This is a genomic window from Nitrosospira multiformis (assembly GCF_900111585.1).
Taxonomy (GTDB): domain Bacteria; phylum Pseudomonadota; class Gammaproteobacteria; order Burkholderiales; family Nitrosomonadaceae; genus Nitrosospira; species Nitrosospira multiformis_B.
The window spans coordinates 287,564-345,234 of the sequence record NZ_FOHI01000003.1 but is presented as its reverse complement, the minus strand read 5'-3'; the positions used below and the strand labels follow the sequence as shown (position 1 = coordinate 345,234).

The 57,671-nt window shown below is 52.6% G+C and carries 53 protein-coding genes and 2 tRNA genes (2 of these 55 running past the window's edge); 30 read left to right on the top strand and 25 right to left on the bottom strand.

Going from position 1 to position 57,671, the window contains the following annotated elements:
- The 8 genes from BMW46_RS06965 to hemP form a co-directional block, all read right to left on the bottom strand.
- On the bottom strand, nucleotides 1-1,411 hold the 5' portion of the coding sequence (locus tag BMW46_RS06965) for a TonB-dependent receptor (RefSeq protein WP_256376987.1). 698 nt of this gene lie to the left of the window's left edge; 1,411 of the gene's 2,109 nt are visible here — the first part of the coding sequence; its start codon is at nucleotides 1,409-1,411; its stop codon lies beyond the left edge, outside the window.
- A 294-nt stretch (nucleotides 1,412-1,705) separates the two neighbouring features.
- On the bottom strand, nucleotides 1,706-2,479 hold the full coding sequence (locus BMW46_RS06960) for a PepSY-associated TM helix domain-containing protein (RefSeq protein ID WP_074706432.1): 774 nt from the start codon (nucleotides 2,477-2,479) through the stop codon (nucleotides 1,706-1,708).
- Nucleotides 2,480-3,142 carry a hypothetical protein gene (locus BMW46_RS06955; RefSeq protein ID WP_074706429.1) on the bottom strand — a complete coding sequence of 221 codons (663 nt, stop codon included), beginning with the start codon at nucleotides 3,140-3,142 and terminating at the stop codon, nucleotides 2,480-2,482. It abuts the gene before it with no gap.
- Nucleotides 3,143-3,212: 70 nt separating this feature from the next.
- Nucleotides 3,213-4,211 (bottom strand): multicopper oxidase domain-containing protein, encoded by a 999-nt coding sequence (locus BMW46_RS06950; protein WP_256376986.1) that lies wholly within the window; start codon nucleotides 4,209-4,211, stop codon nucleotides 3,213-3,215.
- A gap of 118 nt (nucleotides 4,212-4,329) precedes the next feature.
- Nucleotides 4,330-5,223 (bottom strand): DUF2325 domain-containing protein, encoded by an 894-nt coding sequence (locus BMW46_RS06945; RefSeq protein ID WP_177171048.1) that lies wholly within the window; start codon nucleotides 5,221-5,223, stop codon nucleotides 4,330-4,332.
- Nucleotides 5,224-5,327: 104 nt separating this feature from the next.
- On the bottom strand, nucleotides 5,328-5,792 hold the full coding sequence (gene bfr / locus BMW46_RS06940) for a bacterioferritin (RefSeq protein WP_074706424.1): 465 nt from the start codon (nucleotides 5,790-5,792) through the stop codon (nucleotides 5,328-5,330).
- Nucleotides 5,793-5,832: 40 nt separating this feature from the next.
- The gene (locus tag BMW46_RS06935; RefSeq protein ID WP_074706422.1) at nucleotides 5,833-6,030 is read right to left on the bottom strand and encodes a (2Fe-2S)-binding protein; all 198 of its coding nucleotides are present in this window, start codon (nucleotides 6,028-6,030) and stop codon (nucleotides 5,833-5,835) included.
- Between the two features lie 49 nt (nucleotides 6,031-6,079).
- Entirely contained in the window at nucleotides 6,080-6,265 is a 186-nt protein-coding gene (hemP, locus tag BMW46_RS06930; protein WP_081350792.1) for a hemin uptake protein HemP, read from the bottom strand.
- A gap of 478 nt (nucleotides 6,266-6,743) precedes the next feature.
- On the opposite strand from hemP, the gene BMW46_RS06925 reads away from it, so the two are divergent.
- The 13 genes from BMW46_RS06925 (at nucleotide 6,744) to arfB (ending at nucleotide 20,907) form a co-directional block, all read left to right on the top strand.
- A complete protein-coding gene (locus BMW46_RS06925; protein WP_074706420.1) occupies nucleotides 6,744-7,565 on the top strand; it encodes an ABC transporter permease in 822 nt (273 codons plus the stop codon).
- Entirely contained in the window at nucleotides 7,555-9,063 is a 1,509-nt protein-coding gene (locus tag BMW46_RS06920) for an ABC transporter ATP-binding protein (RefSeq protein WP_081355709.1), read from the top strand. The genes BMW46_RS06925 and BMW46_RS06920 overlap by 11 nt, the downstream gene beginning before the upstream one ends.
- A gap of 148 nt (nucleotides 9,064-9,211) precedes the next feature.
- Complete coding sequence (locus BMW46_RS06915) at nucleotides 9,212-10,441, top strand: hypothetical protein (RefSeq protein ID WP_074706417.1); 1,230 nt, start codon at nucleotides 9,212-9,214, stop codon at nucleotides 10,439-10,441.
- Between the two features lie 76 nt (nucleotides 10,442-10,517).
- Nucleotides 10,518-11,354, top strand: coding sequence for a class I SAM-dependent methyltransferase (locus BMW46_RS06910; protein WP_074706414.1), 837 nt, complete (start codon nucleotides 10,518-10,520; stop codon nucleotides 11,352-11,354).
- 54 nt (nucleotides 11,355-11,408) lie between these two features.
- The gene (locus BMW46_RS06905; protein WP_074706412.1) at nucleotides 11,409-13,577 is read left to right on the top strand and encodes a glycoside hydrolase family 99-like domain-containing protein; all 2,169 of its coding nucleotides are present in this window, start codon (nucleotides 11,409-11,411) and stop codon (nucleotides 13,575-13,577) included.
- A gap of 69 nt (nucleotides 13,578-13,646) precedes the next feature.
- Nucleotides 13,647-13,829, top strand: a complete 183-nt coding sequence (locus BMW46_RS06900; RefSeq protein ID WP_074706409.1) for a hypothetical protein — start codon at nucleotides 13,647-13,649, stop codon at nucleotides 13,827-13,829.
- Between the two features lie 38 nt (nucleotides 13,830-13,867).
- On the top strand, nucleotides 13,868-15,220 hold the full coding sequence (locus BMW46_RS06895) for a glycosyltransferase (RefSeq protein WP_074706406.1): 1,353 nt from the start codon (nucleotides 13,868-13,870) through the stop codon (nucleotides 15,218-15,220).
- Between the two features lie 19 nt (nucleotides 15,221-15,239).
- Nucleotides 15,240-15,980: a hypothetical protein gene (locus tag BMW46_RS06890; RefSeq protein ID WP_081355708.1), complete on the top strand. Its 741-nt coding sequence runs from the start codon at nucleotides 15,240-15,242 to the stop codon at nucleotides 15,978-15,980.
- Nucleotides 15,973-16,971 carry a glycosyltransferase family 2 protein gene (locus BMW46_RS06885; protein WP_074706404.1) on the top strand — a complete coding sequence of 333 codons (999 nt, stop codon included), beginning with the start codon at nucleotides 15,973-15,975 and terminating at the stop codon, nucleotides 16,969-16,971. The genes BMW46_RS06890 and BMW46_RS06885 overlap by 8 nt, the downstream gene beginning before the upstream one ends.
- A gap of 214 nt (nucleotides 16,972-17,185) precedes the next feature.
- Nucleotides 17,186-18,499, top strand: coding sequence for a glycosyltransferase family 25 protein (locus tag BMW46_RS06880; RefSeq protein WP_074706401.1), 1,314 nt, complete (start codon nucleotides 17,186-17,188; stop codon nucleotides 18,497-18,499).
- Between the two features lie 96 nt (nucleotides 18,500-18,595).
- The gene (locus BMW46_RS06875) at nucleotides 18,596-19,504 is read left to right on the top strand and encodes a glycosyltransferase family 2 protein (RefSeq protein ID WP_074706398.1); all 909 of its coding nucleotides are present in this window, start codon (nucleotides 18,596-18,598) and stop codon (nucleotides 19,502-19,504) included.
- Between the two features lie 87 nt (nucleotides 19,505-19,591).
- Nucleotides 19,592-20,485: an NAD-dependent epimerase/dehydratase family protein gene (locus BMW46_RS06870; protein WP_074706395.1), complete on the top strand. Its 894-nt coding sequence runs from the start codon at nucleotides 19,592-19,594 to the stop codon at nucleotides 20,483-20,485.
- Nucleotides 20,485-20,907, top strand: a complete 423-nt coding sequence (arfB, locus tag BMW46_RS06865; RefSeq protein WP_074706393.1) for an alternative ribosome rescue aminoacyl-tRNA hydrolase ArfB — start codon at nucleotides 20,485-20,487, stop codon at nucleotides 20,905-20,907. Before BMW46_RS06870 ends, arfB begins: the two co-directional genes overlap by 1 nt.
- Nucleotides 20,908-20,981: 74 nt before the next feature.
- Here arfB and BMW46_RS06860 read toward each other — a convergent pair whose 3' ends face one another.
- The 3 genes from BMW46_RS06860 to BMW46_RS06850 form a co-directional block, all read right to left on the bottom strand.
- Complete coding sequence (locus tag BMW46_RS06860) at nucleotides 20,982-22,517, bottom strand: sensor histidine kinase (RefSeq protein ID WP_074706390.1); 1,536 nt, start codon at nucleotides 22,515-22,517, stop codon at nucleotides 20,982-20,984.
- A 25-nt stretch (nucleotides 22,518-22,542) separates the two neighbouring features.
- On the bottom strand, nucleotides 22,543-23,007 hold the full coding sequence (locus BMW46_RS06855; protein WP_074706387.1) for a response regulator: 465 nt from the start codon (nucleotides 23,005-23,007) through the stop codon (nucleotides 22,543-22,545).
- 208 nt (nucleotides 23,008-23,215) lie between these two features.
- On the bottom strand, nucleotides 23,216-23,902 hold the full coding sequence (locus BMW46_RS06850; protein WP_074706385.1) for an alpha/beta hydrolase: 687 nt from the start codon (nucleotides 23,900-23,902) through the stop codon (nucleotides 23,216-23,218).
- 98 nt (nucleotides 23,903-24,000) lie between these two features.
- Here BMW46_RS06850 and BMW46_RS06845 point away from each other — a divergent pair, with 98 nt between their 5' ends.
- Nucleotides 24,001-25,110, top strand: coding sequence for a transglutaminase-like domain-containing protein (locus BMW46_RS06845; protein ID WP_074706650.1), 1,110 nt, complete (start codon nucleotides 24,001-24,003; stop codon nucleotides 25,108-25,110).
- A 51-nt stretch (nucleotides 25,111-25,161) separates the two neighbouring features.
- Here BMW46_RS06845 and yjgA read toward each other — a convergent pair whose 3' ends face one another.
- Nucleotides 25,162-25,710: a ribosome biogenesis factor YjgA gene (gene yjgA, locus BMW46_RS06840; protein WP_074706647.1), complete on the bottom strand. Its 549-nt coding sequence runs from the start codon at nucleotides 25,708-25,710 to the stop codon at nucleotides 25,162-25,164.
- Between the two features lie 168 nt (nucleotides 25,711-25,878).
- Between yjgA and pmbA the strand changes: the two genes are divergently transcribed.
- From pmbA to BMW46_RS06825, 3 genes are all read left to right on the top strand, one after another.
- Nucleotides 25,879-27,222 carry a metalloprotease PmbA gene (gene pmbA / locus BMW46_RS06835; RefSeq protein ID WP_256376985.1) on the top strand — a complete coding sequence of 448 codons (1,344 nt, stop codon included), beginning with the start codon at nucleotides 25,879-25,881 and terminating at the stop codon, nucleotides 27,220-27,222.
- 176 nt (nucleotides 27,223-27,398) lie between these two features.
- A complete protein-coding gene (locus BMW46_RS06830) occupies nucleotides 27,399-28,445 on the top strand; it encodes a phosphoglycerate mutase (RefSeq protein ID WP_074706380.1) in 1,047 nt (348 codons plus the stop codon).
- Nucleotides 28,446-28,906: 461 nt separating this feature from the next.
- Complete coding sequence (locus BMW46_RS06825) at nucleotides 28,907-29,641, top strand: LuxR family transcriptional regulator (RefSeq protein WP_074706377.1); 735 nt, start codon at nucleotides 28,907-28,909, stop codon at nucleotides 29,639-29,641.
- An 85-nt stretch (nucleotides 29,642-29,726) separates the two neighbouring features.
- On the opposite strand, the gene xth is transcribed toward BMW46_RS06825, so the two are convergent.
- Entirely contained in the window at nucleotides 29,727-30,560 is an 834-nt protein-coding gene (gene xth, locus BMW46_RS06820; RefSeq protein WP_074706376.1) for an exodeoxyribonuclease III, read from the bottom strand.
- A gap of 263 nt (nucleotides 30,561-30,823) precedes the next feature.
- Here xth and folE point away from each other — a divergent pair, with 263 nt between their 5' ends.
- Together folE and BMW46_RS06810 are read left to right on the top strand one after the other, a co-directional pair.
- The gene (folE, locus tag BMW46_RS06815; RefSeq protein ID WP_074706374.1) at nucleotides 30,824-31,399 is read left to right on the top strand and encodes a GTP cyclohydrolase I FolE; all 576 of its coding nucleotides are present in this window, start codon (nucleotides 30,824-30,826) and stop codon (nucleotides 31,397-31,399) included.
- A 193-nt stretch (nucleotides 31,400-31,592) separates the two neighbouring features.
- The gene (locus BMW46_RS06810; protein ID WP_074706372.1) at nucleotides 31,593-32,486 is read left to right on the top strand and encodes a hypothetical protein; all 894 of its coding nucleotides are present in this window, start codon (nucleotides 31,593-31,595) and stop codon (nucleotides 32,484-32,486) included.
- 143 nt (nucleotides 32,487-32,629) lie between these two features.
- Here the strand turns inward: BMW46_RS06810 and recN are convergent, their stop codons facing one another.
- Nucleotides 32,630-34,321 (bottom strand): DNA repair protein RecN, encoded by a 1,692-nt coding sequence (gene recN / locus BMW46_RS06805; RefSeq protein WP_074706369.1) that lies wholly within the window; start codon nucleotides 34,319-34,321, stop codon nucleotides 32,630-32,632.
- A 16-nt stretch (nucleotides 34,322-34,337) separates the two neighbouring features.
- Nucleotides 34,338-35,222, bottom strand: a complete 885-nt coding sequence (locus BMW46_RS06800) for an NAD kinase (protein WP_074706366.1) — start codon at nucleotides 35,220-35,222, stop codon at nucleotides 34,338-34,340.
- 254 nt (nucleotides 35,223-35,476) lie between these two features.
- On the opposite strand from BMW46_RS06800, the gene hrcA reads away from it, so the two are divergent.
- On the top strand, nucleotides 35,477-36,496 hold the full coding sequence (hrcA, locus tag BMW46_RS06795) for a heat-inducible transcriptional repressor HrcA (RefSeq protein WP_074706364.1): 1,020 nt from the start codon (nucleotides 35,477-35,479) through the stop codon (nucleotides 36,494-36,496).
- A 23-nt stretch (nucleotides 36,497-36,519) separates the two neighbouring features.
- Nucleotides 36,520-37,632, top strand: coding sequence for a ferrochelatase (gene hemH / locus BMW46_RS06790; protein ID WP_074706361.1), 1,113 nt, complete (start codon nucleotides 36,520-36,522; stop codon nucleotides 37,630-37,632).
- A gap of 93 nt (nucleotides 37,633-37,725) precedes the next feature.
- Here hemH and BMW46_RS06785 read toward each other — a convergent pair whose 3' ends face one another.
- From BMW46_RS06785 to queA, 6 genes are all read right to left on the bottom strand, one after another.
- The gene (locus BMW46_RS06785; protein ID WP_074706359.1) at nucleotides 37,726-38,385 is read right to left on the bottom strand and encodes a DedA family protein; all 660 of its coding nucleotides are present in this window, start codon (nucleotides 38,383-38,385) and stop codon (nucleotides 37,726-37,728) included.
- A 68-nt stretch (nucleotides 38,386-38,453) separates the two neighbouring features.
- The gene (gene secF, locus BMW46_RS06780; RefSeq protein ID WP_074706356.1) at nucleotides 38,454-39,386 is read right to left on the bottom strand and encodes a protein translocase subunit SecF; all 933 of its coding nucleotides are present in this window, start codon (nucleotides 39,384-39,386) and stop codon (nucleotides 38,454-38,456) included.
- Nucleotides 39,387-39,427: 41 nt separating this feature from the next.
- Complete coding sequence (gene secD, locus BMW46_RS06775; protein WP_074706353.1) at nucleotides 39,428-41,272, bottom strand: protein translocase subunit SecD; 1,845 nt, start codon at nucleotides 41,270-41,272, stop codon at nucleotides 39,428-39,430.
- A gap of 69 nt (nucleotides 41,273-41,341) precedes the next feature.
- Nucleotides 41,342-41,680 (bottom strand): preprotein translocase subunit YajC, encoded by a 339-nt coding sequence (gene yajC / locus BMW46_RS06770; protein ID WP_074706351.1) that lies wholly within the window; start codon nucleotides 41,678-41,680, stop codon nucleotides 41,342-41,344.
- Nucleotides 41,681-41,719: 39 nt separating this feature from the next.
- The gene (gene tgt, locus BMW46_RS06765; RefSeq protein ID WP_074706348.1) at nucleotides 41,720-42,823 is read right to left on the bottom strand and encodes a tRNA guanosine(34) transglycosylase Tgt; all 1,104 of its coding nucleotides are present in this window, start codon (nucleotides 42,821-42,823) and stop codon (nucleotides 41,720-41,722) included.
- Between the two features lie 119 nt (nucleotides 42,824-42,942).
- Complete coding sequence (gene queA, locus BMW46_RS06760) at nucleotides 42,943-44,016, bottom strand: tRNA preQ1(34) S-adenosylmethionine ribosyltransferase-isomerase QueA (RefSeq protein ID WP_074706345.1); 1,074 nt, start codon at nucleotides 44,014-44,016, stop codon at nucleotides 42,943-42,945.
- Between the two features lie 98 nt (nucleotides 44,017-44,114).
- On the opposite strand from queA, the gene BMW46_RS06755 reads away from it, so the two are divergent.
- Together BMW46_RS06755 and BMW46_RS06750 are read left to right on the top strand one after the other, a co-directional pair.
- Nucleotides 44,115-44,201 (top strand) — tRNA-Leu (locus BMW46_RS06755).
- Between the two features lie 1,082 nt (nucleotides 44,202-45,283).
- Nucleotides 45,284-46,048, top strand: a complete 765-nt coding sequence (locus BMW46_RS06750) for a Kazal-type serine protease inhibitor domain protein (protein WP_074706343.1) — start codon at nucleotides 45,284-45,286, stop codon at nucleotides 46,046-46,048.
- 191 nt (nucleotides 46,049-46,239) lie between these two features.
- Here the strand turns inward: BMW46_RS06750 and chaB are convergent, their stop codons facing one another.
- On the bottom strand, nucleotides 46,240-46,470 hold the full coding sequence (gene chaB / locus BMW46_RS06745) for a putative cation transport regulator ChaB (protein ID WP_074706340.1): 231 nt from the start codon (nucleotides 46,468-46,470) through the stop codon (nucleotides 46,240-46,242).
- 200 nt (nucleotides 46,471-46,670) lie between these two features.
- Nucleotides 46,671-46,746, bottom strand: a tRNA-Met gene (locus tag BMW46_RS06740).
- 210 nt (nucleotides 46,747-46,956) lie between these two features.
- Between BMW46_RS06740 and BMW46_RS06735 the strand changes: the two genes are divergently transcribed.
- Entirely contained in the window at nucleotides 46,957-48,126 is a 1,170-nt protein-coding gene (locus tag BMW46_RS06735) for a UbiH/UbiF family hydroxylase (RefSeq protein ID WP_074706337.1), read from the top strand.
- Between the two features lie 94 nt (nucleotides 48,127-48,220).
- On the top strand, nucleotides 48,221-48,940 hold the full coding sequence (locus BMW46_RS06730) for a DsbC family protein (RefSeq protein ID WP_074706335.1): 720 nt from the start codon (nucleotides 48,221-48,223) through the stop codon (nucleotides 48,938-48,940).
- 51 nt (nucleotides 48,941-48,991) lie between these two features.
- On the opposite strand, the gene mltA is transcribed toward BMW46_RS06730, so the two are convergent.
- A complete protein-coding gene (mltA, locus tag BMW46_RS06725) occupies nucleotides 48,992-50,185 on the bottom strand; it encodes a murein transglycosylase A (protein ID WP_074706332.1) in 1,194 nt (397 codons plus the stop codon).
- 89 nt (nucleotides 50,186-50,274) lie between these two features.
- Here mltA and BMW46_RS15790 point away from each other — a divergent pair, with 89 nt between their 5' ends.
- Both BMW46_RS15790 and gdhA read left to right on the top strand, forming a co-directional pair.
- Nucleotides 50,275-50,400, top strand: a complete 126-nt coding sequence (locus tag BMW46_RS15790; protein ID WP_256376984.1) for a hypothetical protein — start codon at nucleotides 50,275-50,277, stop codon at nucleotides 50,398-50,400.
- Nucleotides 50,401-50,731: 331 nt separating this feature from the next.
- On the top strand, nucleotides 50,732-52,075 hold the full coding sequence (gene gdhA / locus BMW46_RS06720) for an NADP-specific glutamate dehydrogenase (RefSeq protein WP_074706330.1): 1,344 nt from the start codon (nucleotides 50,732-50,734) through the stop codon (nucleotides 52,073-52,075).
- 102 nt (nucleotides 52,076-52,177) lie between these two features.
- Here gdhA and BMW46_RS06715 read toward each other — a convergent pair whose 3' ends face one another.
- Entirely contained in the window at nucleotides 52,178-53,542 is a 1,365-nt protein-coding gene (locus tag BMW46_RS06715; RefSeq protein WP_074706327.1) for an NAD-dependent succinate-semialdehyde dehydrogenase, read from the bottom strand.
- 136 nt (nucleotides 53,543-53,678) lie between these two features.
- Here BMW46_RS06715 and BMW46_RS06710 point away from each other — a divergent pair, with 136 nt between their 5' ends.
- The 3 genes in view from BMW46_RS06710 to BMW46_RS06700 are tightly spaced (at most 26 nt apart) and all read left to right on the top strand, a layout consistent with a single transcriptional unit that may run on beyond the window.
- On the top strand, nucleotides 53,679-55,613 hold the full coding sequence (locus BMW46_RS06710) for a transglycosylase SLT domain-containing protein (protein WP_074706324.1): 1,935 nt from the start codon (nucleotides 53,679-53,681) through the stop codon (nucleotides 55,611-55,613).
- A gap of 10 nt (nucleotides 55,614-55,623) precedes the next feature.
- The gene (locus BMW46_RS06705; RefSeq protein ID WP_074706322.1) at nucleotides 55,624-56,562 is read left to right on the top strand and encodes a complex I NDUFA9 subunit family protein; all 939 of its coding nucleotides are present in this window, start codon (nucleotides 55,624-55,626) and stop codon (nucleotides 56,560-56,562) included.
- 26 nt (nucleotides 56,563-56,588) lie between these two features.
- Nucleotides 56,589-57,671 carry the 5' portion of a multifunctional CCA addition/repair protein gene (locus BMW46_RS06700; protein ID WP_074706319.1) on the top strand. The gene runs 159 nt beyond the window's last position, so the window shows 1,083 of its 1,242 coding nt (coding positions 1-1,083); its start codon is at nucleotides 56,589-56,591; its stop codon lies off the right edge, out of view.

The following is a 57,671-nucleotide window of genomic DNA, read 5'->3' as shown; positions in this document are numbered from 1 at the left end:
TCTGGGTGGGCTGATACACACCACCCGTAGAGTAGGTAGTCATGGACCTCGTTTGCACTATTTCGCGATACCGAGTGGGTGATATAGCCGCTGTCGGGTTTGCCCTTTGCAAGCCTTTATCGCTGTAATGCACCAGGTCGTTGCGGATCCCGAGGCGAATCTTGAACTGCTCGCTCAGGTCGATCTGGTCCTGGGCATAAAACGAGACCTGGTCGCTGTTGATACGTCGATCGAAAGTAGGTGCACCCCTGACTGCTTCGTTGAGTGACGTTTCCACCACCGGATTAAAAATGTTTATGTCACGCAAGACGTAGGTCGAGCGAGCCGCATTGATGTCAACATTCTTGTATTCGAAACCTCCCAGAAAAGTATGCTTGACAGGGCCTGTGCTCGTTTTCCATATGAACTCATTCTGCAGTGTGGTATACCCAGCATTATCGAACTGCTGGTACGCGGTACGCGCCGTGCTCAGCCCATTCCCATCACCCTGATTGCCGCCGGCATTGCGCACCAACGCGAGTGTTCTGGCATCGTAGACGAACGCGGTACGCATACTCAAAGTGTCCGATATGGTCCAATGATGCGTCAAGCCAAGCCGGTTGATGGTATGGTCTGTCTTGTTGAAGCGGCTGTAATAACGCGTGTCGCGGGATACATTGGCGATATTGGAATTGACGTCAAAGAGTATCCCATAATTATCGGGCTTGATTTTGAGCTCGCGATGATCGTAGTCGATATGTAGCGTTTTATCATCCGCCAGTCTCCAGGTGAAGCTGGGAGAAGCCTCGACGATATTGCGTTCCAGACCACGGAACCCATCCGTGTGCTCCATATCCGCGATGAGACGTCCCGCTACATTCGGCAGATAAGGGATAGCGCCTGTCACGTCCATATAGCCGTTGCGTGTACCGAAACTGCCCAGCATGGTGCCTGCGGACAGCCCGAAGTTATACCGCGGCTGCTTCGTCACCAGGTTGAGGCTGCCCCCGGGACCGGCGACTCCGAACAGCGCGGAGCCCGGGCCTTTCAGCACTTCGATACGCTCGATGTCGTACATCGTGCGGAAATAGTTGTTCTGAAGGTTCCCGTCCGGAATATAGTCACGGAAAAAACTGAGCGCCAGGCCACGCGACGTAAAGCTGTTGGCAAATCCGTAACCACCGCCCATGAGTGGCTGCACGCTGCTGACATTGCGCATGGCGTCATTCATCTCGATGACACCCTGCTCCTTAAGGACGGACGCTGGCACGACGTTGACTGTCGCAGGGATGTCACGCAAGGGTGTATCTGTCTTGCTGCCGGTGCGGGCGACGTCCTCGATCGTTCCTGGGCGGACCCGCCCGGTAGTCACTTTGATCTCCGGCAGGGTCGCATTTTTTTCCTTTTCTTTCTCTGCGTCTTGAGTGGTCACTGCCTCTTGAGACGTCACTGAATTTTGGGCCGTCGCATCTTGAGCCCTCACGGGCAACGGCATCAATAACCATGAACAAAACATGGTTATAGGGACCAAAAAACGGGATGCGGGCTTGAATCTGGATAACTGTTTCACTTATAGCCTCTTTTAATTTTCTTACTGCTGGCTGGCTACAAGCACGAAGGCGTTGGCTGGCTGTGGATTCTTTTTCCCATGAAACTGGGCGGGAAATTATAATCAATTGGACATTTTTTTATCGCAATTCAGGGACCCCGTTCTAAAAAATAACGATCATGCCAGCGATAGCGTCGTCAGCATGAGGATCGCAGCAGTCGTCAGGGTTGTCCCAATCAACCCGGCTGCCATCAAGCGGGGGCCATGCAGGCGACTCCACAACAGCGTGCCCGTGATTGCCAGCACCAGAAGACCGCCTGCCAGTGTATCGGTGAGCAATATCCAGACATTGGACATTCCGCTTCCCTTGTGGAAGTTTGCCAGAGTCGCCCAGGCATTGGCCTCTTTCCGCTCGATATGCGTCTCGGCATCTCCTTTCCAGTATTCGGCGGTCACGCTGTGATTGGGTGCAAGGAGCGTAATACGCCAGTTTTCCGGCTGTATGACCTGCCCCCCTCCCCATGGCACCGGCCCCGCCGGTTTTTTCTGGGTGCGCGATTTTGCATCGGGCATTTTGAATTTTTCGCGTAGCCATGATTCCAGCGCCTCCGGTGACTCAACGCTGTTGGCAGGTGGAGTAAGTATTTCGCGGGTTTCATGCTGCGCCGCAAGGGGAATTTTCATTTCGCTGCGGTGATTCAGCAGAATCCCGGATATCCCGAATAGCAGGCCAAGCGCTGCGCCCCACAATCCCATCCAGGCATGAGTGCGGCGTAGCCAGACCAGAAAGCGGCCGCGCTTCATTCCCTGTGATAAAAAGAGGTAACCGCGTGGCTCCGTCACCACGGGACGCGCCCCCTGCCCTGCAACGTGAGACTCCATGCTCTGCGCAGTTGCAGAAGTTGCAGAAGCTTTGGGAGCTGCTTGCGCCCCGGATTGAACAGTACTCATTTATTTGTACAGGCTGCGTGTAATCTTGTGGCTCTCGACCGCGTATGCCTTGCCTTCGAACTCGCCGGGTTTGTGCATCTCGTATTTCGCTTCGATCACATACAGGCCCGGCTCGAGCAACGAGTAGGTCACCTCCCCCTTCTCATCCGTTTGCAGATGTTTCTCCCAGCCATTGGGGGCGATGACCACGATTTCGACCTTGGGGACAGGCTTTCCCAAGTAGGTCAGGCGCAGTGTGTTGCCGGATTCCTGGATATCGAGCGGCAGGTTGCCTCCGCTACCGAGACGCGTGTAGAGAAATCGTCTGTAGGTAGGAGACGGAATTTGCCCTTGCGGCTCGCGTATGGATTGCTTGAGCGCCTGCACCAGTACAGCGCCGTCCTGAGCCTCCTTACCTGCCGGTATCGCAAAATAATTATTCTCGCGCCTGACTTCGATGGGCTTTTCAACGCCTTTTGCGTTTACCACCGTCACCTTCGGTTCGATAATGCTATCGAGCCTGCCCGGCGAAGGCTCACGCAGATTTTCCGCGTATTCACCGAAATAAAGCCGGATTGCTCCGGCTTCTTTCTCAAGCCACAGCGCATGAGCTGCAACATCCAGGCTGAGCACACAGCCGATAATACCCATACTTGTAAAATGGATAAATTGCGGGAGTTTCATCGGGCTTTTCCTTTTCTATTATTTATCAGGGATTGGAAATGATTGAGTTGTTATAAGTATTTATCTTTCATCATTTTGCCGGCGCCACGTTCCACCGGGTAGACATTCCGGCCATCATGTGATCGTCGACGTGGCAGTGCAGTAGCCAGTTACCGGGTGAACGCGGAATCATGTCGACTGAGGTCATGCTTGCAGGAAGCACTTCCACCACATCCGTGCGGCGTCCATGATCGAGTACTGTCTGCGCATGCCAGTGCACGGTATGGTTATCCGTCTCGTTACCGAGTGCCACGACGTGCCAGCGCACGCGCTTTCCAATACCTGTATCGTAACCCTTGAGGTTGCCGAAAATGCGACCGTTGATGGTATGCTTCATCCCGCTTTCTTCCCCGTTCTCCTCATTGAAGATCATGAACAAGGTGGTGAATTCCTGATCCACATCATTCGGCGACGGATCGCGCGTCGATCTTGCCATGCCCTGCCGGGTCACAATGATGGTACCGACCAGGCCGAGATTCGCCTCTTCCTCTTCCATTACATGCGAGTGATACAGCCAGACGATCGAGGAAGGATCAGTTGGTCCGGGACCGGAAGCCTCATCCACAACCCAGGTATAAGTGAAGGATTTCCCCGGGGGCACTGCAGCCCCGATACCTGCTCCTGCGCTGGCGGCATCCGCGCCCTCGTTTTTCTTGTCATAAAATACGCCATGCGGGTGCATGGAAAGCGGCCGGTCGGTCTTGTTCAGAAAATGAACCTTGAGGGTGTCGCCCACCTCTGCCCGAAGCTGGGGGCCCAGAATTCCTGCCCACTCCGGCTGCACCAATCGCTCCTTGTAGCGCCCATCCTTGTAGCCAAAATAACGATACTTGGGATATGTCAGCGTTTTGCCCCACACTCCCAATCCATCATCGGGCTTGATCAGATTCTTCCCGGACGGCGCATAGTTCCAGGTAACTTTTTCCGCCGCAACCCAGTACTCCCTTTCCGCGGCCATTGCCTGCCCCACGTCGAAAAGTACAAGAAGACCAAGCAGCGCCATAACCCGGCCTGCATTGCAAATATTCATGTTTTTATAATACGAATGATAATCACTGCAAGATATCATAAAAATCCTGACCCGACCCCTACTAACCCCTACCGATTTCTACACCGTCAGGTCTGAATGTCCTTAATCTTAATAATCCTTAAACTGGCCCCTCTTCGGGGGAAGCTGGCGAACGTCTCCTTGATTGATCGGATTTACCCGGTGCGGGTGAGGTATACAATACCGCCAGAGTAGCGATACCTTTACGAAAGGTGGAAAGGTTTGAGCGATCCAACAAGACGCAGGGCTTGCCGGAACGCCCGCAGTAACGCTTGACGGTGAAAAAAGCAGTATGGTTTACGCAATCCAGGGGGCAGACAACCATGTCGGCATTGTCCAACAATACGGGCAAGTGATGTCCCGGGCCCTGAGGCATGTTCCTGTAGATCACCAGCTTACCGCCCGAAGCCTCCACTACACGGCGATATTCCGGATACAGAGCGGCGCGCCCCCCTACGCACAGAACGCAACGCCCTCCGATACCGGATCCCTCGCACGTGCCGTCTCCTTTTTCACCGGAAGCGACGGAGGGTGAATGCTCAAAAGAAAACGGCGCTGGCGGAGCGGATTCCTTGATCAGTGGAAATCTATCCGTTTCAGTGACTTCCTGTCCGACATGATTTTCGGGATCGACTCGATCGGGTGGGAGTGAATGAACAGGCTTGCTACCAGTCGGTCGCTTGTCGGCAGGTACGGGTTTCGATTTCTCGATCAAAGCCGATGATCGACCCAGTCGCGCTATCCGCGTCAGCCTTTCAGGGGTAAAAAAGGGATTGCTGCCCTGCGCCCTGAAAAATTGCCTGACAATCTCAACCAGATTTTTTCCGAGCAGCGATTGCAATATCTGCGGCGTCTGCTTGCGGTGGATGAATAAATTCGAAGAAGGAGAGGATTTATCCTGTCTGGAGGCTGCGGAATCGCGGTGCTCCGGTTTAAGCAGGGCAGAGGCGGGAACACAGAGATTAGCCAGCGATGTTGCCTTAAGCTGTTGCACAGCCCACTCCGGACAGGTCAGAAAGCTGGCTTGCCCTGTCGGGGCTGGCTGGCTAAAATAAAGGTTGCCGCTGGAAAAAGAAATCCAGCGGCACATAAACAAGTCTACATCTGGCTCTGCAGCCAGTTCTGGATACCCACCTTCTGCATCACATCCAACTGCGTTTCCAGCCAGTCGATATGCTCTTCAGTATCTTCCAGGATTTCTTTCAGAAGCTCCCGCGAAACGTAATCCTTTGCTGCTTCACACACGGCGATTCCACCGAGCAGCGTCTCGCGTGAAATCATTTCAAGCCTGAGGTCGCAGTCAACGCATTCCTCCGCTTTCTCACCAATCAAGAGCTTGCCCAGTTCCTGCAGGTTGGGTAATCCCTCCAGAAACAGGATGCGCTTGATGAGCGCATCGGCATGCTTCATCTCTTCTATGGATTCCTCATATTCCAGCTTGCCAAGCCTGTCGAAACCCCAGTTTTCGTACATGCGGGCATGAAGGAAATACTGATTGATGGCCGTCAATTCATGCTGCAATTGGCGGTTAAGCCACTGGATAATGTCTGCGTTGCTCTTCATGTATGCCTCCTCAGGCGAGATCTCGAATTAACGAGTGGGTTTATGTAGGATGGTGTTGAACCACGTTTTTCTGCATCAGTGCCTTTTCCAGGACCTCCTTCGCGTGGCATGCGCATATTCCGCACTGCTCGCTCACACCCAGACAAGTCTTTAAATCCCGCATCCGGTCGGCACCTCGATGAATGACGGCTTCCCGGATGGCGGTATCGGTTACACCTTTGCAGACACAAATATACATGATGAGCGCCCTAAGTCTACTATTCCCTGCTATTCGTCCAGTATTTCTGTTATTTGGTTAAAATGAGCTTACCGTTACGGGTACGCCGCAAGCGATATTGTTCGCCCTGATGCTGAATAAACACCTCATCACCGTGGGAAAACAGCGCATCGCTATAGATGCGTCGAGTCCGATCCAGCATGACGAACTTTTGTTTATCCGCGTTGGTTTCCGGAACTGTGAGTAACTTATCCATGGCGCCGTTTCCGCAGTTATTAATGAGAATGATTCGTATTATAGGCAACTTTGGGGGAAATGCAAGAAGTGAATAAAAAATTATTTCAATGTCCATTCGTGAATTGATTAGAGATGTTTAACATCTGTTTGAGCTTCCTCAGGCCAGCCCCCTTTTTTGAGTAAAAAGCGGCTCATATGTTTCGGGGCGCCGGGGGCAGCGAAGAATAGCGTTATGCTATGATGAACCCTGCTAGATGAGGGAAACGGTTCCGGACAGATCAACGGAGCTTGCGTACAGCGAAGCTCATTGTCGTACGCATGAGATTGACGTGAACTCCCAACTGGGGGCAATAATACAGATCGGACGAAATACCTTTAGGAAAATAAAGATAGCCCGGCATTTGCTGCGCCACTGAAGCCGCAGAAAACGCTTTTACCGGGTCAAGTCAGCTTGCTTCGCTACAGCCAATATCGCGCAAAGCTATCCCATGCGCTAAATGCAAAATTTTTCTGTTCTTCCACATGAAATGGCCGCAAGTCTCTGGCGCAACAGAGATTTGATTATCGCGCTTACCAAACGTGAAGTCATCGGACGCTACCGCGGCTCTATCATGGGCATGGCGTGGTCCTTCTTCAACCCATTGCTCATGCTCGTGATTTATACGTTCGTATTTTCAGTAGTATTCAAGGCGCGCTGGGGAGTGGGGGGAGAAGAAAGCAAAACGGATTTCGCGATTATTCTTTTTGTCGGCATGATTGTGCATGGCCTGTTCGCTGAGTGCATCAACCGCGCACCCGCCTTGATCTTGTCGAACGTCAATTACGTGAAAAAAGTCATTTTCCCGCTGGAAATACTCCCCTGGGTAGCATTCGGCTCGGCGCTGTTTCACACGGTTATCAGCGTTGGCGTGCTGTTGCTTGCGCAGCTCCTTATCAGCCATCAACTGCCCTGGACTGTGATCCTTTTCCCCTTGGTCCTGCTTCCGCTCATTTTTATTTCGATGGGCTTCGCCTGGTTTCTGGCAGCCTTTGGCGTATTTGTGCGCGATATCGGGCAACTCACGGGAATGTTTACCACCGTGCTATTGTTTCTTTCCCCCGTGTTTTATCCTTTGAGCATCCTGCCTGAAAAATACCAGGGTTTATTACAGCTTAACCCGCTTGCGTTCATCATCGAGGAAGGAAGAAAGGTGCTCGTCTTCGGACAACTGCCAGACCTGGGGCACTGGAGCATCATGACGATTGCCTCCTTGCTGATGGCGTGGGCAGGATTCGCCTGGTTTCAGAAAACCCGCAAGGGATTTGCCGATGTTCTCTGACACGGAAGATATCGCAAATGCTGTCAACCTTCCCTTATCCGAAACAGAATGTGGGAATCAGGCAGGAAGTGATAAAAGTGAAAGTGCAATGTCGAATTCCGGCAATTTTGCCGTTCGTGTTCAAAACATTTCAAAGTGCTACCAGATTTATGACGCGCCGCGCGACCGCCTGAAGCAGTTTGTCTTCCCTCGCCTGCAACGGCTGCTGGGCAAAACACCCAAACACTATTTTCGGGAATTCTGGGCCCTGAAGGATGTTTCCTTTGAAATAAAAAAGGGCCAGACGGTTGGCATCATTGGCCGCAACGGCTCCGGCAAATCTACGTTGCTTCAGATCATTTGCGGCACATTGTCGCCCACGAATGGATTGATAGAAACCAATGGTCGCATAGCTGCCTTGCTGGAACTGGGCTCTGGTTTCAATCCGGAATTTACCGGGCGAGAAAACGTATATATGAATGCCGCTGTGCTGGGTCTTACTAAAGAAGAAATCGAGGCGCGCTATAGCGACATCCAAGTCTTTGCAGATATTGGCGATTTCATTGATCAACCCGTAAAGAGTTATTCAAGCGGCATGGTCGTGAGACTGGCCTTTGCCGTCGCTATCAACGTCGCTCCCGATATCCTCGTCGTCGATGAGGCACTTTCCGTTGGGGATGAACTCTTTCAGCGCAAGTGCTTCTCGCGCATCGAAGCAATTAAAAAAAGTGGCGCGACGATCCTCTTTGTTTCCCATGCCGGCGCCACAGTTGTGGAATTGTGTGATCAGGCAATTCTCGTTGATAAGGGTGAGATACTAATTTCCGGAGCACCGAAAACAATCGTCGCGAAATACCAAAAACTTCTCTATGCCCCTGAATCCAAGCACGATCAGATCCGCAGTGAAATCAGGACTCCTTCCATTCCAACCTCACTCCCCTCATCACCGATCAGCAGTCACCATGGGGGAAAAAGTGCGGATGCTGGACTGGCGGAACCCTTCAACTCTGAAGAATTCTTCGACCCGCATCTCAAATCGCAAAGCACGATCAGTTATGAGCCTCGGGGAGCCATAATTAGATCAGCCAAGATTCTCAACCTGGCAGGCGATCCGCTAAATTGCCTGAAACGAGGAAATGTCTATTGCTTCAAATACGAAGTGTATTTTACTCAAGGGATACCAAACGTACGCTTCGGCATGCTCATCAAAACCGTCTCTGGAGTGGAACTGGGAGGAGGTGCATCGGCAGTCACGCCTGAGGAAAGCCTGCCTTATGCTGAGGCAGATTCAGCTTATCAAGTCGAGTTCCACTTTCGCTGTTCCTTAAACCCGGGCACCTATTATTTAAATGCAGGTGTAATGGGAGTTCATACTAGTGAAGAAACATATTTACACCGCTTGCTTGATATCGTCGTATTTCGGGTTTTGCCGGACACCGGAAACCTGGCAACAGGTATTGTCGACTTCGGTTGCCATTCCGGGTTTGAACAATTGTATAACCCTATCTTGAAAAAGTAGGGCGTGAAAAGAAATGGATGAAAATTTAGGAATTGAGCTCCTCCCGAGACAGGCTTCGCTACCGCAAAGCTGGGCGCTATTTGCCAAACCGGGATTCGATATGTCATGGCTAGTAGATCGCCGCCAACTTGGAATATGTGTTTAAGGTATGGTCCGAAATAACGTATTAGAAGCCAAACTTGATACGATGGAGAGCACTGGAAAGAAGCGGCTCATTGTTGTACTGGGAATGCATCGCAGTGGTACCAGTGCCATCACCCGCGGCCTGCAAGTGATGGGTATAGATCTGGGTAATAATTTGATACCGGCGATGGAAGGGGTAAATGACAAAGGTTTTTGGGAAGACTCAGATATTAATGCTTTTAACCGTGAATTGTTGAACTCCTTGGGAAGCGATTGGCATCATGTTGCGCCAATCAAATCATCTGATATAGAGACCTTGCTGAAAAGTTGCTATTTCACTCGAGCCGTCGAATTGCTCCATCAGAAGATTGATAAGCACACTATTTTTGGATTTAAAGATCCGCGTGTGACCAAGTTGCTGCCTTTTTGGAAAGAGGTATTCACCTATTGTCAATTTGATACTCGCTGCATTTTGGTAATACGCCATCCCCTTAGCGTTACAAAATCCTTAAATAAACGCGACAGTTTTGAGGCAGAGAAAAGCTATCTTTTATGGTTAGGTCACGTTATTGAAAGTTTGTCAGGTAGCATGGGCCTACAACGCGTGCTGGTTGATTATGACAAATTGATGAAATCTCCAGAACTTGAGATAGACCGGATTTCAAGACAATTTGATTTCAAAGTTGATTACGATGAACTGCATAACTATGCCGTTCAGTTTCTGGACAAGGGACTGCAGCATACAATTCATGATTTGAGTGAATTGTCATTAGATGAGGCTTGCCCCCTGCTCGTCCACGAGATCTATACAAAACTACTCGAGGTAGCTTCAGGCAAGATAAACCTTGATGATCCAGTACTATGTCGTCTGATTGAACAATGGGTTGAAGAATTTCAACGCCTCAAACCAGTGCTCACTCTAGTTGACAGATATTTTTCGAAGAATTTGGTTAACAACCAGATTATCGGTGAATACAGCGAGCAAATTAAGCATATTAATCAAGCTGTGGCTGAACGGGAAGCGGCAGTAATCGAAAAAGATGCAGCGATAACGGAGAAAGATGCAGCGATAGCGGAGAAAGGTGCGGCGATAGCGGAGAGAGATGCAGCGATAGCGGAGAGAGATGCAGCGATAGCGGAGAGAGATGCAGCACTGGCACGTGTCAATATTGTGCTTAACAGCAAATCTTGGCGCATCACCCACCCCCTACGAACATTTAAAAAATGGTTAAAATCCTCTCCATCTGTCCCCTGATTCCACGGCAAGCTAATACTGTTAGCAGACGAGCAACCTATCATTGAACACGATTAAGATATCGACGAGACAACACATGAAAACACAAGAATTGCAAGATCTTGCCAAACTTGAAAGTTTTGAAAGCAGCGACAAGGTATCTAACAAGACACCTATTTGGATAGATGATGAGCGATGCGTTATAGATGGGGTTGAGTTTGTACTATCGACGGATATAGATACCCTCCACAGTTCTCAATCTGCTCAAGATAAATTCCTTCTCGGGAAGCACCGCTTAATGGTGGACGATATTTTTGCCCTGAAAGATCGAGAAGATATCAAGCGTATCGTTGATATCGGTATTTTCAAGGGTGGCAGCATGGCTTTATATGCTCTGGTATTTGCGCCTGAAAAATTAGTGGGAATCGAATATTCAACAACACCTCAAGAGTCCCTGGAAAGATTTATTACCCACCGAGGTCTACGAGAGCGGGTGCGAAGCTATTATGGAACAAACCAAGCCGATGGCGAACGTATTCGCGAAATTATAAAAAGCGAGTTCCCCGATGAAACACTCGACCTCGTCGTTGATGACGCCTCGCACTTTTATAGGGAAACACGCGCGTCATTTGAGATGTTGTTTCCTCTCTTGAGACCCGGTGGAACATACATTATTGAGGACTGGGGGTGGGCCCACTGGCAAGGAGATTTGTGGCAAAAATCACAAATCTTTCCAGCTGAGATGCCATCCCTGACAAACCTCCTTATTGAAATTTCGATGCTTTGTGCCGCGCGGCCTGATCTGGTCGCGAATGTCCAAATCGAGCCATCTGTTATAAAAGTACGCCGTGGATCTGCAATATATAAAGATGACACGTTCAAACTCGACGTAGCTTGCCTTAATCGCGGCAAAACTTTTTTGCCTGTCATGTAGTTATAACGTTTGGCTAAAAATATATAAACCTGTTTTCCGTGGGCCTGAAAAGCAATGGTTGAAGACACCCGGCATAAGTACGAGTATGAGGTGGATCTGGACTCAGAAACAGCATCCGCTTTTGTGATGGAAATGGTAGGGAGGAATAAAAATGTCCTGGAAATTGGGCCAGGACCCGGAGCAATCACAAGAATCCTTCAATCAGTCGGCAAGTGCCGCGTGACAGGAGTAGAGCTTGATGAGGAAGCAATTAGAAAGCTCAAACCATACTGCAGCAAGATCATACAGGCTGACCTTAACACAATTGACTGGGCGCAACTCCTAACTGAAATCGGACGCTTTGAGGTAGTTGTGGCAGCTGATGTACTGGAACATCTTTATGATCCATGGATGGTCTTGCAAAAAATGGTCGCCTTTTTAAATCCGCAGGGCTACCTCGTCATCTCACTTCCTCATGCCGGACATGCGGGGATAATGTCGTCCCTGATCAATGGGGATCTTGAGTACCGGGAGTACGGGCTTCTGGATCGAACGCACATCCGATTTTTCGGACTCAAGAACATCGAAAGCCTGTTTGCACAGGCAGATCTGAAAATTATCGAGGCACGTTACGTAATCAAATCCCCTGAGGAAACCGAGCTTGCGTCCAGTTGGTCGCAGCTTTCCTTTCCCACGCGAGATGTGATCATGCATAGTGCTTACTCACGAATCTATCAGGTAGTAGTTAAAGCGGCTCCCTTACATCATCCAGCTGACGCAGTTCCTCTTGTACCTCCAGTGCCGAGATTTATTAGAAAGCGTTCTTCTACATCTAATCCCAATGTATTGGCTATCCGCCTGGAGGAAGCGTCGAGCCAAGCAGACGACAAGAGATTAGGCGACAACCCTCAAAATGCAGCGGTTACCCAATCTATCCAGCCGTCGCGGAACCTCCCAACCGATCCGCGCCTGATTGCCTTCTATCTCCCACAATTTCATCCTACAGCTGAAAACGATCGCTGGTGGGGCAAAGGCTTCACCGAATGGACTAATGTGACAAAGGCTGAACCGCTGTTTGAAGGCCATCTCCAACCACATCTGCCTACGGACTTCGGATTTTATGACCTGCGGCTTCGCCAAACGCGACGTGAACAGATCAAAGTTGCCAAACAATATGGTGTAGACGGCTTCTGTTACCACTATTATTGGTTCTCGGGTAAAAGGATTCTAAACTTGCCGGTGGACGATATGCTGGCTGATCCTGAAAGTGATATGCCGTTTTGCCTGTGCTGGGCAAATGAAAACTGGACCCGCCGCTGGGATGGGGCTGATCAGGAAGTTCTTATTGCGCAGGAGTACTTGCCTGATGACGACTTGAATTTCATTAAATCGCTAGTCCCGTTTTTCCAGGATAAACGTTATATCCGCGTAAACGGAAAGCCGTACTTTATCGTATATAGGCCTCAACACCTCCCCGAGCCTGCCAAGACAGCGACAATCTGGCGGGAATACTGCCGTTCCATTGGCCTGGGCGAGATACATATATCTGCAGCACTAACCCATGGTAACGAGGATTACAGGCAATTCGGATTTGATAGCGGGGTGGAATTTCCGCCACACAATCTCCGGATAGCGAATATTAACGATCAAGTAGAATTTCATGAGATGTTTATAGGCAACCTCATGCAGTTTGCGTCAATCGCCCAATTCCATCTTGATAAAGTGTATGACAATGTCCGTGTTTTCAAAACGGTGTTCCCATCGTGGGATAACACGGCACGAACAAAGGAACGCGCGCTGGTAGTGCTAAATGGTACGCCGGAAAATTACGAATACTGGCTTGCGTCTACCATTGACCAAGTAAAGCAAACAGGCAAGTCCGATGAACTTGTATTTATCAATGCGTGGAATGAGTGGGCGGAGGGGTGTCATCTGGAGCCGGATCGCTGGTTCGGACATCGATTTCTCCAAGCTACTTTAAATGCAAAAACAGGCATGCGCAGATTTGCTGCATTTCCTCACCTCGGCATACCTGATAAAATAAAAATACACGTGGCCAGCACAGAAACAGAAGAACAAAAGCCGCTTCGCCCGCCTTTTTGGCAGGAGATATCGTCCACTATCAAATACCATCTGCGGTTAAAGATCGATGACCTGAAGCTGATCGTCAATCGGCGGCCGTGGTTACGCTTTCTTTTGCTCCCCTTCGTTAGGACGGCGCGAACCCTTCGCGTGCGAATTTAACTGCTCAACCGCATGCAATAAAATACTACGTTAACGAACCGGTCGATACACGAGTTTTTGGAGCAGTGGTTGGAACAATCACTTGAGCAAGCTTCAAACTTCAGACAGCAACTTGCCCTCCAGAAAACAAAAACCATCAACCTCAGTAAGCAAATCAATGAGCGAATTGCAGGGATTGAGAAGCTGAAATCTGAAATTGCAGGTATATACGCTACTTCCTGGCATCTTTCCCGTTCAATTCGCGCCATGTAATTGAAACTAATTTATATTTCAGCGAACAGCGAGCATCTATGGAAGTAGGCCGATTTAAGCAGATGGTTTTTGAGAGTTTTTTACGCTATATCTACCGCAATCTCCCCCTGTCGTCCCCGGTCAAACAGCGGTTGAAGGAGATTTATTTAGGGTGGACACCGATTTGGAAGGGGTTTGATAAAACTGTCTTCAAACTAGATATAAATCGAGAGCCCTTAGCAGCAGTGGCAGCAAGTGCACAACAGTATGACGCCCATAGTCATAGCGTATTGGTAATCGACGAACGAATACCTACCCCGGATCAGGATTCCGGTTCCGTACGCATGTCAGCTATCCTTCGTTTATTGCAGGAAATGGAGTTCAAGATCACTTTTGTCTCCGATTCTCAGCATTACCTACCTGGCTACCGAAAGGCACTGGAAAAGCAGGATATTCAGGTTCTACAAGGATTTGATGCAGCTCGCTCTCATCTTGCAACAGCGGGCGGCAAATATCATTTTGCGTTCCTATCCCGACCAGAAATTGCCTTCCGCTACCTGCCCTATGTGAGAGCTTACGCGTTATATTCGAAAGTCATATATGACACGGTCGATCTTCATTGGGTAAGATTTGAGCGCGAGATGCAGATTACGGAGAATCAGGCATTGCTTGAAGTCATCACAAATTTTCGGCGTCTTGAACTCTTTAATACCGCTTGCGCTGATTTGACGCTTGCAATCACACATGAGGAAAAGAACCGGTTGTTGCTGCAAGAACCTAATGCTGAAGTCGCTGTCCTCCCCAACATACATGAAATTCATCCTCCCAAGACGCTCTTTGCACAGCGATCAGGCGTACTCTTTGTAGGCGGCTTTTGGCACCAACCGAATGAGGATGCCGTTATATTCTTTGTTAAAAGAATCCTTCCGTTGATAGTCGAAAGGATCCCGAGCCTCGTTTTTTACATCATTGGAAGCAATACGCCTCCCTCCATCAAAGCGCTCAGGTCCATCAATGTTCAACCGCTGGGATTCGTTGCCGACGTTGCACCCTACTTTGAATCTTGTCGGATATTCGTGGCACCATTGCGCTATGGTGCAGGAATGAAAGGCAAGGTGGGTCAAAGCATGTCATATGGGTTGCCCGTCGTAACCTCAACAATTGGCGCGGAAGGCATGGGACTCCTACATGAAAAGCATCTGTTGATTGCTGATGAGGCCGAGGCCTTTGCCGACGCTGTAGTTCGTCTTTACGAGGACGAACTTCTGTGGCGAAAGCTATCTAGTGGAGCACTTTCCCACGTAGAGGAAAGTTATTCATATAATTCAGCCAGAAAGCGGATGTCAAGCATTTTTGCGGGAGTTCAAGAATTGGACAACACCCCTTCTGCAAGCGTCTCACTAGCTTCCTAACAGCCCAGAAGGCAGTGGTATGAAAGATTCCAACTTGCAACCACTACAAAAGGTACTCAGAGTTCTGATAGCCGGAATATATCTTGCCGACAAGGAGAACCTCGCTGTCGACATCAGCCGGGAATTTTCCGGCAGCAAGGACTGGGAAGTCGAGCAGCAATGGATATCACTGGGAAAAAACCAGCCAAAACCGGAAATGGCGCCTCTCACCGTGCAAAGATTCGAGATGCATGTACCCAAATTCCTGTTGCTGAATCAGCTATTAAAGACAGTCAATCTGTACGATTTCGAATACGTCATTATCAGTGATGACGACATCGTTCTACCGCCGGGTTTCCTCGATTCCTATCTTGCGCGGGTGTCGCACCATGATTTCGCGATTGCGCAACCCGCAAGGACTCATGACAGCTATATCGATCATCCATTTGTGGAGCAACTCGATGGAATCGATGCCCGCTGGACTCGTTTTGTCGAAATCGGGCCTTTATTCTCCTTACATCGCAGCGCCTTTGACTACATTCTGCCTTTTGATGAGGCAAGTCCCATGGGCTGGGGCAATGATTTTGTATGGCCGGTTTTGGCTGAGAAACACAGTCTTAAAATGGGAATCGTCGATGCCGTGCCGGTTGCCCACAGTTTGCGCAAACCGGTGGCGTATTACGATCATGCGTCGGCTGCAAAGACCATGAGCGATTACCTATCGAGGAGACCGCATCTACCCAAAAAGGATGCGTTCTTCATACTCGAATCCTATGCCTGACCGCTCCCTTTCCACAGAACATAGTGTGGCAGTACCGTTACTGAGCGTAGTAATCTGTACCTACAACCGCGCACCGCTATTGACTCAGGTGCTGGAGAGCCTGTGCGGACAAACGCTGCCTGCAGAGCGTTTCGAAGTCGTAATAATAAACGACGGATCAACCGATGATACAGAGGCTGTAGCGGCTAGCTACGCTAAAAAACTTCCCCTGCGCTACTTCTATCAGCGCAATGCCGGATTAGCCAGTGCGAAGAATCACGGCCTTTTTGCCAGCCGGGGTAATCTCGTTTTTTTTATGGATGACGACGACATTGCCACCGAAACCCTCCTGGAAGAACATGTCAAAACGCACCTGAAATTTCCGGCTCAACATTACGCAGTACTGGGCTACACCGCTCTCGACCCGGAGATCAGGCAGAATCCGCTCATGCATTTCGTCACCGAAGTAGGTTCTTTTTTGTTCTCCTACCCCTCTCTGAAGGATGGGGATATTCTCGATTACTCTTATTTCTGGGGTGGGCGTTCCTCCTGCAAGCGCTCCTTCTTGCTGGAGCATGGCGTATTCAATCCCGTTTTCCGCTTTGGCGCAGAGGATATCGAACTAGGCTATCGGCTCTCGAAGCATGGATTGCGGGTAATTTACAACAAGAACGCTGTGTCCATCATGGTCAGGAAGATAGATTTCGATGCTTTCTGCCATCGGCTGGAACGCCAGGGATCTTCCAATTACGTCATGAGTAGGCTTCACCCTGAACCGGAAATTCAGCGATGGGCAGAAATCGTCGATCTGGATAAAAATTGGCCAATGATAAACGGGCACTATGATGTCATCGTCAAATCAGCCCGTGATCTGGATTCGATTGCCAACCTGAAACTTGCTGCGGGCTTCGATCTCGATGATGAAACCCGCAATCTCGCCTATCGAGGATACTGGGCAGCCTTTAAGGCGTGCAAGCTGAAAGGAATTGTGAAAAAGAGAAACCTTGCGTGATGAATAGCGCGGAAGGCCTCGTGACGCAGTGAGGCATAAGGAATATTCCTTTACAATTTCTGAAAATACTTTCGATGTCACTGTATTCCCAGGATAAGCAGAACTTTTGGGCGCCCCAAGCACTAAAATTCGAAAATTAGCGGATAGCTACGCTCGTATCACGGCAGTAGCAGGATATTTTTGGCAGCATCCGGAAGTTCTAAAGGGATACTTCTTGTTCGCGCGAAAACTGGGCCTGCTAAACGCCTTATCACGCTTTAGCAAGAGCTTCAGGCAAGGTGGAGCTCGCCGTATACTTGCGCCCCAGGTTGGAACTACGCAATTGCGGTTGCGGCCAAGTTCCGGTGATCCCGTCATTATCCTGGCCATGCCATGCCAACTCAGTGCAGCAAACCTTATCGCGAATGCATTATCCCGCGCTGGTATCGCTTCGAGGATCATCCAAGGACCCTCCCTAGAGAGGTATGATGAGCGCACCCATTTTGTCATCAACCCTCCAGCGTTTGTGCATCTTCCGGCTTTTTATATTGCCGTCCAGGTGGAGGATTCAAGCAAGGCGGACCTGTTTACTGAAGCCTATCTGCAAATCCTGGAAAATGCGTCTGCCATTCTTGACTACTCAACCGCAAATATTGCCTTTCTCTCGCGCAAGGGCCTCGATCCACGCCGAATTTTCTATCTTCCCCTGGATGGCTGCCCGGACAATGCTGATTATTTCTTCTACCGATTCCTGTTGGCAACGGACAGTATTTCGTTCGGGGAATTTTGGCATCTGACGGGCCACAAAACCGAACTGCCAAGCGACACCATCTGTCTTAGCCTGCCAGAATATGTCGAGCGTACGGAAGGGTTCGCCAGGGATAACAGATTCGGTTTTTCGGCTTTCCCCGGCCTGCGCCATACGCAAAGCTGGATTGGTTGCGCGATGAGCTACAAGTACCTCATCATGCTCGCGCGCCAGCAAGGATTGCGGCAGATCATGATCTGTGAAGACGATGTCGAGTTTTCTCCCGATTTCGAGATGCGGTGGCGAGACATCCGAGAATACCTGAATGATTCTGACATTAACTGGCATATATTTTCCGGCCTGATAGCCGATCTCGATAAAGAGGCCGATGTGCGTGGCCTATACCAATTCCGGGATGAGCAGTTCGTAGCCGTCAATAAGGTGATGAGCATGGTTTTCAATGTTTACAGTGAACGCGTCTACGATACGATCGCGCGGTGGGATGAAAATAACCACGATGTGACTACGAACACGATAGATCGCTATCTTGAAAGACATGATTCCTTGAGCATACTCACCGTCAACCCGTTTCTGGTCGGGCACAAGGAGTCTCATCAATCCACCATCTGGGGCGTTGAAAACACCCACTACACTCCTCTCATCAAAGCCAGTAATCAATTATTGAAGGAAAAGATTCTCACCTACAAGAAAATTACCGGCGTTCCAAACTCACGCACGAATGTCAGGGCCTCCCTATGTGACGCCAATACAACACCTCAACACCGGGATCAGGAGTTGTAGATGGGCAATCCAACATTCCCCGAATGGAACTGGAACAAATGCGAGCAGTAATCAGTCACGCTGCTGTCCTTGACTATTACCCCCTTAGCAGGCGAGATGGATGATAATTCGAATCCCCTTTGCATCTCGGTCGTAATTGTCAATTACAATGCCGGGCAAACCCTGGTGGACTGTGTTGAATCGGCACTGCCACAGGTGACTGAAGTGCTGATAGTGGACAATGCCTCCTCGGATCGAAGCCTCGAGCTCTGCACGGGGCAATTTCCCGCCGAACCGAAACTCAGGATTATCCGCAATACAGCTAATCTCGGTTTTGCCGCAGCCTGCAACATCGGCGCCAAGGCTGCTTGCGAGCCTCATGTTCTGTTTCTCAATCCCGATTGCATCCTAAGTAAAAATTCGTTGCCGCGTCTGCTCCATGTATTGGAAATGAGCCCCCAGGCCGGCATGGCGGGGGGGCTTTTAACCAATCAGGATGGGACCGAGCAGGCAGGAGGGCGCCGTGCCGTGCCAACGCCCTGGCGCTCCCTTGTGCGCGCCTTTGGCTTGTACCGCCTCGAGCGTTACTGGCCCCGGCTGTTTTTTGATTTTCACCTGCACAAGCAGTCTTTACCGCGGGGACCGCTAGAAGTGGAGGCTATTTCCGGCGCACTCATGCTGGTGCGGCAAGAGGCAATCCAGGATGTTGGGCCATGGGACGAAGGCTATTTTCTTCACTGCGAGGACCTCGATTGGTGCATGCGCTTCCGGGAAAAAGGCTGGAAGATACTTTTCGTGCCTGATGCGCCGGTAGTGCACCATAAGGGAACATGCAGCAGATCCCGGCCTATATTCGTGGAATGGCACAAACACAGGGGAATGATGCGCTTCTATCGCAAGTTCTTCCGGCAGGAATATCCCGGCGCTTTGATGTGGCTGGTGGCAGCGGGAATATGGTTGCGTTTCGGGGCGATAGCCGCAATTTATTGCATGCAGTATATGGGGAGACTGGCGCAATCAAGGTGAGATCTGCAGACTGTTTCCGGGACCTTTTCCGATCCCCGGTTCAATTCTGTGGAATCCACCGCACTGCTTCCCGCGCTAACAAATCAAATGGCTGATCCGGGCTCCAATCATAAAATCATGGTCACAGGCGCTACCAGTATTATCGGAGAATTCCTGCTGCCAAACCTGCTGGATGCCGGCTATGAGGTTCATGCGATCAGCCGGCGGGCGGCGGAAGCACTGCCTTCCACTGGAAAATTGATCTGGCATCAGGCAGACATGAGCGAGCCGGGACAGATACCTGACGTCAACGCGCAAATTCTCATTCATCTCGCCCCGCTCTGGCTCCTTCCACCGTTGCTGCCGGTACTGAATACGCTTCAACTGAAACGCGTGATCGCCTTCGGTTCCACCAGCGTGTTTAGTAAATCGCATTCAGCCCATCCGGCAGAAAGAAAGGTGGCAACCCGGCTGGCGGAAGCGGAAGAGGCTGTTCGCCGCTTTTGCAGCGCGTCCAGAATGGATTGGACGATATTTCGTCCAACACTGGTTTATGATTGTGTTCGCGACAAGAATATTACGAGAATTGCAAGCTTTATCCGTCGTTACGGTTTTTTTCCATTGATCGGACAAGCTGCCGGACTGCGTCAACCGATCCATGCGGCCGATCTCGCGCAAACATGCATGACCGCGCTCTTCCAGCCTCCGACTTTCAATAAGGCCTACAACCTGAGCGGCGGCGAGACTTTAAGCTACCGCCAGATGGTGGAGAAAATTTTCAGTTCACTCGGCAAGCCTGCACATTTCATGATTGCTCCCCTGTGGCTCTACCGGCTGGCGATACGTTCAGCCATGCTGCTCCCCGGCAAGCAAGAGATCACAACCGGGATGGCAACACGAATGAATGTCGATCTGTGTTTTGACCATACGGAAGCGACCAGCGATTTCGGTTTTGCGCCAAGAGCGTTCTCACCTGAATGGGGCAGCGGACAGGAAAAGTGATGGCAGCTTTCGGAAAAATAGATATTCCCGATCATGAGGTCGAAATAAAGGCAATTCGCGCGCAAGGTGCCGGCGGGCAGAATGTAAACAAGGTATCGAGCGCCGTTCATCTACGCTTCGATATTACCGCTTCGTCGCTATCCAATATCCATAAGGAGCGTTTGCTGAAGCTCCACGATCAGCGTATAACCCGCGAAGGCGTGATCGTTATCAAGGCTCAGCAGTATCGCAGCCAGGAGAAAAACCGCGAGGAGGCCTTAAGACGCCTGCACGAACTTGTCGACAGCATCGTTGAGTTGCCGCGAAAACGCAAGCCGACCAGACCGACGGTGAAGTCCCAGAAAAAGCGACTGGATAGCAAGACACACAAGGGCCAGATCAAGATCATGAGAAAGAAATGGGTGTCGGAACCGATGTCGTGATGCGCCCCCAACCTTTTCCTTGCCTTCCCTCTCCCCTGTCCTCTCTCCGCCAAATGGGGGAGGGCGCATTTTATTTAATGAGTGGAAGCGAGTTCGTTTCCTTCTTTCTCGGAGTCGAGTGGACGGTCTTGTGAGTTTACAAGACGCGAACTTGGTACTCCCGGGTGCATCTCCGTTTCAGGAATGGATACCGATGTTATCGTAGGAAAAATAACGGAAAAAGTTGTCCCGACATTCTGTTCGCTGGAAATCCTGATCTGTAGTTTATTGTTTTCGGCCACAGTCTTGACGATCGATAAGCCTATTCCGCTCGAAGTCCTGTTATGCAGTGCCGCTCGCGGAGTGTAAAAGTATTCATCGAAAATATGTGGCAAATCTTTTTCGCCGATCCCTATCCCATGATCGATAACGGTTACGGTACCGTATGAACCTGCGCCTTCAACGGCAGCTACAATTTCTACCGTTGTGTTGTCATATGAATAAGCGATAGCGTTTGAAATGACATTTTCAAGCAGTATTTCAAGCTGATTGGGAATACCTTCAACGGCGAAGTCCTGGAGCGATACTTTTACGTCGATATGGCGGGAACTGGCGATCGGCTTTAATTTATCGATGCATTTGCGGATCACTATTTCAATGCTGATCTGCTCTCTTGCATTGTTGTCACGCGCGGCGGCTTTCAACCGTTCCAGCTTGAGGACATCCAGAATAAGGCTGGCCATGCCGGAAGCGCGATGATCGATCTTCGATATCACTTCTCTTATTTCGGGCGATACCTCCCCGCAATATTCTCCTTTTATGAGGTTTATCTTACTGCGGATAGCATCGAGCGGGGCCTTGAGTTGATGTGTCATCAGCACCGCATACCGATCTTTCTCCACTTGCGCCCGCCTGATTTCCTCGTAGGCATCGACAAGGTTGTGCTCATGAATGCGCACTACAATCGCCAGCCTTGAGACGACATACCAGACAGTGATAAAGAGCACATCGAGCGTAAACATCCACAGGAAAATATTGATCTTGAGCGGACTCAGAACGGATATACCAGGATCGATTGCCAGCGCTTGCGGCGCCATAAAAAGAAGCGGATGCTCATCCAGCAAAACGGTGGCATACATGACGCATACCAGAGCAGTCACCACCAGGCTTTCCAGGGTCGAGAAAAAGATGCACGCCAGCGCTATATGCAGCACGTAAAAGAAGGGAGCCGGAGTCGCGATGCTGCCGATAAAATGCACTACTACCGACAGACACAGAAGATCGACAATGATCTGGGCCCAGATATTTATAGCGGGCGAGTTATATTTTGTGTGCCGCTGAAAATCCAGAGCTTGAATGTAAATGACGTTTGCAATGAATAATACCAACGTTACCGCAAGCGGCCATCCTTGCTGGTGGGTAATACCGATTTTCGTAAGCTCATCCGAGGCAATGAGCGCGAATACCTGAAAAAGCAGAAGAACCCCGATAACGCCCCATCGAAAGATAATAAACCATCGGGCATTATTGATTAATACTTCATCGCTGAGCTTGGCGCCGTTTGTCCCCACTCCGGGAAGCGCGAAGCGATTTCTGTCGGACAGATTCCAGGAAAACTCGACAACCGCCATGGTTAAAGTCTCCGGAAATTCTGCTTCAGGGTTCGTTATTCTCCAGCCGGTTATGAATGATCGATAAAAAACTGATCGGCTCGACCGGTTTTTCCATGATCAGAATCCACTCATCAGAGAGGCCAGTGAAATAAGGTCGAATTTCCTCGCCGAGCGAAGTCATGAATATCAGGTGAAGCTCGGGGAAACGTTTGTGTATTTCCACATAGGCTTCCAGACCTATATCCATTGTTTCAACCATCACGTCGAGAATTGCCAGATCGGGGGGATTGGTTGAATTCCATAGCGACACCATGAAATCATTCATGGTCTGATAACTTTCGACTGCATACCCGCTTGCTTCCAGAATACGCCTGACAGTATCCCGAATATCCGGATCATCATCGATATGTGCAATTCGTTGCGCCACTGTGCTTTCTTGATCTGATGCCGATCCCGGTACCTGGCCCGGGAGCTTTTCGGCGTCCTGTTGTTGGATAGACGCATGCATGGCACTTCCTCCAATCACGATTAAAATACTTGCAGATGCCCCACACTACTCAGTATAGAGTAAGACTGTGTGAAGAATGTTTCAGGGATGTGTTGAAATTTTGTGAAGGCGGTCACCTAGCCGTCGAAGCATCAGGAGGATAAAGCGAGGAGACGCCGCCTGCAATTGCACCTGCTGTACCCGAATGGATTATGAAAAGCAATCCCGCTCAGACCAGCACGCGCTGCAGCCAGTTACGGATATCGTGTATCTCTTCCCTGCAGACAGTATGCGCCATTCCGTACTCGCGCCATTCCACCGGATAACCCGATCCAAGCAATTGCTCGCGCGATGCAGCAGCCAGGGTTATCGGAATGACATTGTCGGCTGCACCGTGCGCCATGAAGATTGGCATGGCGAAATTGGCGGAGTGTGCCTCTTTCGCAAGGGTCTGCGGTGCTGGCAGATAACATGAAAGCGCCATGATTCCCGCCAGTTTTTCCGGATAGCGCAAACCGGCGAACAGCGCAAGGGCACCCCCCTGAGAAAAGCCTGCCAGAACGATATTCTCCGGCTTGACCCCTCGCTGCGCTTCGTGGCTCACCAGGGCTTCGACGGCCCGCTCCGACTCTCGCAGGCTTGCCATATTCTCCTGAAGCTTCGCGCTTCCATCGGCAATATCGTAGTCGTACCATGCGCGCATGACCATTCCCCGGTTGATGCTGACCGGTCTCATGGGTGCATGGGGAAACACGAAACGGACGGCTGGAATGGAAGGCAGCGCAAGCTCATCCACAATGGGTACAAAATCACTGCCATCGGCCCCCAGGCCATGCATCCAGATGATCGTACGAGTGGGATGAGCGGCCGTTTCCAGCTCGATGGAAGGAAGCAGATCGGGGGAACCGGAAATCATGAGAGAAAATGAAGATCGACCCGTTGACTTGGATGGAACACGGGATTAGATTGGTACTTTTCGATTCTGATATGCAAGGTCATGGCAGGGAGAGGACTATGAAACGCAGGGATTTTATCAAACTGGCGGGGGTAAGCGCCGCATTATTTCCCGTGGCTCCATCAGTATTCGGCCAGCAAGTTGGTCAACCGGTTATTCCGCCGCGACGCTACACTTATCGTGTAACTTATAAAATTGATCTTCCGGGGGATGGAAAAAAAGCACGTTTGTGGCTACCACTGCCGGATACGGAGGATTCTCCCCACCAGTTTTCCCAGGGAAGTGTCTGGAGCGGGACCGCAAGCACCGCCAGATTCGAGAACGTTCCTGGAACAACCTCACCTATGTTTTACGCTGAATGGAACCGTAGTGGTCCTCGCAGCGTAACGGTGAGCAGCGTGATCAAAACATCGGACCGCGCTGTCAACCTGGGGCGCTATAGGGAGGGTAATTCGAGCGCGCTTCCCGCGGACGTGAAGCGTTATCTGCAGCCCACCAAATTTATTCCGCTGGATGGCATCGTCCGCAAAACTGCGCTATCCATTACCAAGGAGGCCAAAGCCCAATCACAGTTGCAGAAAGCGCGTGCGATATATGACTGGGTAGTCGAAAATTCCTATCGCGACCCGGCCACACGCGGCTGTGGACGGGGTAACATCAAAGCCATGCTGGAAACCGGTCATCTTGGCGGTAAATGCGCTGACCTGAACGCGTTGTTTGTAGGGTTGGCGCGCGCGGCGGGCATTCCCGCCAGGGACAATTATGGAATCCGCATCGACGAATCCGTCGCGCATAAAACGCTTGGTCAGGCCGACGATATCACCACTGCCCAACACTGCCGCCCTGAATTTTACCTGACCGGCCTTGGCTGGGTGCCTGTGGATCCCGCGGATGTGCGGCAACTGGCGCTGGATGAAGAACTACCCATTGAACACCCGCGAGTGGTCGAGCTACGCGAAAAACTTTTTGGTTCATGGGAAATGAACTGGGTGGCGTTCAACCACGGCAGGGATATCAGGCTGGCACGAGACAGCGTCCTGGGCGAACTGCCATTTTTCATGTACCCTCAGGCTGAAGTAGCGGGACACGAGCGGGACAGCCTTGAACCGGCGGAGTTTGCTTACAAGATAACCTCAGCCCGGCTGGTGGGTACGGGGATCAAGTTTTAGGCCCTGGTTCCAAAAATATCTGTCGCGCCTCCTCGAAAGTTGCCCCTGCGATCAGTCGATTCCTTCGCTAGGTCTTTCGTCTGTAGCAGCAGGAATGATCTTCTGCAATTCCTGAAATAATGCGCGAAAGCTTTTTGGGGGCTTATTTGCGAGCCTCTCCTTCACGGCATTGCGCGCGAGTGCGCGCAACCGCTGCAGGTCTGCATCGGGGTATTTCTGCCCCAGTTCACTGAGGACTTGCATCTGCTCGTCCGCCATCAAGCGCTCGCGCCAGCGTTCCAACTGATGCAGGCGCGCCGTACTTTCGGCGCCTAAATTTCCCCATAAATCGAGTTTCTTCCGAATAGGTTCTGCATCGACATCGCGCATCAGTTTGCCGATAAGCTGCATCTGTCGGCGCAATGCGCCATGCTTGCTTATGCGCTTCGCTTCCAGTACAGCTTCCATCAAGGTGTCCGACAGGCCGAGTTCGATCAGACGCCTTGAATCGAGTTGAACGAGCGACTCTCCTATATTCTGGAGCGCGTGCATTTCCTTCTTGCGTTTGGTCTTGCTCTGCCGCGCTTCCCGTTCGGAATTATCTGTCAGATTCTCTTTCAAGGCGCTTCCCAAATTAATAAACTGCTATCATACGTCACTGACACACCATCTGACTCGTCACGGGCTGCCCTCCGGCTCCTGTGGGCAAGTTGCAGTGCCGCATAGCTACTCAATATAATCCTACAATCCCTGAATTCCCTGAAGTCGCCGCCTATGAATGATAACGCCATGCCTTCACAACGTTTTTCCTATTCGTTTTCAGTGCTTCAGCAAATCGCGCAGGATGTCCTGAACCATGCGCGCAAAGGGGGTGCCAGCGCCTGCGAAACCGATGTTTCAGATGGTTTTGGCCAGAATGTCACGGTGCGGCGGGGGCAGGTGGAAACGATAGAGTACAACCGCGACAAGGGATTGTCAGTAACAGTTTATGTGGGGCAGAAGCGCGGACATGCCAGCACCTCGGATTTTTCTCCGCAGGCGATAAGCGATACGGTTACGGCGGCGCTTTCGATTGCCCGACATACCGCCGCCGACGATTGTGCGGGTCTGGCCGATCCCGACTTGCTGGCACGCGAATTTCCCGATCTCGAATTGTATTTTCCCTGGGACTTGCCGGTCGAGCAGGCAATAGAATTGGCGCAAACCTGCGAAGCGGCCGCATTTGCAGTCGATAAGCGCCTTACCAATTCCGAAGGAGCCAGCGTCTCCCTGGGCGAATCGCAGTTTGTCTACGCAAACAGCCTGGGATTCATGGGGGGCTATCCTTCCTCCCGCCACAGTATCAGTTGTGCAATGATTGCGAGCCACGATGACAGCATGCAGCGTGACTACTGGTACAGCGTGGCGCGTGATGCCTCCGACCTGGAGCATGCCGATGTGGTCGGGAAGAAAGCCGGAACCCGAAGTGTCGGGCGTCTGGGCGCGAGAAAAATCGCTACCTGCGAAGTTCCCGTTCTGTTCGAGGCGCCCATTGCATCCAGCCTGATCGGGCATTTCGTCGGGGCAGTGAGCGGAGGCAGTCTTTACCGCAAATCCTCATTTCTCCTCGATAGTATCGGCAAGCAAGTATTTGCGCCGGACATCCAGATACGCGAACGGCCGCATCTGAAAAAAGGCTTGGGCAGCGGGCCTTTCGATAATGAAGGGGTAGCGACCCGCGACCGTAACATAGTGGAAAATGGGGTGGTACAAGGCTACTTTCTCGGCAGTTACTCCGCCCGCAAACTGGGACTTGTCACAACCGGGAATGCCGGTGGCAATCATAACCTGGTCCTGGACAATGGCGTCGGACTGACTTTTGCCGAACTCCTCAGGAAAATGGATAAAGGCGTACTTGTGACCGAGTTGCTCGGCCACGGCGTAAACAACGTTACCGGTGATTACTCCAGGGGGGCGGCGGGATACTGGGTCGAAGACGGAGAAATCCGTTATCCGGTTGAGGAAATAACGATTGCGGGAAATCTGAAAGACATGTTGCCTGGCATCTCTGCAGCAGGGAACGATGTAATCGTGCGCGGTTCCAAGCAATGTGGTTCATTGCTCATAGATCGGATGATGATTGCTGGCGGCTAGGCGTTCAATTGAACGTGGAGTTTCCTGATTTCGCCTTTCCTCCCTGATCTCGATCGGATACCGCTGCGTCTCTTTCTCGCCTTTCTATTTGCTGTTTCTGTACTGTTTTGGTTCTGTTTTTGCCATACTTTCCGCGTTAATATTATCCGCCCAAGTTACCCTGAATTGCCTGAATAATGAATCTGCACTTGCTGGTACCGGCGCTCTTCTGGCCAGACCCAGCGCTTCCTGAAATCTACCGCGATCTACCCCTGCCCGGCCTGGAGAATCTGCTGGCAAAATGTTCCGTCACGGAAGATAAGTCGGAGGGGATAGAGGCGTGGCTTTGCCGCGCTTTCGGCGCGGCAAAGCAGCAGGATTGGCCGGTTGCGCCCATTACCCTGCAAACCGATAGCGGAGAGGAAGGAGAGGTGACAACAGCAGAAAACAGTCGCTGGATCCGTGCCGATCCGGTACATTTACGCCTTGAGCGCGACCATATCCTTTTGGCCGACAGCCATGTTTTTCGCATTTCCTCGGAAGAAGCCAAGCAGTTCACCGAACTGCTGAACCGCCATTTCGCCGGAAATCAGGGGATAAGCCTCTTCCCGCTAAGACCGGACCGCTGGTATCTTCGCCTGCTGGAACCGCCCTTGCCCCATACCCATTTACTCAGTGAAGTTGTAAATCGGGATATTCGGAACAAGTTGCCCTTCGGCGCGAACAATACCTTCTGGCGCAGCCTCATCAATGAAATTCAGATGTTGCTGCATGAGCATCCTCTGAATCAGACTCGCGAGGCGCGGGGAGAGCTTGCGATCAACAGCGTCTGGTTCTGGGGAGGGGGAACGCTGCCTGAATCGCTTGTTTCGCCCTATACGAATGTCTGGAGCAATGATGTTCTTGCAGTTTCGCTGGCCTCGGCGTGTAATATCGATCACGCCCCGCTTCCTGTCGACGCAACGGTGTGGGAGGCCTCTGTCAGGACCGGCAGGCATCTGGTGGTGCTGGATGAATTGCAGGGAAGAGCCCAATATCGGGACGCATACGGCTGGCGCGAAAGCATCAAAGAAATGGAGCGACGCTGGTTTGATCCGCTATGGAGGATGTTCAGGGGCGGACAATTCGATGAGATAATGTTCACGGCGCCTGATGAGAGCAGCAGCAAAAGCTTCACCGCGACGCGCAGCGATTCGCGGAAATTCTGGCGCAGGCCCAAGCCCATCCTGGCTTATGGAAAGTGACAGGGAATGCGCCGAAATGTGCCTCTTTCTGCCGTCTTTTCCTCCTTTCGAAAAAGCCGATATTACGCATAATGTCTTAACCTGCCTGTAAAATAAAATACCGATTTTCTGCCACAATATTCCTGAAGATTTCTGAAAGAGTCCTCGCCCTGCCGGCGGAGATTCAACGCGGCAAGCGTTCAGCATAGATAACTGTCATAGTTCGGAAACGAAAGTCACTCTATACTATTACTATTATTGCCAAGTCAGAATACGTTAAGATAATTTATGCTATAGGGAAGCATTTCCTCCGGCCCGGTTCCATTTGCCATTAAACGGGAAAGAGCAGGAATAACGGCGGATGGAAGCGTTGACATTTCCGGTAGCGGGAATGCCAGGGGCAGAAATCCGCGGGAACGGTTGGTAAAGGCTTCACATACAATATCTCAGCCGGTAACGCGGAGCATTATGAGAGGGAAATCATGGATAATTTGACCTTATTCGAATCATTGCTGAGTTGCGATTCGGTGGACGAATTGCACAGCGCCACCACAACCATTGCTCGCGCAATGGGATTCGAGCATTTTCTGTATGGTGTTCAGGTGAACACTTCTCTTACCCGTCCTTATCGCTTCATCCTCAGTTGCTATCCGGAGGAATGGCGTAAACATTACGACAAGGAAGGTTATGCCAATTTCGATCCTACGGTTTCGCATTGCGCCAGAACGTCTATTCCGATCGTATGGAAGAAAGAAATTTTCAAGGGGCGCAGGGAGACGCGCGTAAGAAACGAGGCCAAGGATTGCGGGCTGGTCAGCGGAGCGAGTTTTTCGGTTCATGGCGGACGCGGCGAAGCCGCCATGTTGAGCCTGGCTACCTCCAGGGAGTCGCGTGAGGCGCAGAATGACATTTTCGAGACAATGGCTAAAGCCCAGCTATTAACCTGCTATCTGCATGAGGCGGTGCAACGCATTGTTCTCAGTAAAGGCCCGCTACCCGTAAAGAAGGCCAACCTGACGGAAAGGGAACAGGAATGTCTGCTATGGGCGGCCGAGGGTAAAACCGGGTGGGAAATCGCCAACATCGTCAAGATTTCGGAGCGGACAGTAACTTTTCACCTGCAGAACGCGATTCAGAAACTGGGGGTTGTCAATCGGCAGCAAGCCATATCGCGTGCGCTTTCCATGGGTCTGATCGAGCCCCGTACAATTCGCTAGCGCGCGTTCTGCCTGACACTGCCTTATCAGTCAGCCTTCCCGTTCTTATCGAAGATGATCCGCGAAGAGCCGGAACTGGTGCTTCTCATGGCTCGTTTGCCGAGACGCGGATGGGAGCTTCTGACCCCGGCCTTCTTTCCTTTTCCTGCGCGATCCCACCAAGCTCCACTATCACGGGCGCATGATCGGACGGCCGCTCCAGCCTGCGGGTAGCCTTATCTATGACACAAGCCGTGCACATGCTCACAAGCTCGTGGCTCAGCAGAATGTGGTCTATCCGCAAGCCCATGTTGCGGCGAAAAGCCATCATTCGATAATCCCACCAGGTAAACGATCTCTCAGGCTGATCGAACAGACGAAAGCTGTCAATAAAGCCGAGATCGAGCACTTCTCGGAAGGCCGCGCGCTCCAGCTCGCTGAACAGGACTTTTCCTTCCCATAACTTGCTGTCGTGTACATCGCAGTCTTCCGGAGCGATATTGAAGTCTCCCAGTACCACTAGCTTCCGGTGCCTGCTCAACATCTCGCGCAGCCATTCCCGCAGTGCTGCAAGCCACCTCAACTTGTATTGATACTTCTCGGATGTAACGTGCTCCCCATTGGGAACATAAATGCAAACGATGCAAACGTCGTCGTGAACTCCACCGAGAAGACGCTTTTGCGGATCCTCAAAGCCGGGCATGCCGGTAATGACCTCGCTCACCGGCTGCCTGCTGAGCAGCGCGACGCCATTGTATGTTTTCTGGCCGGAATAGATCGTCTGATAGCCCGCAGCCGCAATCTCGCTTACAGGGAAATGCTCATCCTGCAGCTTGGTTTCCTGGAGGCACAGCACGTCCGGCTGATTCAATGTCAGCCATTCCAGAACCTGCGGAAGGCGAACTTTAAGAGAATTTACGTTCCAGGTGGCTATCTTCATGTTCTTTGCTCTGCTGCTGCTTGGGCTAAAGTATATCCATTATTCAAAATACTGAACAGTTATCAATTCGCCTTGTGCTATCATGAAAACGTGTTGCAACGCGGGTTCAACGTTTCGGTATCGATTTCTGACGTGAATCCAGACACTGTATCCGGATCTTCCGGCACTCGCAGCGCACTTCAGCTGAGGTTTGCTGACAGTGATATGGAGCTGATATGTGGGTTATACATATCTCCTCTCGATAGAATAAAGGCGTGGTGAACATGGATTCAAGTGATTCAGAATTCGGGATCGGCGATTGGCAGCGACTGCTGCGCTCTCTCGGCGAAGACCCGAGTCGCCAGGGCCTGCGCGAAACGCCGGGGCGCGTGGCACGCGCATGGGCTCACTGGACGCGCGGGTACAAGCAGGATCCGGCAGCGATCCTCAAGACGTTCGCAGACGGCGGCGAAAGCTACGACGAATTGATCGTGGTGAGACAGATACCCGTTTACTCGCACTGCGAACACCACCTAGCCCCCTTTTTTGGCCATGCAACCATCGGATATCTACCGAGCGGTCATATCGTCGGGTTGTCCAAATTGACGCGACTGGTTAACTGTTTTGCCGCTCGCCTGCAGGTACAGGAACGCCTGACTCAGCAGGTTGCACAATCCCTGCTGGAGCACCTGCAACCGAAGGCGGTCGGCGTCATTCTCCGCTGCCGCCACATGTGCATGGAATCAAGGGGAATTGCCGTTGCCGGGGAAGAAACGGTAACGTCGGCCATGCTGGGCGACCTGAAAACGAATGCGGCGCAGCGGGCCGAGTTTCTGGCATTAGCCGAGTCGCACGAGTAACCTAAGGAACCGCTGAACAACTTTTCCCGCAAAAAACACTCCGCTTCCCAGGTGCTGATTGACATACTGGGATTCCCAGGAAGCACCTCCACTGCCCTATCGGGGCATTCCAACCAGTCACATTCCCTTCATTTTATTTTGTTATAAGCAGTCTGCATGATTCTCATGCCCACTAACCGGAGCCCCGAAGCCTATGGCATCAGCAAGATACCTCTCCATTTTTTCTCCCGCAACAAAGCAGCAAAGACGGGAAAACTTTGATAACTATTGGGAATTTACCCAGCAACATGGTGGACAATTCTTCGAGGATGACAAAGACCTGGAAAAAAAGCGCGCCAGACTCAAGCATTTTCGGGATCATCCGGTTACCTTGCGCCAACCGCTTGCCAATCCTGAAGCCTTTTATCGTAATTATGTCGAGATGCAGGATGATCCTTCATCCCTGGATCGCATGACGCTAATGTTGACATGTATCTACAAATTCGCAAGACACGAGTGGGTAGGAATAAAGGCGGCCTGGGATGCTGTTCCTGCCATGGCATCTTCATACACGGTGGAAGATAAAATCAGCCGGGTACATTTAGCGGAAGAGTTCTGCCACATACGGCTTTTTGACGAGATGTTGCGTACCTGCGGCCTCGATAGAGTGGAATGGGTGCCTTTAGATCCGATCAAGGAAAAGATTTACGAGCAGTTTCCCAAATTTCCGGAACTTTTGATGGCCCCTCCCGCTTTTGTGACTGAATTGATGGGGGTAACTTTTTATTGTCATTTGTCCCGACTGTTTGATGAGGTACTGGCCGAGGAACCCGAAGTTTGTCAGCGGCTAAAAGAACTGTTGGATGAAATTACCATTGATGAGGTAGCGCATGTAGGGCAGCGCAGAAATTTTATCGGGCCGATAGGCATGAAAATATCGAAAGCACTGCTTAAGCCGTTTTATATATTGTTTTTTAACGATATTCCTGAAATCAGACAGCTGCTCAATGTGAACCGGATGATCAAGGATGGTATTACCTTTGATTTTAATCAATTGCCCGCACATATAATCCAGCGCAGCTGGGTTCCCTCATACTGCAAAGCCTGAAAACAGGAGTGGCAAGATGAGCCGGGTATTCTGCCCAGCACCATCGGCCTCCCACACATCGCGACCGCAAACCCTCACATTATTCAGGCACGAGACACGATGAAATGGGGTTCTGTTATGTAGTTGGAGGCAGCGGTGGTTGATCAGTGACCGTCTGCTTCCCCGGCGGAAAGCAGCATCTCCGCAGCATGGCTACGAGTCGTATCTGTAATTTTCGTCCCGCCGAGCATGCGCGCAATTTCCTCGACCCGCTCCTGGCTGTCGAGCGCAACTATACGGCTTGTCACTTTTCCTCCACTTGCAGAATCAGCTGACTTGCTCACCCGCCATTGATTATCTCCGGCCGATGCGACTTGCGCCAGGTGGGTGATGCACAATACCTGCCGCTCCCGGCCCAGCCTTTTCAGCAGGGTGCCCACGATTTCCGCCACCCGCCCGCCAATCCCCACGTCCACCTCGTCAAAGATCAAGGTGGGAACCGTACCGAGCTTGGCAGTAATCACGCTGATCGCCAGACCGATGCGCGACAATTCTCCCCCCGATGCGACCTTTGCGAGCGGACGCAATGGCAGGGTCTTGTGGGCCGCAACCTGAAACTCGATCTGTTCCAGGCCGTGTACCGTTCCCTGCTCGAGAGGCAGCAACGCCACCGAAAATTCACCCCCGGCCATCGCCAGCGTTTGCATTGCAGCGGTAACCTGTTGACTTAAGGTACTGGCAGCGGTTGACCTCTCGATAGTCAATTTTTTTGCAAGTGAATTATATTCACTGCTCGCAACGGCTTCTTCCCTTGCCAGGGATTCCCCATCTCCCTTGTGCCCCAATGCTTGTAGGCGTTCGGTAAAGCCTTTCAACAGTTCAGGCAGTTCTTCCGGCGTCACGCGATACTTCCGCGCCGCGGTATGAATCTCCGCCAACCGTTCCTCGACCTCCGACAAGCGCTGCGGATCCAGTTCCAGCCGCTGCTGGTAGCGGCCCAGCTCATACACGGCTTCCTGCAACTGGATCTGGCCCGGTTCAAGTAGATCGAGAACCGCTTTCAGGCTCTGGTCGTAATCCACCATTTGATGCAACCGGGAAATCACCGAGTTGATCTGCGAGAGGACTGCGAACTCACCCTCGGACAGCGCTTCGAGTCCTGCCTGCGCCGTCGCCAGCAGACTGGCGGCATTGGACAAGCGGCTGTGTTCGGCCTGCAGGCTTTCCCATTCATCATTCGAGAAATTCAGGGTAGAAAGCTCGTTGACCTGCCACTCCAGTTCTTCCCGCTCACGGGCGAAAGCGGCTGCATTCTGCTCCCATGCCTCGCGCTGCTGCCGCGCTGTCTGCCACCGACGGTACGCTTCCGCCACTTGCCTGGCCAACGGCTTGCTCCCGGCATAAGAATCGAGCAGTTCACGCTGCACTTCACTCCGCAACATGGACTGATGAACGTGCTGCCCCTGAATGTCTACGAGATTTTCCCCAATCGCCCGCAATTGCTGCAAAGTAGCGGAGTTTCCATTGATGAAACTGCGCGAGCGGCCACCTGCATCCACCAATCTGCGCAACAGGCAGACACCCTCTTCTTCCTGGTTTTCGAATCCGTTTTCATGCAGCCAGGCAATCACGTCGGGCAGGTCCGCCACTTCGAATTCCGCGCTGATTTCCGCCCGCTCGCAGCCGTTACGGACCGCACTCGCATCACTCCGCTCTCCCAGCACGAGTGAGAGTGCATCAATCAGAATGGATTTGCCGGCGCCGGTTTCCCCGGTAAGGACGGTAAAGCCGGGAGCAAATTCCAGGTCTATCCGATCAACGATGACAAAATCGCGAATATCAAGAAACTTCAACATAGAAACTCCACAGCGTTCAGGTCGGGTTTCTGGGAAGACCGCTCCAACCCAGTTTCTCCCGCAACATGCGGTAGTAGCTGTGGTCGGAAGGATGCAGTAACGTTACCCTATGGGGCGAGCGCCGAACCATCACCTTGTCGTTTTCCTCCAGGTCGAAATGAGAATGACTGTCGAAATGAACACGTGCAACCGCTGTACGCTGCATCAGGATTTCCACCACCGCATCCGGTCCGACAACGATCGGACGATTGCTCAATGTATGCGGACTGACCGGCACCAGCGCAACCAGATCGAGGCTCGGATGCAGTATAGGGCCTCCTGCTGACAATGCATACGCCGTCGAACCGGTTGGCGTGGCAACAATCAGACCGTCGGAACGCAGCAAACAAACATATTCGTCGTTGATGCGCACTTCAAATTCGATCATGTTGCCGCCGATTCCCCGGTTGACAGCCACGTCGTTCAGCGCCAGACCGCCGAAGGTGGTGACATTGCTGCGCGCCACCTCCGCGTAAAGCAGCATGCGCTGCTCCGTAATATATTGACCTTCGAGTATGGCACCAAGCGTTTGCTGCATGGTATCAATGGACAGATCTGTAAGAAAGCCGAGGCGTCCCTGATTGATGCCGACCAGCGGCACATTGAAGGGCGCAAGCTTCCGCGCGATGTTGAGCATGGTACCGTCGCCGCCCAAGACGATTGCGAGATCGGCGCGGCTGCCGATCTCCTCCATGGCTACAGCTGGATAACTGTCCTCACCCAGGCTTGCAGCGGTGAGGTTGTCGAGCAGCACAATGAGGTTCCGGCTTTGCAGATAGCGAGCCAAACTCGACAACGGTGTTACGATGCCGGGGTTCTTGTGCTTGCCTATCAGTGCTACTGTCTGGAAGGAAGAACTCATTCTATTGAATAATACCCTTAGCTACTTCTGCTACCTCCGAGCCGCGAAATGGCTCTTCTCCTGTCGAGATTAAACCATATCGGCAGGAAGGTGACAAAGGGTTCCCATGGAAGGAGGCCCTGCCTGCCTCTGCCCGGCTCATGCCGCAAATCCTTATGGAATCTTTTCACCCGATTGAAGATCAAAAGATGAGGTACTGTTCCTTTTCGGGGGAACAGAAGGCTGAAAATCAAATCCTGGTGTAGAATATCGGAATGCTGAACAAACGCGCACAGATTTTGCTTAAGACTCTGGTGGAACGCTATATAAGCGAAGGCCAGCCAGTGGGCTCGCGCTCGCTCTCAAAATTTTCCGGGCTGGATCTGAGCGCGGCCACGATTCGAAACGTAATGGCGGATCTCGAGGAAATGGGCCTAGTTGCCAGCCCGCACGCCTCTGCCGGCCGTATACCTACCCATCAGGGCTACCGTTTTTTCGTGGATACGCTGCTGGTGGTCAAACCTCTGGATGTCATCCAGATTCATCAATTGGAGGACCAGCTCCATCCGGACAATCCTTCACGGTTGATCAACTCCGCCTCGCAATTGTTGGCCGAACTCACCCGCTTTGCCGGGGTAGTAGTCAGCCCCAAGCGTAACAGCGCCGTATTCCGTTATATAGAATTCATGTCGCTGTCGGAAAAACGTGTTCTGCTCATCATTGTCACTCCGGAAGGAGACGTTCAAAATCGCGTGCTTTTCACCGACAGGAATTACAGCCAGTCTGAACTGACGGAAGCGGCGAATTTCATCAACCACAATTATGCTGGTTACGCCATTGATGAGATCCGCACTCGTCTGCAAAGTGAACTGAAGCAGTTGCGTCAGGACATGACCTCGCTGATGACCGCCGCCATCGATGCGGGCGATGCGGCAATCAGAGAAAACAGCGAGGCTGTAATAGTGGCTGGTGAACGCAAGCTTTTGGATGTGCAGGATTTATCCAGCAATATGGCAAGCCTGAAAAAACTGTTTGATCTGTTCGAACGCAAGACCGCGTTGCTGCAGTTGCTGGAATTCAGCCGCAAGGCGGAAGGTGTGCAAATCTTTATCGGGGAAGAGTGCGGAGTCGTTACAATGGATGAATTCAGCGTTGTTACAGCGCCTTACAGAGTGGATGGGAAAATGGTCGGTACGGTTGCCGTCATCGGGCCCACCCGGATGGCTTACGAGCGTGTCATTCCTGTCGTGGATATGACGGCAAGGTTGCTGTCGAGCGCATTGTCCCTGCATTAAGGAATCTCCGGAATCATCCCGCCTTGATTTCCCCCGAGTCTGCTCTTCATCAGGATGTATCCAGCCAGACTGGAGTCCTGCTGATCAATCTCGGTACGCCGGATGCGCCCACTCCAGAGGCGCTACGTCCTTATCTCAAGCAGTTCCTCAGCAATCCCCGGGTTATAGAATTACCGCAGTGGGTGTGGTGGCCCATCCTCAACGGCATCATACTCAATACCCGACCGAAAAAATCGGCGGAAAAGTATGCGCAGGTGTGGATGCCGGAAGGCTCCCCGCTCAAGGTTCACACTGCCCGCCAGACCCGGCTGCTCCAGGATTTCCTGAGAAAACGCCTTCATTCCGCGCCGATGGTGCAATACGCAATGAGCATAGGCAGCCCTTCGGTAGTTGAAATGCTGGAGCGCTTCCGGGAACAGGGTTGCGACCGACTGCTCATACTGCCGCTCTACCCCCAATACGCTGCCAGCAGTACTGCTTCAGCCTTCGATGAAATATTCGCGCAACTGGCAAAGCTGCGTAATATTCCCGCTGTGCGCATAGTGAAACACTATCACGATCATCCAGGGTATATCGCTGCGCTCGCAAACAACGTGCGCGACCACTGGGCGAGGGCGGGCAGGCCAGATAAACTCGTGATGAGCTTTCATGGCATACCTCAATCGTCCGTGGACAAAGGGGACCCATACCAGGATGAATGTCGGAAAACGGGCCTCTTACTGGCAGAGGCGCTGGGACTGGCCACAAACCAGTATCAGCTCTGCTTTCAGTCCCGCTTTGGCAGGGCAGAATGGCTGAGGCCTTACACGGCCGATACCTTGGAGCAGCTAGGCAGGCAAGGGACACAGCGTATCGATGTCGTCTGCCCCGGTTTTGTCTCCGACTGCCTTGAAACCCTCGAAGAAATCGCTATGGAGGGCAAAAACATTTTTATCCAGGCCGGGGGACACCAGTTCCATTACATTCCCTGTCTGAATGAACGCGATGACTGGATACACGCACTGGGTGACATTACCCTTGCCAATCTACAGGGATGGATGAGCCCTGGCTTTGAGGATAAAGGATCCGGCAAGGATGAGGGGGTTATCGCTTTATCCCAAGAGAAGGCATCCTCGACCGGCAAAAATGCCGATTGATGTAACAATCCTTTCCATCCTTTCTGCCTTTCTGCAGCATCCGCAAATCAGGTTCCGATTTATCGAGATTCGATTTGTCCGCTTGCGGTCGTTCTACCGGGAACGGGCTGCGGCGCGATTTCCGAGCCAGCCCCGCATGAACTGGATCAATCCGGGAAGGACGGAAATGATAATGATGCCGAAAATGAAGAAAGTCAGATTATTCTTTACTATCGGCACATTGCCAAAGAAGAAACCCCCGAACACGAAGAAACTGATCCAGAAAATGCTGCCGAAGGTGCTGTAAGCCATGAAACGGGGATAAACCATTCGTCCGATACCTGCAACAAACGGCGCAAAGGTACGGATGATAGGCAGAAAACGCGCAAAGATGATTGTCTTTCCACCATGCCTGGCATAAAAGGCCTCAGTTTTTTCCAGATGGGCACGATTCAATAGGCGCGAATCAGTTCGCGTGAATATTCTCGGGCCGAAATAGCGCCCGATCCAATAATTCGTATTATCTCCACAAAATGCTGCCAGCATGAGCAGCGCCGCCAACCCGGTTACCTCCATCGCGCCTGTAGCTGCGATGGCGCCCGCGACAAACAGCAGCGAATCCCCTGGCAGGAACGGAGTCACCACCAAGCCTGTTTCACAAAAAATTATCAGGAACAGTATGAGATAAACCCAACTGCCATAATTCTCCACCAGCCAGATCAGGTGCTTATCCAGGTGAAGGATGATGTCGATAAAGGTGGCAATAATTTCCAAAATGGACTGAACGGATATGAAAGGCCTCCCGGAGGGAAAAGCCTGAATTTTGATTTATGAATTCCGGTTCAAGGTACTGCTTCCGGTTCAGGTTTCTTTTCGGGTTTGACAATATCCTTGCGCGAAACACCCAACAGCATGAGAAGGGGGCTTGCGACCAGCACAGAGGAATAAATGCCGAACAGAATGCCGATGGTGAGTGCCAGAGCGAAGTAATGCAGTGACTCGCCGCCGAAAAGCAGCATCGATACCACGACCATCTGGGTGCTGCCATGCGTGATGATGGTACGCGACATGGTGCGGGTTATGGCGTTGTCGATGACTTGGGCCACCGACGCCCGGCGCATTTTGCGGAAATTCTCGCGTATCCGGTCGAATACCACCACCGATTCGTTTACCGAATACCCCAGAATCGCCAGTATGGCGGCAAGAACCGTGAGTGAAAATTCCCATTGGAAGAATGCGAAAAATCCCAGGATAATCACGACGTCATGCAGGTTGGCGATGATGCCGGAAACGCCGAATTTCCACTCGAACCGTATTGCCAGATAAGCGACGATCCCCAGCGAAACGATCAGCAAGGCCAGTGCCCCGTTTTCCACCAGCTCCTTGCCCACTTGGGGGCCCACAAACTCTACCCGGCGCAACTCCGCCGTCTCATCATCCGCGTGCAGCGCGGCGATCACTGTCTCGGAAAGCTTTGCGCTCGACATGTCGGCCTTGGCTGGCAGGCGTATCAGCACATCCCGAGAAGTGCCGAAATTCTGCACGCTGGCGTCAGCCATTCCGAGCTTGATCAAGGTCCCCCGGATGCGGTTGAGATCCGCCGGCTGGGTGTAGCTGACTTCCATGACCGTTCCGCCGGTAAAATCAACCCCCAGGTTCAACCCCTTGGTAACAAGGAAAAATATCGCCGCGATAAAAGTAACCAGGGAAATGGTCGTCGTATATTTCCCCCAGCTCATGAAAGGGATGTCGCGCTTGAACCTGAAAAATTCCATTGATAACTCTTATTCTCTCAAAAGGTACGCTTTTTCCGTTGTCAGCGCTTGTTGGTCACAGGCTTCCACACCTGTCCGATGGAAACCCGCTCCAGTTTGCGGCGGCTGCCGTATACCAGATTGACGAATCCGCGCGAGACCATCACCGCGCTGAACATGGAAGTCAGGATGCCCAGGCACAGCACTACTGCAAATCCCTTTATCGGGCCCGACCCGAATGCAAACAAAGCGATACCCGCAATCAGGGTAGTGATGTTGGAATCGAGAATGGTCGCCCAGGCACGTTCGTAGCCAACGTTTATCGCAGCCTGCGGCGCCATGCCCTCTCTCAGTTCATCGCGTATGCGTTCGTTGATGAGCACATTGGCGTCAATGGCCATCCCCAAGGTAAGTGCAATAGCAGCCATGCCGGGCAGCGTGAGCGTTGCCTGCAGAATCGAAAGAAGGCCGACCAGCAGCAGCAGGTTGACCCCGAGCGCCAACACCGAGATGAAACCGAATACCAGATAATAGATGGTCATGAAGACAGCGATGGCGGCAAAGCCATAGAGCGTGGAGTTAAATCCGCTCTCGATGTTTTCCGCACCCAGGCTCGGACCCACGGTTCGCTCCTCGACGATATCCATGGGAGCAGCCAGCGCCCCTGCACGCAGCAGCAATGCCACATCCCGTGCTTCCTCTGAAGTCATGCGACCGCTGATCTGCACCCTTCCACCGCCGATTTCTTCCCGGATCACCGGCGCGGTGATCACTTCAGCCTGGTTTCTCTCGATCAGCAGAATGGCCATGCGCTTGCCGACGTTATCGCGGGTAAGCTGCTGGAAAATGCGAGCTCCGCTGTTGTCCAGGTTGAGGTGGACCGCTGGCTGGTTATTGTTGTCGAAGCCGGGCTGCGCATCGTTGATCCTGTCACCTGTCAGCACTACCTGTTTTTTTACCAGCAACGGCCCGCCTCCGCGTTCGCTGTACAGCTCGGAGCCAAAGGGAATCTGTCCCCTCAATGCCGCGCTGAGGTCGTGTTCCTCGTCAACCATGCGGACTTCGAGTGTCGCGGTGCGCCCCAGAATATCCTTGGCTTTGGCGGTATCCTGCACACCGGGCAGTTGCACCACCACCCGGTCCGCCCCGGCCTGCTGAATGATAGGCTCAGCCACCCCGAGCTCGTTGACACGATTGCGCAGGGTCGTGATGTTCTGCTGTACGGCGGCGTCCTGGATGCGCTTCTGTGCCTCCGGCCTCAACGTAGCCGCCAGATGGAACTCGGTGCCGACATTCTCTTCCCGCAAATCCAGGTCAGGATAGTTCTTTTTGATTTCCGCCTCTGCCTGCGCGCGCGATTCCGCATTGCGGAATTTGACGATGATCAGCGAGCCACGCTTGTCGAGGCCCGCATAGGGAATTTTTTTCTCCCGCAAACTGCCGCGGATATCGGAACCGAAGCGGTCAAGGGCTTTGGAGAGGGCCCCTTTCATATCCACTTCCAGCAGAAAATGGACGCCGCCGCGGAGATCGAGCCCAAGATACATCGGCAGTGCGCCGACGCTGGTCAGCCATTGGGGGGAATTGGGCAGGAGATTCAGTGCCACCATGTAGCCGTTGCCCAGCAGCGACTGGAGCGCATCCCTGGCCCTGATCTGCGTATCCGTATCGGTAAAGCGCGCCTTGATGCTGCCCCCCTCCAGAAACATGCCGGTAGTGGGGAGACCGGCTTTTTTAAGCGCCTCTTCGACGCGATTCAGCAATCCGGTATCAGCCTTGGCTGCATTCCTCAGTGGCGAAATCTGCACCGCCGGCGACTCTCCATAGAAATTCGGCAGGGTATAGAGCAGGCCAAGCAGTATCGAAACCGCGATAAAGAGGTATTTCCAGGCAGGATAGCGGTTCATGTTTTCGGAGTAGCCAGAGGAGGAGAAGGTCGAAGCGACCGCGCCATACAGGGTTTACAATAGTTTCAATTATTCTTTTTCGATAGTGTTCAATGTTCCCTTGGGGAGCAGGGTTTGAACAGACGACTTCTGTATGACAATCTGCACATTCTCGGCAACCTGCAGGATGATGTAATTTCCACTGATCTTGCCTACCCGACCCAGCACCCCCGCCGCAGTGGCCACTTCATCGCCTTTTTGCAACGCCTCGATCATCAGCTTCTGTTCCTTGGCGCGCTTCGCCTGCGGACGAATCAGCAACAGGTAAAACACGACGAATATGGCGATCAGCGGGAGCAGACTCATAAAATCGGCCCCGGGCGGCGCGGTGGGTGCGGTGGCCTGAGCGTAGGCTGCACTAATCAACATGGCATTCTCCGGTAATGAGATAAAAAGAACGTGATTTTATCACGATGCCGTTTGTGCTTGAAATGCTTGCGCATATTCCTGGAACTGCCCGTTTTCGATTGCAGTGCGGATTTCGCCCATCAACTGCTGATAATAATACAGGTTATGCAACGTGTTGAGGCGCGCACCCAGAATTTCGCCGGTTCGCTGCAAATGATGCAGATAAGCGCGGCTGAAATGCCGGCAAGTATAGCAGGTACATTGTTCATCCGGCGGACGGGTATCGAGGCGATACTGGCTGTTGCGCAGCTTGATGACCCCGGTTCGCGTATACAACCATCCATTGCGCGCATTGCGCGTCGGCAGCACGCAATCGAACATGTCTATACCCTGCGCCACCGCATCCACGATATCAGCGGGAGTACCTACCCCCATGAGGTACCGGGGCTTCCCCGCTGGCAGCCGGGGCGCGGTGTGCCTGAGGATGCGCCGCATGTCGGCCTTGGGCTCTCCCACCGAAAGCCCTCCGATTGCATAGCCATCGAAGCCGATGTCCAGCAATCCGGCCAGGGATTCATCCCGCAGATTTTCGTACATCCCTCCCTGCACAATACCGAACAGCGCATTGCGGTTTCCACCTTCATCATGCGCTTGCCTTGACCGCTCCGCCCAGCGCACGCTCAACTCCATGGATTCGCCCACCGCCCGCTCATCCGCCGGATAAGGCGTACATTCATCGAATATCATGACGATGTCAGAATTGAGCACATGCTGGATGCGCATCGATTCCTCGGGTGTAAGAAAGCACGTATCACCGTTGACGGGAGACTTGAACTTCACCCCCTGCTCCGTGATTTTTCTCAAAACGCCGAGGCTGAATACCTGGAATCCGCCGGAATCGGTCAGTATGGGCCCGTCCCATCCCATGAACCGGTGCAATCCACCATGCGCTTCGATGACCTGGAGACCGGGGCGCAGCCACAAGTGGAAGGTGTTGCCAAGCACGATATGTGCGTTGATGGCTTGCAAATCTGCCGGTGACATTGTTTTCACCGCGCCATAGGTACCCACCGGCATGAAAGCGGGCGTTTCCACAACGCCGTGTGTGAGCGACAAGGTGCCACGACGGGCCAGGCCGTCAGTTCGATGCAATTGAAATTTCATGGATCAAGCTACTGAATAAGGCAGTTTTATAGAAAGAAGACCAAGCGGTTTTTTAGAAGATAGCGCTATGACTGGAGGCAAACGATTGTGCCCGCAGATTCGTTATTCCAGGCTTTAATCTATATCCCCTCTGCCCTTTCGATCAGCATCGCATCGCCAAAACTGAAAAAGCGATAGCGTTCTTTGATCGCATGCCGGTACGCAAGCCGAATATTTTCGACCCCGCCGAACGCGGACACGAGCATTAACAAGGTCGAGCGGGGCAAATGAAAGTTGGTCAGCAGGCAATCCACTACCCGGAACTGATAACCCGGCGTAATGAAAATATCGGTTTCGCCCGCTCCGCATTTTATCCGAACGCCATCTTCCCCATTATCCGCCTCCGCTCCCTCCTCTGTAGCTACTGCCGCGGCTTCCAGCGCCCTGAGCGAGGTTGTGCCCACGGCCAGTACCCGCCCGCCTTCGGCTTTCGCATGCTTAATGCATTCCACGGTTTCCGCAGAGACATAAAAAATTTCGCTGTGCATTCTATGATCGGCAATATTTTCCACCCGGACCGGCTGGAAAGTACCGGAGCCCACATGCAGCGTCACATGCGCCATCACCACCCCCATTTTCCGTAACAACTCCAGCATGTGCTCATCGAAATGCAGACCCGCGGTCGGAGCCGCCACTGCGCCAGGATTGTTCGCATAAACGGTCTGATACCGCAGCTCGTCAGATTTTTCCACCGGGCGCGATATATAAGGGGGCAGCGGGAGATTGCCGTAACGTTCCAGCAACTCGCTGACCGCACCCTCGTGCTCGAATTGCAGGGTATAAAAATCGTGCTCGCGAGACAGGACGGTGACCTCGATCGCGTCGGCAAGGAAAAGCTTCGAGCCCGGTTTCGGTGAATGACTGGCGCGAATAACAGCCAGCACGCGCTGCCTGTCCAATACGCGCTCCACCAGGACCTCGACCCTGCCTCCAGTATCTCTCACGCCATACAGGCGCGCCTTGATGACGCGGGTATCGTTAAAGACGATTACGTCACCGGGACGCAAGTACGATGGGAGGTCGGCAAACATCCTGTCCTGCAATGCGCCACTTGCGGCGTCGAGATGCAGCATGCGGCTATTGCCCCGCTTCTCGGCCGGAAACTGCGCAATGAGTTCAGGGGGAAGGTCGAAGTCGAAATCCTGAATTTTCATCGCGCGTATTATACCGGCAGCGGGAATCGCGCTACGGGTTGCCGCAAATGGGGTTTTCAGTGATAATGCCCCTCCTGAAAAAGAACAGAAAAAGCTTTGCCGGGATGGCGGAATTGGTAGACGCACGGGACTCAAAATCCCGCGACCGCGAGGTCATGGGGGTTCGATTCCCCCTCCCGGCACCACGAGGCACCCCCTCCCCTAGCGTAATAGCAGACTGTTGCTTTTTTCCGGATCTACTGTCCTGGACTCGAAACACGCCATCTGACGCTCCTCTCAATTCCCTCCCAACCTTCCACTCATCCGAAACGAGTACCAATCCGACCATAAGGGATTGCAATGCCCCTCAATCTGGATTCCGAATCAATAACAGTCTTCTGTCCTCACTGCTCGAACCAGCATGAAGAGAGGATCTTACGGCTGAAGTACGAACCGAGACTTTCCTGTCCGGCTTGCGGCAAATATATCGTCATCAATCTCCTCGACCTCTACACCATGCTTGAGTCAGCGCAAAAATCCTGTAAGGCGCTCCTCAAAAAATTGACCCGCATGTCAAACGGCAAAAGTCCACATTGATCTGCAAAGCGGAGCTTCTCCTCCCGAAGCAATTTCTAAAAATCTCACGCGAACTGCTGGCACTGACTGTCGCTGGTGGAGATCGCAATAGCGTAAATCTCGAGGCCAAGAGGACTGGAGTCTCGGATGGTAAGGAAAGGGAATTGCTGGCGTCCTTTTGAATGATGTACTTTGGCGAATCCTCCAGGCGGCGGATCGCCTGTATAAGGGCGGTTCTAATGCATGCATGGGATGTCAGAGAAGGCCAAAGTCTTTGAAACGTGCGAATTTTACCCGTATCCGCTTGACTCTTTAATGCTCGCTGTAACCCTGGCAGAAATTAAAGCGATACTCAAATCGTAGAGGTCAGGTTGGCAAAAAAATCTACTTAATCCATAGCATAACCTCTACCCCCTGGAAGAGGTAGATTCCAGCCTCCACACCCTGATCATCCCCCACCTTCTCTGTCCCAAAGGTCTGACTATCCAGCGGACCCTCATCCCTAATCCTTGATAAAAGAAAAGCCATTGTTTTGAAAATCCCGGGAAGCAAGCTTGACTGTAAAGCAAATACTGCTATGAATAAATCTGGAAATCCGAATGTCCTCCTGTCACTGGAGTAATGACGGTCAAAAACGCTTCATGCCTGTTCATGACTTTGACATTTGAAGGCATGCGGGGTTTGTGCGAATTCCAAAAATAAGGAGGTGGTCATGAAACAGTTGCGAATGATGGGGTTTCTGTCCGCATTGATGGGACTGTGCGGTCTGCTTGTTATTCCCGTTTCACAGGCAGAGCCGATGAAGCCTTCCAAGACAATCAAGACAGAGTATCAGTATGCGGCCAAGGTCGCGTGCTCATTGCTGCTACCACATCAGGACGGAACATTGGCGCGTGGCACTTATCGCACCACGGTCAATATTCATAACCCGAGCGACAAAAAAATCAGCATTGCCGCCAAGGTGGCGCTTGCCGCACAGTTTGGTTCCGAGCCAGGACCATTCGATGTAACACCTTTCAAGGAGGCCGTCATTCAGCCGGATGGGGCGGTAGGCGTGAATTGCTTTGATATCGCCAATTACTTTTGTCCGATCGATGGCGTGTGCGTGGATTTCGCCTTTCTTGAAGGATTCCTGGTCGTGAAAAGCCCGGTGCCTCTGGATGTTGTCGGCGTTTATACCGCTCGGCATACTGATGGAGAAGTCGAATCCATCGACGTGGAAGCGGTCACGCCCCGGCAGATTCGCGAGACGGTCAGCATAGGCGCAACGGAATCCGGGAAGCGAGGGGCAGGCAAGCGCGTCGATTATCCGCCGAAAGGAAGCTCGGCCTATGGGGAGAAGGAACCGAAGCAAATGTGCGGTGGCATAGCCGGCTTCCCCTGCCCTGAGGGCAAGAAGTGTGTGGATGATCCTTCAGACAATTGCGATCCGGCACGTGGCGGAGCGGATTGCAGTGGTATCTGCGTAAAACAATGATTTGAAGTAATCGCGGAAAAAACATTTTTCCTGACAGGGGCGGATGCGAATTCGTCCCTGTTCAGAGATGGACTGAAATTGGCAAACTATAACCGAATAAATCCTGCTTCCAGAAAAACCGTATCAGTTTAAGTCGCTGTTGACGGGTGAGTATGCCACGGCTTTATATTAGAGAATCACCGCCCTAAGATTTATGATTTCTTCTTGCGCCATTCGTCGCCATCTTTCTCATATTCCTTTTTTACGGCCGCCCAGGCTACCTTGTGCGCCGTTTCTTCGCGTGAAGCATGACCCCTGCGCTCATCCGGGTCCTTATACTCATCCCAGGCGTTATTGAAAGCGGCCCTGTATATTTCCTGCGCATGCTTTGGCAGGACATTGGTAACGTTGTCCGGAAGATCTTTCAATGTATCGTATGGCATGACGCTTCTCCTGAACCTGCGTTGAAAAAATGGCATCTGGTTTTCGGTGAAAAAACCAGGATACAAATTCAATATAGCAGGCATGCTCGACGACGCTGTGAGCATCGATTCGCAGATAGCAGCTCGGCTTGCGGAATGAAACAAGCAGGAGGGAGATACAAACAAAAAATGGACTGGCGAGAATACCAACCCATTCAGAGTGGTAGCGAATCCCAGATTCGAACTGGGGACCAACGGATTATGATTCCGCTGCTCTAACCACTGAGCTAATTCGCCACGTGTTTATATGGAAGGTCTGGCATTATGCCTTTGCACCACATTCCTGTCAAGATTCGGAATGGTGTTACCAGTTCATCTAATTGACTGATTAAATTACCAAAATAGGAGGGGCGTAGCTGTTGTTCATAAATCCATCGAGGCGAAAAACGGACGTACCGGCTTATCCATGCATCCCCGCGCAGCGGAAAGCGGCTGTATAATGGTTCCATGAAATTCGATGTCGTTATCGTGGGGGGCGGATTGGTTGGGGCAAGCCTGGCGCTTGCCCTCAAGGATAGCGGTCTGAAAATAGCGCTGGTTGAATTCCGCCCAGTACCGCCGCTTCCCGCCGATGAGAGCTGGGACAGCAGAGTCTACGCCATCAGTCCGGGCAGTGCTGCATTCCTGCAAAACCTGGGAGTGTGGGACGCCCTCGACCAGGAGCGTGTGACTCCTGTTTACAATATGGCAGTCTTCGGCGACGACAACGCGGCGCGGCTGGATTTCAGCGCCTACAATATCGGTGTCCCCGAACTGGCTTTCATAGTGGAGAACCGCCAGCTCCAGCACGCCGCCTGGAAGGGGCTCAAATGCCGGGAAAATCCGATCAAGGTTTTTTGTCCCGCGCAATGTTCTATGATGCTCCGCGCCGAGTCTCACGCCGAGCTGCATCTCGATGATGGAACTGTCGTGCAGACGGGGTTGATCGTTGGGGCGGACGGGGTGAATTCCTGGGTACGCGAACAGGCAGGTATTGAAGTGGCGCGGCATGCCTACCAGCAGATGGGCGTGGTGGCAAACTTCGATGCAACGCGCCCCCATAATAACGTCGCCCACCAGTGGTTTCGGCGCGATGGCGTGCTGGCGCTGCTGCCAATGCCCGGCAGACTGGTGTCCATGGTATGGTCTACAAGGGAAGAACTGGCGCAAACGATGCTCGGGCTACCTGAAAAGGAATTATGCGAGCGCGTCGTCCGGGCTTCGCAACATGTCCTGGGCGAGATGCGGCTCGTTACGCGACCTGCCGCTTTCCCCCTGAATTTTGTACATGTGAAAAAGCTGGCGCAGCCGCATCTTGCGCTCATCGGCGATGCGGCGCATGGCATCCATCCTCTTGCGGGACAGGGCGTAAATCTCGGTTTACGCGATGCGCAGGAACTCGCCTCTGTCATTCGCTCGCGCGGACTGCAATCGGATTGCGGGGATTACCTGTTGCTGCGCCGTTATGAACGCGCCCGCAAGGAAGATATCCTGGCCATGGAACTGGTTACCGATAGCTTGCAGAAGCTGTTCAGCCATACTCACCCGACGCTCATTCGCCTGCGCAATCTGGGTCTGGAAATCACCAATCGGTTGCCTCTGATAAAAGACCGCTTGATGCAGCAGGCATTAAATTGAATCCGGCTGATTCTTTTTCCTTTCCATCCCACCAGAACAACTGCACAACTACAGACCGTCCGGCTGCACCTTATCCCAAAACGGAGTAAAGACCATGCGTTCAAAACTCGCTTCCCTCGCTTTGCCTTCTCTATTGCTATGCTTTCTTTCCAGCGCTTCCGCTGATGAGGCATCCCTGAAAAAAGCGCTTCAGGCAAATTTTCCCGGAGAGAAGGTCGAAAGCATAAAAAAAACGCCCTATCTCGGTCTATATGAAGTGGTGGTGGGAGGCGAATTGTTCTATACGGACGACAAGGTTTCGTACCTTTTTTTCGGTCATGTAATTGATCCGAAAACGAAGGAAAGCCTGACTTCCGAACGCTTGCAACAGATCAAGGAGGCACGACGCATAGATGTAGGCTCTCTTCCCCTGGAGCATGCGATCAAGGCGGTCAAGGGGAATGGGAAACGCAAACTTGTCGTTTTCTCCGATCCGAACTGCCCTTTTTGCAAACGTCTGGAAAAGGAACTGGTTAACGTAACGGATGTAACGATATATACCCTGCTTTATCCGGTGCTGAACGGTTCGACCCCGACCGCAACGGCGATATGGTGCTCCGAGGACAGGCTCAAGGCCTGGGAAGATTTCATGCTCAGGAATATTGTGCCCGCCAGCAAGGATTGCGCCACCCCCATAGACGTGATTCTCAAGGCAGGGAAAGAAAACGATATAAGCGGTACGCCTACCCTGATTTTTGCCAACGGCTCGGTAACGCCCGGATTGATTCCCGCAGAGACCATAGAAAAGAAATTAAACGTGGCCCCCGCGAAATAGATAAATCGATGACAGGCGCTGGGAAGCGCCTGCATCCTCCTATTCGCAGATTTATTTGGAGCTTCCCAGTATTCGCGCGGCAGGTGGAAAGTCTTTGGGCAGATATTCCACAGGCATCAATACCCACATCCTCCCCGTCTGCCTCATCTTCCCCGCCTTCTCCGCTGCGTCAGGGCCAAATCCCCAGAAAAAATCCGCCCGCACATTCCCTTTGATTGCTCCACCGGTATCCTGCGCCACCATCAACCGTTGAAGCTGCTCATCGGTATTTGGCCAGGTAGTGGAAAGAAAGACCGGGGCACCCTGCGGGATCACACGCGGGTCCACCGCAAGACTTCTTCCAGCCGTAAGAGGCACCCCCATGGAGCCGAGCGGGCCCGCTATCGTGCCCGGCAGTTCGCGAAAAAAGACGAAGCTTGAATTCTGATGCAAAATATTCGGCAACTTCCGGGGATTCTTTTGCCCCCAGGCCTTGATTCCCTGCATCGAGGCTCTTTCCAGGGGTAATTCGCCGCGATCCACCAGCAGCTTCCCGATGGATCTGTACGGGTGGCCGTTTTGATCCGCGTACCCCACTCTCACGATCTCGCCATTTTCAAGCTCCACCCGGCCGGAACCCTGAATCTGCAGAAAAAACAGATCGACCTCGTCATCCACCCAAAGCAGTTCTTTTCCCTGTAGCGCTGAGGGATTGCCGGATATTTCAGCCCGGCTATAGAAGGGGACCACCTTGCGCCCATCGAGTCTTCCCCGCAACCGCATGTTTTTGAGCTGGGGATAGACGGAACTCAGATCCACTATCAGCAGTTCTTCAGGGGTTGTGTAAAGCGGATACCGGTAACGGGCGGACGGTGTGCGGCTTCCCTTGAGCAGAGGCTCGTAATAACCGGTGATAAGGCCGTTCTCGGTCCCATCAGGATTCAATACCTGATAAGGAACAAAATAGGTTTCAAAAAACTGGCGCACCGTATCGCTATCCTGCCCTCTCATGGAATCAGCCTGAATGCAGGCTTCCTGCCATAGCGCCTTTTTTTTCAAAACGGTGCAGCTCTGGAGGAACGCATCCAGCGCCGGCACAATCTCGTCATCCCTCCAACCCTCTACTGTATCCCAGTCAGTGGCTTTGAGCACAGGCATGGGCTGGGGTTCGGCCGGTTTCTCCGTAACACGGGGAGTAGGAATGATATTACAGGCGCCGAGCAACAGTAGCGCGACAACGGTAAGTGTGCGTAATTGGTCTTTCATGAAGTTTTGGGTTAAAGTTTCATCTTGGAAATCTCTGAACGAGCAATCCCGCTCGCGGCGGCATCAGAGGCTTCCCCTTAATATACATCATGGTTGATCCTATGTGGATATTACTGCTTGAAGCCGGCGTAGCGCTGTCGCTACTGATTCTCGTCGTCTGGTGGACGACAAGACCCGGAAAGAAGGATGAGAATGAAGACAATAATAAAGAGTAAGGACCTCAGGATCCCGGACTGACAGTTGAAAGGCGGACGAGAGGATAACAGGAATATAATAACGAAGAACAAGAACTCCTCTGGTTCGGCGCGCTTTGACTTGTCCGTTCGCTTTCCCTGGAAACACCTCATTGAAATGATTTTTGAAAGCCTGTTGCCGGAAAACAAGACGCTCGATGCTTCGATGTTTCACCTCTTCCACACGTCCCGCGCACCCAGCTTTCCATCGCGCAATTTCGAACATAAATTCAGTGCGATTTCGCAAGTTATTTGGCAGAATACCTGTCTTGGGAAAATGGTTTAGCACAAGAGGACATAAGGGGAATAACCAATGAAATATCGCAGTTTCGAGGAATTCTGCGCGTACGTGGCGGAGCATAATCCGGGACAGCCCGAATATCTCCAGGCAGTGACGGAAGTCATGGAGAGCCTCTGGCCCTTTATCACGAAAAACCCTCGTTACGCGGAACACGGCATTCTCGACCGTCTCGTAGAGCCGGAGCGAATAATCATTTTTCGTGTGTCCTGGGTGGATGATCGGGGGGAGGTGAAAGTCAACCGGGGCTACCGCATACAGCACAGCTCTTCCATTGGCCCTTATAAGGGCGGCACCCGCTTTCATCCCTCGGTAAACCTTTCCATCCTCAAATTCCTGGCGTTCGAGCAAACGTTCAAGAACGCGCTTACGACACTTCCCATGGGGGGTGGCAAGGGTGGCGCCGATTTCAACCCCAGGGACCGTAGTCCGGGGGAGATCATGCGCTTCTGTCAGGCCTATATGACTGAGCTGTTCCGGCACATCGGCTCGGATGTCGATGTCCCGGCAGGCGATATTGGCGTGGGGGGACGGGAAGTAGGTTTCATGGCAGGGATGATGAAAAAACTTTCCAATCGTGCTGACTGCGTCTTCACCGGAAAGGGGTTGAGTTTCGGTGGGTCTCTCATTCGTCCGGAAGCTACCGGCTACGGGACTGTCTACTTTGCCGAGGAGATGCTCAAGCAATCCGGACGTTCGCTGGAAGGCATGCGCGTTGCGGTTTCGGGTTCAGGAAACGTGGCGCAATACGCAGTGGAGAAAGCAATGGCACTGGGCGCCAAAGTGATAACGGTTTCCGATTCAGACGGCACCGTGGTCGATGAAGAAGGTTTTACTCCCGAAAAGCTCGCTGAACTGATGGATGTGAAGAATAAACAATATGGCCGTATCAATGCCTATGCAGAGCGTGTGAAAGCCAATTTTATTCCCGGTAAAAGACCATGGCATATTCCTGTAGAGGTCGCGCTGCCCTGCGCCACGCAGAACGAGCTGAATGAAGAGGACGCTGCCATGCTTATCAGGAACGGCGTGGTATGCGTGGCAGAGGGCGCTAACATGCCTTCCACCGCGGAAGCGGTAAAGCAATTCGAGCGCAGCGGGGTTCTTTTTGCGCCCGGCAAAGCCAGCAATGCCGGCGGCGTGGCCACTTCCGGTCTGGAAATGAGCCAGAACGCCATGCGTCTTTCCTGGCAGCGGGAAGAAGTGGACGCGCGATTGCTCCAGATCATGCAGGCTATTCACCGCTCCTGCACGGAGCACGGACGGCGCGAAGATGGCACCATCAGCTATGTCAACGGGGCAAATGTGGCAGGTTTCGTAAAAGTGGCGGATGCGATGATGGGTCAGGGTGTGATCTAGAGTCTGATCAACAGTTCCCGGTCTCAGTTCCCGCTCCTTCCTGTTTCAAGGAGGGGGAAGAGAAAAGGGATGAGCTCGCGCTGTAACGGGTTTTTTGTGGAGTCATCGTACCCATACCGTTTTTACATTAACGAATTCACGGATGCCATGATAGGACAGTTCCCTACCGAATCCGGAGTTCTTGGTTCCCCCGAAAGGAAGGCGTGGATCTGATCTGACCATGCCATTGATAAAGCTGCAACCCGCCTGAATTCGATGCGCCAGTTCCTCGGCGTGCTCGGTATCCCGGCTCCAGATGCTGGAGCCGAGCCCGAAGCGAGTATCATTGGTAATGCGAATGGCGTCCTCCTCGTCTGCCGCGCGTATCACGGCCGCCACCGGCCCGAATAATTCCTCATGGTAGGCTCTCATCCCGGGTGTTACGTCATCCAGAATGGACGGGAGATAGAATGCCCCTTCTCCCTCCCGCGGTTCGCACCCGAGAACCACTTGCGCCCCCTGTGCAATCGAATCGGTCACTTGCTGATGCAGGTTTTCGCGCAGATCGAGTCTTGCCATCGGACCGATCTGCGTCGCCTCGTTCAGGGGATCGCCTATTTTCAATTCTTTTGTTTTTTTTATAAACAGGGCATTAAACTCATTGGCAATGTCGGCCACAAGTATAATGCGCTTTGCGGCAATACATGACTGTCCACAATTCTGAAAGCGCGATCTCACGGCAAAGTTAGCGGCAAGTTCCAGGTCCGCATCCTTCAGAACGATAAACGCATCTGACCCGCCAAGTTCCATCACACACTTCTTCAAATGCTGTCCCGCCTGGGAAGCTATTTCCCGGCCAGCCCGCTCGGAGCCCGTGAGTGTCACCGCCTGCACGTGAGGGCTGGCGATAACCTCACCCACTTCAGACGACTCTATCAGGAGCGTGCTGAAAAGATGCGGGGGAAAACCAGCGTCCTGGAACAGCCGTTCGAGCGCCAAGGCACACTGCGGAACATTCGATGCATGTTTCAACACGCAACCATTTCCCGCCATGAGTGTGGGGACAGCGAAGCGGATCACCTGAAAAAAAGGAAAATTCCAGGGCATTACGCCCAGGACGACTCCAAGAGGCTCATAGGACACGTAACTTTTGCCGGCACCGGTCTGAACCATCTCGACCTGCATGAAATGCTCGGCGTGCACTGCATAATAATCACAGGCAAGCGCGCACTTTTCCACCTCCGCACGGCCTTCGCGCACAGGCTTGCCCATTTCCGCGGCTATGAGAATGGCATATTCAGCCGCCCGTTCATGCAAGAGGCTGGCGGCTCTGTGCATAAGCTCTGCGCGTTCGGGAAAACTCAGTCGCGCCCACCCAGGCTGGGCATGATATGTTTGCTCCAGCGCTTCGGCCAGACGGTTGCGATTCCAGCTCATATAGGTTTTCAGTGTCTCATTGGTCGCCGGATTCAAACTGATGTATGGCATGATGTGCTATTCTTGAAGTAGAACCCGAATGGGGACAGAAGCTGGTAAAAGGAAATAAAGAAAAACAGCTTTCAAGTGAACCTGGAGCAGATACGCTCTTCAATTTTTTCCCTCGATTACTAATGTATAGCAGGTTATGAAGAAACTGTTGATCGGGCTGTTTTTGGCAACAACCTCCACTGCAACGTATGCAGCCGCAAGAAATCAGGACTTCCTTGCCCTGAGGCACGCATATCAGGCCGGCAACACCGCGCGCGTGAATATGTATGCACAGCGGCTGCGAGGGCATGTGCTTGAACCCTATGCAGCGTATTACCAACTGCGACCGCAACTCTGGAATCCGAAGCTGGGTCCGGAGACTGTCAAGCAGTTTATTGAGAAATATCACGATAGCCCTCTCAGCGACCGCTTGCTGGGAGAATGGCTGAAGGTCCTGGGCTGGACCGAGCGGTGGGATCTTTTCGCAGAAAACTATCCGCGCATGGTCAACAAGGATGTCGAACTGGTCTGTTACTCTCTTCAACAGCGCTTGGCGGCAGGCGATCGCACCATCTATAAAGAGGCATTTCCGTTATGGTTCAACGCGCGCGAGATGCCGCACAGCTGTAATCAGATATTCGATGTGCTGATTACCGCCGGGACGCTGACGGACGAGGATATCTGGTCACGGCTGCGTCTTGCGCTCGAGTCCGGCAATGCCAGCGCGGCAAAACGCATCAATGAATACCTGCCCAAAAATCAGCGTCTGAACGAACGCAACCTGAATGCCGCCACAGAAAATCCTCTTCGCTATCTGGAAAAACATCGGCGTGAGATCAAAACACGCTCCGATCGGGAAATTGCACTTTTCGCCATGGTGCGCTTGCTCCGCAGCGGGCTCGATCAGGCGCATGCTTATTGGCCGCGGATACGCGACCGCTTCGGCGCCCCAGACCAGGCATATTTTCTGGTGCAACTTGCAGACCAGGGGGCCCGGCGGCTGGATCCGCGCGCATTGCAGTGGTTTGGAGAAGCCGCCAATACGCACAAGTCTGTTCATCTCACCGACGCCCAGCTTGGCTGGAAAACCCGCGCCGCCTTGCGTGCAGGGGACTGGAATCTCGTCCTGGATACGATCGAGACCATGTCGGCGACGGAACAGCGAGAGGGAGTCTGGCGTTACTGGAAAGCGCGGGCGTTGAAAGCTAAAGGAAAAATGAAGGAAGCAAACGCCATTCTTGCACCGTTGAGCAGCGAGCATCATTTTTACGGGCAATTAGCCGAAGAGGAGTTGGGCGTTACCATCGGTGCTCCTGCGGAATCCTTCAAGCCAACAGCGAAAGAAATTTCCGCAATGGAGCGGACGCCTGGAATCGCGCGTGCGCTGGCCTTCTACAACTTGGATTTGCGTCCGGAGGCGGCCCAGGAATGGATTTGGGCCGTGCGAAAATTTGACGACCATGAGTTGCTGGCGGCAGCGGAAGTTGCCCGCCGCCACGGACACTACGACCGCGCCATCAATACCGCCGACAGAACCGTGCAGCGCCACGATTTCCACCTGAGGTTCCTTGCACCGCATAGAGATGCGATGCGCAATATCCTGAAGCAGCAGGAAATCGACGAAGCATGGGTCTACGGCCTCATTCGCCAGGAGAGCCGCTTCGTCAGCGATGCCAAGTCCAGTGCCGGCGCTCTGGGTCTGATGCAACTGATGCCCGGTACGGCAAAGTGGGCATCCAAACAGATGGGGCTGAGAAAGTATCGTCCAAGCCGGGTGACGGAGGTAAATACCAACCTGACGCTGGGCACCTATTATATGAAACACGTGCTGTCCCTGTTCGACAACCAGTCGCTGGCTTCGGCCGCATACAACGCCGGTCCGAGCCGAGTGTGGCAGTGGCGTGATGAGAAGCCGCTGGAGGGCGCGATTTATGCGGAAACGATCCCCTTCAATGAAACGCGCGATTATGTCAAAAAGGTGATGAGCAACTCCATGTATTACGCCCGCAACTTCGGGCATCAGGTCAAGGCGCTGAAGCAGCGCCTGGGTATTGTCTCGTCCCGGTTCGGGAGTGAAAAAGTGTCCGAGTGAGGGGTCTGACATGACATTCAAGAATGTCTGCATTTTCGGCGGCAGTGGCTTTGTCGGGAAACATCTCGCAAATCTCCTGACCAACCGGGAAATCTACCTGCGTATTCCCACACGAAACTACGAGCGTGCAAAGGAGTTGCTGGAGATACCCACTACCGACCTGATCGAGGCCGATATCTACGACGATAGAAACCTCGACCGACTGCTCCTCGGCATCGATGCCGTGATCAACCTCGTAGGGGTGTTGCAGGGCGACTTTCATGCTGCCCATGTCGAACTGCCGCAAAAGATCATCGCAGCCTGTAAACGCAATGGCATTACCCGGATACTGCATATGAGCGCCCTGAAAGCCGGGCCCGATCAACCGAGCGAGTATTTGCGCTCAAAGGGGGAGGGAGAACAGATCGTAAAGACATCCGGGATGGATGCAACTGTTTTCAGGCCGTCAGTCATATTTGGTCCGGGCGACTCCTCGATCAATCTGTTTGCCAGGCTGGGACGCCTGCCGGTTTTGCCACTGGCCTCACCCCATGCGAAGTTCCAGCCGATCTTCGTCATGGATGTCGTGCAGGCGTTTGCGCTCAGTCTGGATGAGCCGCGTACTTTCGGACGAAGCTACGACCTGTGCGGACCGAAGTGCTACAGCCTTCGCGAACTGGTGGAGTATGCGGCGCATGTGACGGGACATGACCCTGCCATCATCGGGCTTGGAGATGCCCTTTCCCACCTCGAAGCAGCAGTGATGGAGATGCTACCCGGCAAACTGATGAGCGTCGATAATTACTATTCGATGAAGATCGACAGCGTGTGCGACTGCGATAGCCCCGAGGCACTGCTGGAAGTCTGGGGAATTCCCCCTACGGCACTTGAAGAAGCAGCACCCATATATCTGAATCATCAGTTGCCCCGTGAACGTTACGACTATCTGCGGCATTGGTCGGGGCGTTGAGATAGATTCATACAGATAATTCCGGAATGAAAACCTACCTGGTGGGCGGCTCGGTGCGTGACGAGATACTGGGTCTGCCCGTAACGGATCACGATTATGTGGTTGTCGGCGTCTCGCCGGAAGAAATGGTACATCTGGGTTTTCGCCCGGTAGGAAAAGATTTTCCCGTTTTTCTTCACCCGCAAAGCCAGGAACAATACGCACTGGCGCGCACGGAGCGCAAGGTTTCGCGCGGCTACAAAGGATTTGAGGTTTATGCTTCCCCCGAAGTTACACTTCAGGAGGATTTGGCGCGCCGTGACCTGACAATAAACGCAATCGCCAAAGATGAGTACGGCAACATCATCGACCCTTTCGGCGGGATCGCTGATCTGGAAGCCGGCGTGCTCCGCCATATCGGCCCGGCATTCACTGAAGACCCGGTGCGTGTCCTGCGTACCGCTCGCTTTGCTGCACGTTTCGGTTTCCATATCGCACCCGAAACACTGGCATTGATGAACGAAATGGTCCATAACGGAGAGGTGGACGCCCTGGTGCCGGAGCGGGTATGGCAGGAGCTTGCACGCGGTTTGATGGAGCACCACCCTTCACGCATGTTTTACGCGCTGCGCGACTGCGGTGCCCTCACCCGTATCATGCCTGAAGTGGATGCCTTATTCGGCGTGCCGCAACCACCGCAGCATCACCCCGAAATCGATACGGGGGTACACGTGATGATGGTGATCGATTATGCCGCTTCGAGGAACTATTCCTTGCCGGTCCGGTTTGCCGCACTCACCCACGATCTCGGTAAAGGCACGACTCCTCCGGAAGAATGGCCGCGCCATATCGGACACGAAGCGCGCAGCGTCAAACTGGTGCAGGGCTTATGCGAACGTATCAACCCTCCCAACGAAATGCGGAACCTGGCATTGCTGGTGGCCCGCTATCACGGAGACGTGCACCGCGCTGCCGAACTGCGACCTGTCACCATCGCCAACCTGCTTCAGGGAGTGGATGCCTATCGCAAACCTGAGCGCTTCGAAGAATTTCTGCAAGCCTGCTCGTGTGATTTTCATGGACGGCCGGGCTACGCGACACGCCCTTATCCGCAGGCGGATCGATGCCGC

Excerpts from the sequence above, each read along its gene's own strand:
- BMW46_RS06960 (WP_074706432.1), bottom strand. The coding sequence starts at position 2,479 with ATGAGTACTGTTCAATCCGGGGCGCAAGCAGCTCCCAAAGCTTCTGCA.
- BMW46_RS06955 (WP_074706429.1), bottom strand. The coding sequence starts at position 3,142 with ATGAAACTCCCGCAATTTATCCATTTTACAAGTATGGGTATTATCGGC.
- BMW46_RS06950 (WP_256376986.1), bottom strand. The coding sequence starts at position 4,211 with ATGAATATTTGCAATGCAGGCCGGGTTATGGCGCTGCTTGGTCTTCTT.
- bfr (WP_074706424.1), bottom strand. The coding sequence starts at position 5,792 with ATGAAGAGCAACGCAGACATTATCCAGTGGCTTAACCGCCAATTGCAG.
- BMW46_RS06935 (WP_074706422.1), bottom strand. The coding sequence starts at position 6,030 with ATGTATATTTGTGTCTGCAAAGGTGTAACCGATACCGCCATCCGGGAA.
- hemP (WP_081350792.1), bottom strand. The coding sequence starts at position 6,265 with ATGGATAAGTTACTCACAGTTCCGGAAACCAACGCGGATAAACAAAAG.
- BMW46_RS06925 (WP_074706420.1), top strand. The coding sequence starts at position 6,744 with ATGCAAAATTTTTCTGTTCTTCCACATGAAATGGCCGCAAGTCTCTGG.
- BMW46_RS06920 (WP_081355709.1), top strand. The coding sequence starts at position 7,555 with ATGTTCTCTGACACGGAAGATATCGCAAATGCTGTCAACCTTCCCTTA.
- BMW46_RS06915 (WP_074706417.1), top strand. The coding sequence starts at position 9,212 with ATGGTCCGAAATAACGTATTAGAAGCCAAACTTGATACGATGGAGAGC.
- BMW46_RS06910 (WP_074706414.1), top strand. The coding sequence starts at position 10,518 with ATGAAAACACAAGAATTGCAAGATCTTGCCAAACTTGAAAGTTTTGAA.
- BMW46_RS06905 (WP_074706412.1), top strand. The coding sequence starts at position 11,409 with ATGGTTGAAGACACCCGGCATAAGTACGAGTATGAGGTGGATCTGGAC.
- BMW46_RS06895 (WP_074706406.1), top strand. The coding sequence starts at position 13,868 with ATGGAAGTAGGCCGATTTAAGCAGATGGTTTTTGAGAGTTTTTTACGC.
- BMW46_RS06890 (WP_081355708.1), top strand. The coding sequence starts at position 15,240 with ATGAAAGATTCCAACTTGCAACCACTACAAAAGGTACTCAGAGTTCTG.
- BMW46_RS06885 (WP_074706404.1), top strand. The coding sequence starts at position 15,973 with ATGCCTGACCGCTCCCTTTCCACAGAACATAGTGTGGCAGTACCGTTA.
- BMW46_RS06875 (WP_074706398.1), top strand. The coding sequence starts at position 18,596 with ATGGATGATAATTCGAATCCCCTTTGCATCTCGGTCGTAATTGTCAAT.
- BMW46_RS06870 (WP_074706395.1), top strand. The coding sequence starts at position 19,592 with ATGGCTGATCCGGGCTCCAATCATAAAATCATGGTCACAGGCGCTACC.
- arfB (WP_074706393.1), top strand. The coding sequence starts at position 20,485 with ATGGCAGCTTTCGGAAAAATAGATATTCCCGATCATGAGGTCGAAATA.
- BMW46_RS06860 (WP_074706390.1), bottom strand. The coding sequence starts at position 22,517 with ATGGCGGTTGTCGAGTTTTCCTGGAATCTGTCCGACAGAAATCGCTTC.
- BMW46_RS06855 (WP_074706387.1), bottom strand. The coding sequence starts at position 23,007 with ATGCATGCGTCTATCCAACAACAGGACGCCGAAAAGCTCCCGGGCCAG.
- BMW46_RS06850 (WP_074706385.1), bottom strand. The coding sequence starts at position 23,902 with ATGATTTCCGGTTCCCCCGATCTGCTTCCTTCCATCGAGCTGGAAACG.
- BMW46_RS06845 (WP_074706650.1), top strand. The coding sequence starts at position 24,001 with ATGAAACGCAGGGATTTTATCAAACTGGCGGGGGTAAGCGCCGCATTA.
- pmbA (WP_256376985.1), top strand. The coding sequence starts at position 25,879 with ATGCCTTCACAACGTTTTTCCTATTCGTTTTCAGTGCTTCAGCAAATC.
- BMW46_RS06830 (WP_074706380.1), top strand. The coding sequence starts at position 27,399 with ATGAATCTGCACTTGCTGGTACCGGCGCTCTTCTGGCCAGACCCAGCG.
- BMW46_RS06825 (WP_074706377.1), top strand. The coding sequence starts at position 28,907 with ATGGATAATTTGACCTTATTCGAATCATTGCTGAGTTGCGATTCGGTG.
- xth (WP_074706376.1), bottom strand. The coding sequence starts at position 30,560 with ATGAAGATAGCCACCTGGAACGTAAATTCTCTTAAAGTTCGCCTTCCG.
- folE (WP_074706374.1), top strand. The coding sequence starts at position 30,824 with ATGGATTCAAGTGATTCAGAATTCGGGATCGGCGATTGGCAGCGACTG.
- BMW46_RS06810 (WP_074706372.1), top strand. The coding sequence starts at position 31,593 with ATGGCATCAGCAAGATACCTCTCCATTTTTTCTCCCGCAACAAAGCAG.
- recN (WP_074706369.1), bottom strand. The coding sequence starts at position 34,321 with ATGTTGAAGTTTCTTGATATTCGCGATTTTGTCATCGTTGATCGGATA.
- BMW46_RS06800 (WP_074706366.1), bottom strand. The coding sequence starts at position 35,222 with ATGAGTTCTTCCTTCCAGACAGTAGCACTGATAGGCAAGCACAAGAAC.
- hrcA (WP_074706364.1), top strand. The coding sequence starts at position 35,477 with ATGCTGAACAAACGCGCACAGATTTTGCTTAAGACTCTGGTGGAACGC.
- secF (WP_074706356.1), bottom strand. The coding sequence starts at position 39,386 with ATGGAATTTTTCAGGTTCAAGCGCGACATCCCTTTCATGAGCTGGGGG.
- secD (WP_074706353.1), bottom strand. The coding sequence starts at position 41,272 with ATGAACCGCTATCCTGCCTGGAAATACCTCTTTATCGCGGTTTCGATA.
- yajC (WP_074706351.1), bottom strand. The coding sequence starts at position 41,680 with ATGTTGATTAGTGCAGCCTACGCTCAGGCCACCGCACCCACCGCGCCG.
- tgt (WP_074706348.1), bottom strand. The coding sequence starts at position 42,823 with ATGAAATTTCAATTGCATCGAACTGACGGCCTGGCCCGTCGTGGCACC.
- queA (WP_074706345.1), bottom strand. The coding sequence starts at position 44,016 with ATGAAAATTCAGGATTTCGACTTCGACCTTCCCCCTGAACTCATTGCG.
- BMW46_RS06750 (WP_074706343.1), top strand. The coding sequence starts at position 45,284 with ATGAAACAGTTGCGAATGATGGGGTTTCTGTCCGCATTGATGGGACTG.
- chaB (WP_074706340.1), bottom strand. The coding sequence starts at position 46,470 with ATGCCATACGATACATTGAAAGATCTTCCGGACAACGTTACCAATGTC.
- BMW46_RS06735 (WP_074706337.1), top strand. The coding sequence starts at position 46,957 with ATGAAATTCGATGTCGTTATCGTGGGGGGCGGATTGGTTGGGGCAAGC.
- BMW46_RS06730 (WP_074706335.1), top strand. The coding sequence starts at position 48,221 with ATGCGTTCAAAACTCGCTTCCCTCGCTTTGCCTTCTCTATTGCTATGC.
- mltA (WP_074706332.1), bottom strand. The coding sequence starts at position 50,185 with ATGAAAGACCAATTACGCACACTTACCGTTGTCGCGCTACTGTTGCTC.
- BMW46_RS15790 (WP_256376984.1), top strand. The coding sequence starts at position 50,275 with ATGGTTGATCCTATGTGGATATTACTGCTTGAAGCCGGCGTAGCGCTG.
- gdhA (WP_074706330.1), top strand. The coding sequence starts at position 50,732 with ATGAAATATCGCAGTTTCGAGGAATTCTGCGCGTACGTGGCGGAGCAT.
- BMW46_RS06715 (WP_074706327.1), bottom strand. The coding sequence starts at position 53,542 with ATGCCATACATCAGTTTGAATCCGGCGACCAATGAGACACTGAAAACC.
- BMW46_RS06710 (WP_074706324.1), top strand. The coding sequence starts at position 53,679 with ATGAAGAAACTGTTGATCGGGCTGTTTTTGGCAACAACCTCCACTGCA.
- BMW46_RS06705 (WP_074706322.1), top strand. The coding sequence starts at position 55,624 with ATGACATTCAAGAATGTCTGCATTTTCGGCGGCAGTGGCTTTGTCGGG.